The organism is Mesorhizobium sp. B2-3-13 (genome assembly GCF_006442195.1).
In the GTDB taxonomy this organism is placed as follows: Bacteria; Pseudomonadota; Alphaproteobacteria; order Rhizobiales; family Rhizobiaceae; genus Mesorhizobium; species Mesorhizobium salmacidum.
On record NZ_VFVQ01000006.1, the window covers coordinates 220,316 to 264,766 of the forward strand.

Sequence of the window (44,451 nt, forward strand, 5' to 3'; positions counted from 1 at the left end):
AGGCGGCGGTAATTCCGGATCGATGCAGATGACGATCGAGTGGCGCCCGCCCGAACGCTTTGTCTTTCAAGGACATTCCATCGCCTGGGGCGTGATGGGGGAAGGACCGCCCGCCGTCGTTCTCCATGGCACGCCCTTCTCCTCGGTCGAGTGGCGCCGCATCGCGCCATGGCTCGCCAAGCAGCGACGCGTCCACTATTTCGACATGCTTGGCTATGGCTGGTCGGACAAACCGGACGGCGACGTGTCGCGCGCCATCCAGAACGAATTGTTCGCGGCGCTCTGTGCCCACTGGAAGCTGGAACGGCCCGACGTGGTCGCGCATGATTTCGGCGGATCGACCGCTCTGCGCGGTCATCTGCTCAACGGGTTAAACTTTCGCTCGCTGGTGCTGATCGATCCGGTGGCGATCAGCCCGCAAGGCTCGCCGCTGGTCCAGGCAGCCAAACAGAACGAGAAGGTTTTTGCCGAGCTGCCCGCCTATGTCCACGAAGCGATCTTGCGCGCCTATATCAACGGCGCGACGTACAATCCGTTACGCAAGAACGAGATGCAGGCCTATCTGCGTCCATGGCTTGGCGACGCGGGCCAGAAGGCATTCTGGAGGCAAGTCGCACAGATGGATGACAAATACACGGAGGAGGTGGAGTGGCGATATGGCGAAATCCGGTGTCCGGTCACCATCCTCTGGGGCGACAATGACGATTGGATCCCGGTAAAGGACGGCCGGGAGCTGGCGCGGCGCATTCCCGGCGCGACGTTTCAGACAGTCCCTGATGCCAAGCATCTCGTCCAGGAAGATGCGCCAGAAGCGATCGCCGCTACGGTCCTTCAGTTCTGGCGGAGCATGGAAGCCGGCTAGGACTGTTCAGCGTTTGATAGAACCGCCGGACCGGCCTAATTTCCTTCGCTGGTCTTCGGCTCTTCGGCGATCTCGCGCTTGACCGTGTCGCGCACGCTGGCCAGCGCCACCAGCAGCGACAGGAAACCCCTGATCTCCCTCAAGCCTGGCACCCCTCCCAATGCCCGGCGATGCGACAGGCCTTGCGCGCTCCCTGCCAGTGCGGTGAAGCGGCCATGTGGCGCTGCCTGGCCACAAAAATGCTGTGACTTGGAGCAACCATTGCGATACTTGTTTGTTGGGTTGAGCCGGCCCCGCCGGAGCAATGGGGAAGTTCGCAGCACGAGGAATTGCCATGCTCTGGAGAGGCCGTCGTCAGAGTGACAATATCGAGGACGACCGCAGCGATGGTGGCGGCGGCGGGATCGGTGGTGGTGGCGGCCAGTTCCGCATCCCGATCGGTGGCCGCGCCGGTGGCGGCGGCAGCATATTCCTCGTCATTCTGGTGGTGCTGGCCGGTTGGTATTTCGGCTTCGATCCCTCGGCAATCCTGGGCGGCGGCGACGGCGGCCTGCTGCCGGGTGGTGGCGGCCAGATATCAGACAATAGCGGCAGCCAGGACAGCGGCGGCACCCCCGCCAATGACGAGATGAAGCAGTTCGTGGCGACCGTGCTCGCCGAGACGGAAGACACCTGGACCGGCATCTTCAAGTCGCAAGGCCTGACCTATGAGGACCCCAAGCTGGTGCTGTTTTCCGGCCAGGTCCGCTCGGCCTGCGGTTTTGCCTCCGCCGCGGCCGGACCGTTCTATTGTCCGGGCGACCACAAGGTCTATCTCGATATGACCTTCTTCCAGCAGCTCGACCAGCAGTTCGGCGCTTCAGGCGAGTTCGCCCGTGCCTACGTCATCGCGCATGAGGTCGGTCACCACGTGCAGAACCTCACCGGTATCATGGGTAAGTTCAACCAGATGCGCCAAGGCATGAGCGAAGCCGATGCCAACCAGCTGTCGGTGCGCATCGAGCTGCAGGCCGACTGCTTCGCCGGCGTGTGGGCGCATTACACCGGGCAAAAGGGCATATTGGAGCAGGGCGACTTCGAAAGCGCGCTGAACGCGGCCAAGCAGATCGGCGACGATACGCTGCAGAAGAAGATGCAGGGCTATGTCGTGCCGGAAAGCTTCAACCACGGCACCTCGCAGCAGCGGCAGACCTGGCTGACGCGCGGCTACAAGAGCGGCAAGCTGTCGGACTGCAACACGATGAGTGGTTCGCTCTAAGCAGTCGTTTTCGGATAAGGACCTGGCGGCAAGACGCCGTCAGGGAGTGTCAGGATCAAAGCTTCCTGCCTGTTCCCGCATTGTTCCTTTTCGCCGGCTCGCCTATAAGGTGCGTCCGCCCGCGCCCCAGGGCGGCCAGAGGAGCTTGACCCATCATGATCGACCCCAAGACCGCCAGGCGGGGCCTTGCGCTCGTTTTCACCACGCTGCTGCTCGACATTATCGGCTTCGGCATGATCATGCCGGTGCTGCCGGCTTTTCTCAGGGAATTGACCGGCGTCGGCATCAGCGAAGCGGCGATCGAGGGCGGCTGGCTGTTCTTCGTCTATGCGGCCATGCAGTTCTTTTTCGCGCCCATCATGGGCGGCCTGAGCGACCGGTTCGGGCGGCGGCCGATCCTGCTCGCTTCGGTGCTGACCTTCTCCATCGACAATTTGATCTGCGCGATCGCCTGGTCCTATCCGATGCTGTTCATCGGGCGTGTGCTCGCCGGCATTTCGGGCGCCAGCTATTCGACGACGTCGGCCTTCATCGCCGACATTTCGAACGACGAGAACCGGGCGAAGAATTTCGGCCTGCTCGGCATTGCGTTCGGCGTCGGTTTCGTCATCGGGCCGGTGCTGGGCGGCCTGCTCGGCACATTCGGCCCGCGCGTGCCGTTCTTTTGCGCCGCCGGGCTGGCCTTCGTGAACTTCCTGATCGCGATGTTCTTCCTGCCCGAAACGCTCGATGAAAAGCATCGCCGCCGCTTCGAGTGGAAACGCGCCAATCCGGTCGGCACGCTCCTGCAGATGCGCCAGTATCAGGGTATCGGCTGGATCGGGCTGGTCTTCTTCCTGATGACGCTCGGCCATATGATGTATCCGGCGGTGTGGTCGTTCGTCTCCAATTACCGCTATGGCTGGAGCGAGCAGCAGATCGGCTTCTCGCTCGGCGCTTTCGGCCTGTGCGGCGCGATCGTCATGGGCACGGTGCTGCCGCGCGTCATCCCGAGGCTCGGCGAGTGGAAAACGGCGGTCATCGGCCTGACGTTCACGGCGGCCAGCGCCTTCGGCTATGCCTTCGCCTCGCAAGGCTGGATGGTCTACGCGGTGATCGTCGTCGGCTGCCTGGAAGCTCTGGCCGATCCGCCGCTCAGAAGCCTCGCCGCCGCCAAGGTGCCGCCTTCGGCACAGGGCGAGTTGCAAGGCGCGATGACCTCGATCTTCTCGATCACCTCAATCATCACGCCGCTGCTCTATACCGCGATCTTTTCCTGGTTCACCGGGCCAAGCGCGCCTGTCACCTTCGGCGGCGCGCCCTATCTGGTCGGTGCGTGCTTCCTGGTCCTGGCGGTCATTGTCTTCGTCACCAAGGTGGCGAGACCGGCGACGGTCATGAATGTCACGAACAATGTCGTGGAAGATGGAGCCCAGCTATGAGCCGAAGGCAAGTGAGGGCCGGCCGGGCGTGAGGTCGAGGGATTTGCGATGCGGGGAAGAAGAGCGCCGAGGTTGCGGCAAGCTCACTTCCGATGAGGGGCGGCGCGAGGTCTCTCAGGCCCGCTCCACCAGCAATTCCTCGCCGCGCTTGTGGCGGATCAGGTTGACGAAGCGGCGGAACAGATAATGCGAGTCCTGTGGGCCGGGCGAGGCCTCGGGGTGATGCTGGACCGAGAACACCGGACGGCCGGTCAGCGCGATGCCGCAGTTCGAGCCGTCGAACAGCGAGACATGGGTTTCCTCGACACCCGCGGGCAGCGAGTCGGCATCGACGGCAAAGCCATGGTTCATCGAGACGATCTCGACCTTGCCTGTCGTGTGATCCTTCACCGGATGGTTGGCGCCATGATGGCCCTGGTGCATCTTGGCGGTCTTGCCGCCCAGCGCCAGCGCCAGCATCTGATGGCCAAGGCAGATGCCGAACACCGGAATGTCGGTCTTGAGCAGGTCCTGGATCACGGGTACGGCATAATCGCCCGTGGCTTCCGGGTCGCCGGGGCCGTTGGAGAGGAAGATGCCGTCGGGCTGCATGGCGAGAATTTCTTCCGCGTCGGTCTTGGCGGGAACGACGGTGACCTTGGCGCCGAGGCCGGCAAGCAGCCGCAAGATGTTGCGCTTGACGCCGTAGTCGATGGCGACGACATGCAGCGAAGGCTCGGCCTGTTCGCCAAAGCCCTCGTTCCACACCCATGGCGTCTCGCGCCAGACCGAGGACTGGCCCGAGGTGACGTCCTTGGCGAGATCGAGCCCGATCAGGCCCGACCATGCGGCGGCGCGCCGCTTCAGATCGTCGAGGTCGAAGACGCCATCCGGCGCATGCGCGATGACGGCGTTGGGCATGCCCTTTTCGCGGATCAGCGCGGTGAGCGCGCGGGTGTCGATGCCCGAGAGCGCGACGATGCCGCGCTTCTTCAGCCACTGATCGAGGTGGCCGGCGGTGCGGTAATTGGACGGGTTGGTGACATCGGCCTTGAACACGGCGCCGACAGCGCCGGCGCGGGCGGCCGGGTTGAGGTCTTCGATGTCCTCGCCATTGGTGCCGACGTTGCCGATATGCGGGAAGGTGAAGGTGACGATCTGGCCGGCATAGGACGGGTCGGTGAGGATTTCCTGGTAGCCGGTGAGTGCGGTGTTGAAGCAGACTTCGGCGACGGCGGAGCCGGTGGCGCCGAGGCCGCGACCCTCGATGACGGTACCGTCGGCCAGCACCAGAAGGGCGGTCGGCTTTTCAGTGGCCCAGGCGGGCGTCATCTCGGCCATGGCGGCACTCCTATCAGGCCGCGCGCCTCCATAGCCCGGCGGGCCTTCGCGCGGCAAACGGCGCGAAGCGGCGAATTCGCGGCCTCCACGCACCCAAGCTTCAGTTCATGCAAGGCCCAGTACATAGGGGAAGGGAGCAGGGCGGTCAATGATCATGCGAAATGCCGTCGCGATTTATTTCATTGAGGAATATCATAGGCTTGCCCTGGCATATCAGGGTTTGCGTTGGCCTGTCCCCGGCGCTATTGTCCGCGCCGACCGAAGGAGAGAGAGCAATGCGCGCGAAAATCGCCGAATCCCTGAAGACCGCGATGAAGGCGCAGGACAAGCACCGGCTGCCGACATTGCGGCTGATCCAGGCCGCCATCCACGACCGCGACATCGCCAATCGCGGCGCTGGCAAGGAACCCGCCAGCGACGAGGAAATCCTGCAGATCCTGGCCAAGATGGTGAAGCAGCGCGAGGAATCGGCCAAGGCATTCGAGGACGGCAAGCGGCCGGAACTGGCGGCGCAGGAACGCGGCGAGATGGAGATCATCCGTGGCTTCCTGCCGACGCAGCTTGACGATGCGGCAGTCACGGCGGCGGCGCGCGAGGCGATTGCCGCGACCGGTGCGGCCAGCCAGAAGGATATGGGCAAGGTGATCGCCGCGCTGAAGCAGAAATATGCCGGCCAAATGGATTTCGGCAAGGCGAGCGGCATCGTCAAGGGGTTGCTGCAGTAGGGCTTTTACCGTCGCGTCAGCGGCTTCCAACACGGCCACTCACTCGACGCCAAGCCGCGACTTGGCTATTGGGCCGATTTCCGAGGCTGCAACGCGCGGCGCAATGCCGGCGCTTCCTGCTGGATATGGTCCCACAGGCGGATGGAGATCGGCCCGTGCGGCCGGTCGCGGCGGCGCGCCACCACCAATTCATCGGTGCGGCCCGGCAGATGACTGCCGGCAATCGATAGTAGCTGTCCGCCGCGCAGCTCTTCCGCGATCAGGAAGTGGGGCAGGTGGCCCCAGCCGAGCGCTTGCAGGATAATCTCCTTCTTCATCGCTTGATCGGGGACCAGGCATTGCGGCGCGCCCTCGACCACGAAATAGTCCTGTCGTGGCGAATGCAGGGCGGTGTCGCGCATCACGCATTGGGTGAACGCCTGCATCTTCTCCAGTGTGATCGGTCGTTCGATGCGCTCGGGCAGGAAGCCCGGCGCCACCACGGGAATGAACGGCACCTCGCTGAGGTCGATCCATTCCACCCGCGCATCACCCTTGTCGATCCAGTGCAGGATGAGATCGGCCTTGTCGTCGAAAAGGCGCTCCCACGGGCCGCCGACGGCTTCGAAATGGAGATGCAGCCGGGTGCCGGGGCACTGGGCGAAGAACCGCCCGAGCATGCCCAGTACCTGCGGGCGCGGGCAGATGTCGCCGATCACGACGTGGATTTCGCTTTCCTCGCCCATCGATAGCTGGGCGGCATGGACGCGCAGGCCTTCCAGTTCGCGCAGCATCGATTGCGCGCGAAGGTGGAACGACAGGCCCGCTTCGGTCGCACGCACGCGGTAGCCGCTGCGATCCAGCAGGATGAGGTCGAGCTGGCGTTCGAGCCTGGCGACAGCGGCGAACACCGCGGGATGCGAGCGGTGGAGCATGGCCGCGGCCGGCTGAAAGCCGCCGGTGCGGATCACGGCGTCGAAGCACTGGAGGTCGTGCAAGGTGAATTCGGCCATGTCATCTTTGATTACAGAGATTGTCCTATCTTTGTAATATCACCAAAACCCGGCCACAGCTACGCTTTGCCTTATTCACCGTTCCAGGAGGATTTTTCATCATGAGTGAGCTGAATTTCGTGACTGTCGGCGACGGCACGCGCATCGCCTATCGCTTCGACGGCGATGCCGGGAAGCCTGTGCTGGTGCTGTCCAACTCGATCGCCACCACGCTGCATATGTGGGATGGGCAGGTCGGCGAATTGTCCAGGCATTTCCGCGTTCTGCGCTACGACTTTCGCGGCCATGGCGGGTCGAGCACGCCAGTCGGCGCCTATTCACTCGACCGGCTTGGCCGCGACGTGATCGAACTCATCGATGCGCTCGGCCTTGGGCGCGTGCATTTCCTCGGCCTGTCTCTGGGCGGTTTCGTCGGGCAGTGGCTCGGCATCAACGCGGCCGAACGGATCGACCGGCTGATCCTGAGCAACACCTCGTCCCATCTCGGGCCGGCAAGTTATTTCGACGAGCGGATTGCCGTCGTGCGACAGGCGCCGGACATGTCGGAAACCGCCGACGTGTTCCTCAACAACTGGTTCCCCGCGGACATGGTGGCGGCCAACGAACCCGTCATCGAGGAATTCCGCGCTATGCTGCTGGCGATCGACCGGCAAGGCCTGGCCGGCCTGTTCGCGGCGGTTCGCGACGCCGACCTTCGCCGCACGGTGGCGCTGATCTCCCGGCCGACACTGGTGATCGCCGGCGAGCACGACACGGTGACGGCGGCGAGCCATAGCGAGCTGATCGCGGCCGCGGTGCCCGGCGCGAAGCTTGTCGTGCTGCCCGCGGTCCACCTGTCGAACGTGGAATACCCCACCGAGTTCGTGCAGGCCGTGCTCGATTTCCTGCGCTGAGGCGGAGCAGGGCCGTGGGTACGTCTCACGGCTCCTTGCAGATCGGCAGCGGCTGCGCAGGTGGTGCGGGATGATCCTTCTTGTACTGGGCGATGACAGGCTCGAGCATTTTTCGCGGCCAGAATTTCGGCTTTCCGATTTCCTTCAGGCACGATGCGTTCCAGTAGGTGCCTGAAGCGGAATGGCCGCTGGCAACGGAGGCGATATCGCGCGATTCCGGATAGATGTAGAGCGTCGTCGGATTGTCCTTCACCATCGAGATGAGTTGCCCGGCATCGGCCGGCGACCAGCTGGTGCAACCATTGCTGCGGCCGCCGGCATAGTCCACCAGTTTGCCGAACGGCACGAAGCCGTCATGGTCGGCATAGGAACTGTTCGGGGTCTTGCGCATACACATGCCGCGCAGCACCTGTGCCGCGTGGCCGCCGATCACGCGCTGCCTTGCGTTGGCGGCTTCGCCTTCGCCGTCGAACTGGATGAAGGTGCGCTGGAAAGCCACGTCCTGTTTCGCGCCAGTGCGATAAAAGCCCTTGAACGAGGTCTTCGCTTCGCTGGTCATGTAGGCGCCGCCGGCGGTCAGTTCCGAATCGATGGCATTGCCGAAGTTCTTCGCGCAGCGCCTGCCGTTCGAAAAATCGACGGTGCCTTTCAGGTTCCGGCCGCCGCCGTGACCCGACGAAATCGCGCGAAACGACTGGCTGGCTTCGCATACGACATAGTAGCGGCGCCCGAGCACGCCATTGCCCAGATCGCCGGGACGGGTGGCATCCATGGCGAAGTAGCAGGGGTTCCGGACGGCGCCCTGCGCCACCTTCTTCAGGTAAAGCGCGCGCGCCCGCTCCAGCACGACTTGTGAGATCTGGCCATCGCCGTTGCCGACATGGACCTCCAGCCAGGCCGGAACGGCCGATGGCGCGGCAAAGGACCGGGCCGATGCCGTCAAGGCAACGATGATGGCAAGAAGGCTGAGGGTGACGACGACACCCAGCGGGACAGATCTCAACCGCACCGTACCCATTCTCCTGCCGAAGCCCTTTGTGATTCCCCGCGGAATCACCAGAGGACGATCATAAGACGCGGGGTGTCATCAGGCGAAACACATCTTGTTTAGCGCGTCGGCAAGTATGCGCGAAGAGACCAGGCCGACGCGCAACCATCCATAAGCTGCCATGCTGGGCCAAGGCTTGGGGCGGAGGCCTGCAAACGTCCCCAATTTTCGATCCGCCCGGATTGCTCTTCCAGCCGGCTTGAGCGCCCTGCTGTCGAAGGTTATGCCTGCCTCGTTTATCAGGAGGCATCGATCATGGTCGAGATCGTGAAACCGGCGCTTGAACATCTGACGTCCTACAAGGCGGCGCTCGAGCGCGGCTGGTCGCCGGACAATGTGCGGCTCCTGGAGGCGACGCGCGAGCAGCTCGCGGCCATAGAAGAAAATCCCATGGCGTTCCTCGCCGACCTCGATGATCCCGAGGCCAAAGGGCCGCCCATCGCCTTGCCCGACGGCACGCAGGTGCCGCGCCTGCCGGGCTTCCGCCGCTGGATCTGGGACGGCGAGGCATCGGGCTCGATCGGCTTTCGCTGGCAGAAGGGCACGGCGGAACTGCCGCCGCACGTGCTTGGCCACATCGGCTACGCGGTGGTGCCGTGGAAGCGGCAGCGCGGCTACGCCACCGAAGCGTTGCGGCTGATGCTGGACGAGGCGAGGGCGGTGGGCCTACCCTATGTCGAGATCACCGCCAAACCGGGCAATCCGGCCTCGCACAAGGTGATCCTGGCCAATGGCGGCAAGCTCGTCGAGCGCTTCGTCGAGGACGCTGCCTATGGAGGGGCGGAGAGCCTGCGGTTCCGGATCGAGCTGTAGACCTATCGCCTTTCGGCGTGGTCGCGCAGCCAGTCGGCGAGCGATGCGCGGTGCGTGCCGGCCCTGCTGGTGAAAGCCTCGGCGGACAGCATGGAATTCAGCACCGCCTCCTGCGTCGCTTCCGCCGCCGCCCGGAAGAGAATGTCGATGCGTGCTTCGTTGAGCGCGACCAGCGGCACCAGATCGCGGGTTTCATCGTGGTCGACCGGGTTGCCGGTGCTGAAGGCAATGGCTATGTCGCCGCTGCCATTGCCCCAGAAGGAGCCAAGCCTGGCGATGCCGGCCCCAGTGCGGCGCGCCACACGCTCGAGCTGGCGGTGTTCGAGCGGCACGTCCGTCACCAGAACGATCATGATCGAGCCGCGTTCGGCCTCGGCCTGCCGCCTGGGGTCGGGCCGGCGTCCATCAGGCAGGACGAGGTCGCCGGGCCTGCCGAAATTCGACAGGACGAGAATGCCAAGATGATGTCCCTCGCCAAGCGCAATTTTCCTGGAGGCCGAGCCTATGCCACCCTTGAAGCCGAAGCAGCTCATTCCCGTTCCGGCGCCGACATTGCCCTGCTCGACCGCGCCCTCACGGGCGTCCGCCAACGCGGCAAGGGCATGCTCCTCCGATATCGCCAGGGCCTGGATGTCGTTCAGCGCACCGTCATTGCATTCACCGACCACCGGATTGACCGTTCCGGTGGTGCGGCCGATATCGGGGTTCTGGCGGATGGCGTCACGGATCAGCGCCGTGGCGCAGGTGCCGACCGAGAGCGTGTTGGTCAAGAGAACAGGCGTCTCGATGGTGCCGAGTTCCTGCACCTGCGTCAGCCCGACCGTCTTGCCGAAGCCGTTGATGACATGGCTTGCCGCCATCACCTTGGTGCGGAACAGGTTTCCGCCATGCGGCAGGATCGCGGTCACGCCGGTGTTGATGTCGCCGTCGCGCAGCGTGCAGTGACCGACGCGCACGCCAGGCACGTCGGTGATCGCGTTGTGCGTGCCCGTCGGCAAGGTGCCGCAGGTCAGGCCGAAATCGGCGACAGTCCTTGCCATGTTATTCGGCGGCGGCCGGTACCGGCGGGCTGATGTCGCTGCGCCGTTCCCAAAGATGGGAGAGGACAGCCACAATGACGGCGACCAGCATGGCAAACGCGCCAACAGCCGGCAGGCTGCGATAGCCGTAGCCGGCATTGAGCATGGCGGCGCCGAGCGACGCGGCCAGCGCGATGCCGATATTGAAGCCGGACGGAATGAGCGAGGCGGCGAGGCCGGAGGCGTCGGCCGTCCAGGACAGGATGCGGGTCTGGATCGGGGTGCCGATGGCGAAGTTGAGACCGCCCCAGACGATGATCGCGACAACCATCGGCACGGGGTAGGGGCTGACGGCATAGATGACAGCCAGCGTCACCGCCTGCAGGGCGAGCATGGTGATCAGCGACGGCATCAGTTTCCAGTCCGACAGTTTGCCGCCGAGGAAGACGCCAAGCGTGGCGCCGACGCCGTTGAGCAGCAGCACCCAGGGCACCAGGTTTTCGTCGAGCCCTGTCACCTCCAGCAGCGTCGGGGTGATGTAGGTGAACAGGCAGAACTGGCCGAGCATCAGCATCAGCATCAGGATCAGCGAGGTCCAGACCTGCTGGCGCGCCAGCACGCGGACCTCGCTGGCTAGGCTCGCCGCCTTGGACTGATACCCGGTCGTGCGCGGCAACAGGGCCGCCATGGCCAGAGTTGCCGCCACGCCCAGCGCGCCCATCACCCAGAAGGTCGCGCGCCAGCCCCAGATGTTGCCAATGGCGGTGCCGGCCGGCACGCCGATGACGTTGGAGACGGTGAGGCCCGACAGGATGACGGCGACCGCCATGCCACGCTGATCCTCGCGCACCAGGCCGACGGCGACCACCATGGCGACGCCGAAATAGGCGCCATGCGCGACTGCCACGGCAATGCGCAGCAACAGCATCGAGGTGAAGTCGGGCGCCAGCGCGCAGGCCGCCTGGCCCAGGGTGAATGCGACGGCGAGGCCGAGCAGCAAGGTCTTGCGCGGCAAGGACTTGGTGGCGAGCGCCAGCAGCGGGCCGCCGATGGCGATGCCGCAGGCATAGCCGGAGACGAGATAGCCGGCGGAGGGAACCGAAACGCCAAGCCCTTGCGCCACCTGCGGCAGCACGCCGGCGATGACGAATTCGGTGGTGCCGAAAGCGAAGGCGGCGATGAACAGGGCGATGAGCGGCAGCGACATGAGCAGAAACCCCCGAAATACAGGGCTCAAACCATGGATAGCCCGGGCAGGCAATCCAGAAATTGTCACGGTCGCTTTAGCTTTTCTTGACCAGATCCGTTGGGCACCGGTCCCGTCAGGTCACGGACTTACGTCCGTAAGGAACCTTCAGCCATGCCCGCTCGTGAAAATAATAAAGCAGCGACTTGGTGAAGACCTCCGTTACACCGATGGCGGCCGCAATCTTGACGCTTCCGGTCACCACCAGCGAGATGATCATCGTATCGATGGTGCCGGTCACCCGCCAGGAAAGCGCCTTGGCGAAACTGCGCGAATGGGTTTCCATCGATTTCCTCCCGGTGGAAACGGATTCTTAGCCGACGGATGGGCGGTTAAGCAAAGACTAATTTGGCCGTTCACGGCTGGAATGCCTACCCCTTGTTGCCAAGGTGCATGCCGCCGCGGCGAATCGTTGTCGCCTAGCTGGCCTTCAGCCGTGACCCCGTGAGCAGGCCGCGCTCTTCCAGCACGGGATAGGCCATCGAGGCCAGCAGCGAGTTGATCTGCTTCAGGTCGCGGATGGTATCGAGGTGGATCGAACTGGTTTCCACGCTTTTGGCGGTGCCTTCGCGCAGCCGCAGGAAATGGCTGGCGCTGGTTTCTTTTTCGCGGTCGCGCAGCTGGTCCTTCTCCAGCACCAGCTGGCGTGCGGTTTCGGCATCGCGCGAGACCAGCACGTTGAAGGCAAGCCGGGCATTGGCCAGCACTGAGGCGTGGAAGGCGCACAATTCGCTCCAGCCTTCGTCGGTGAATTCCAGCCCGCGTTCGAATTTCTTCTTCACATGGACCAGCATGTTGCGCACGACGATGTCGCCGACCTGCTCGAGCTTGACGCAGGCGCCGATCAGCTCCTGGCAGCGCAGCGCCTCGTCTTCGGTCATCGGGTTCCTCGTGACCTTGGCGAGGTAGAGCTTTATGGCCGCGTGCCTGCGATCGACACGGTCGTCGAGCGCCGCCAATGCCTTGATCTTGTCCGAGTCGGCGTCCTCATAGAGTTCGATGATACGCTTGAGCATGATCTCGACCGTCTCGCAGACCCGCACCACCTCGCGTGTGGCGTTGGCCAGAGCCTGGCTCGGCACATCGAGCGCGCTTTCGTTGAGCGCCGACAGTTCGACGACGTCGAGCGTGGCGGCCGGCGCCGGCTTGGCTCCGAGTGCCACGATCCTTTCGGAGGCTCGGTAGACCAAACCGGCCAGCGGCAGGCCGGCGAGCAGGATGATCACGTTGAACAGGATATGGGCGTTGACGATCTGATCGGCCGCCGTCGGGCCGAGGAAGGCGACATGCGGCCGGAAGATCATGAACAGGATCAGCATGACCAGCGAGCCCAGCCCGCGCATCAGGAGGTTGCCGACCGGCACGACGCGGACTTCGGGGCTGGCCGAGCGTGTCAGCATCGGCGCGATGAGCGATGAACCGAGATTGACCCCAAGGATGAGGACGAGGCCGAGTTCGGGGCTGATCAGACCGCGGCCGGCCAGCGTGGCCATCAACAGCACCGCCGCGATGCTCGACTGGAACAGCCAGGTGATCATTGCCGCCAGCAGGTAGGCGGTAATGGAATCGGTGGAGAAGTAATTGAGGATGACCGGCAGCAACTGGCTGTTGCGCAGCGGCTCGGACGCCTGGCCGATCATTTCGAGGGACAGGATCAAGAGGCCGATGCCGACCAGGATGCGGCCGATCTGGCGCCAGTCGCGCCGCTCGGTGGCCATGAACATCACCGTGCCTGATGTCAGGCAGAGCGGCACCAGCAGCGTGAGATCGAAGGTCAGCAGCTTGACCACCAGAGCCGAGCCGATCTCGGCGCCACGCACGGCCAACTGGCCGGCGGCGCCCGAAACGATGCCGGAACCGGCGAAGGAGCCGACCAGCAAGGTGACGGCGGTCGAGCTTTGCAGCGCGATCGCAAGGCCGGTGCCGGCCAGCACCGCCATGATCGGATTGCGCATGGTGGCGCGCAGACGATGACGCAGCACGTCGCCATAGGCGCGTTCGACGCCGGTCTTGACCATGCGGGTGGCAAACAGCATCAGCGCGACCGCGCCGGCCAGATGCAGAAGGACGACCGAGCCGCTCATCGCCGCGCCTGCGCGCGGGCATGGCGCGCGCTTCGGGCAGCATGGCGACAGGGGGCGAAGACGAGGGCACGAATCATGGTCATGGCAGCCTTGGAATATAGCCGGAATATTTTAGCCGGTTAATAAAAATTTGTCGATTTCAAGGGCCGCCGCGAGGCGACAGCCGGTGTCGGAAAATGGACGGGCCCGCAAATGGTTGCATGGGCCTAAGCAGTGGATTCGGCCGGACCTGCGACGCTTTTGGCGCCCGTCTTTGCGACGATGTTCAAATCTTTGGATTAACCGTCCGAATTCGTTACATAATTGTAATGCCGGCGTTCAGTTTCGGTTCATCCCTTGGCCGCTATTCCCCTGGCATCGACAACCAAGGAGACTTCTGATGAAACGCATTGTCCTTTCCGCTCTCGCTTTCTCGATGCTGGCCGCCACCTCGCTCACCGGCCAGGCAGCGCCGATGAACGCGCCAGTGGCGCCGCAGTCGAACTACGCCAAGGTCGACTGGCAGAAGCCCTCCAACCGGGATGTCAAGAAGCGCGTCATCCAGAAGCGGTTCGTCCAGAAGAAGGTGATCGTGAAGCGGAACCACTGGCGCAACGGCCAGAAATATTCCGGCTGGAGGCAGCACCAGCCGATCCGCGATTATGGCCGCTATGGACTGCATCGTCCCGGCCGCGGCCAGGAATGGATCCGCGTCGGCAATGACTATGTGCTGGTCGGCATCCTCTCCGGCGTCATCTTCGGCGCGCTTGCCGCGCAGTAATCATCTACGATAGCCGGCATGTCGCCGGCCTTTCGATAGCAGGCGGCCCGCAAGGGTCGCCTTCTATCGCGTGATCTTCGAAGAGACGGATCAAGAGATCATCGTGACCAAGATCGGACCGCGTGGATCGGTATATGATTGAAGGAAATGCCGGGATGAACAACGTCGCCTATGTCACGACGCCAGGTGGCGAGGAACTGGCCCTCCTGCCTCGCAGCGAACTGGAAGCCCTTCGTGAATCGCTGGAGCATGCGCAGGCGCTTGGCGGGTTTCGTGCCGGGCAGCTTCCCGGTCTTACGCCCGATGAAGCACGAGCACTTGTCGGCGCGGTCTCTCCGCTCGCTTTTTAGCGCAGATACCGCAAGCAGACCCAGGCCGTTCTCGCTGCCTCCGTGGGCGTGACCCAGAACTATCTTTCGGATATCGAGAACGGAAAGCGCGGTGGGGACGTCACGCTTTGGCTGCGGATTGCCCGTGCTCTCGAATTGCCGATCGAGAGTTTGGTCGACGACGGCGACTGACCGGCGGTACAGCGGGGTCGCCTTGCCCTGTGGAAACCGGGTATGGCCTCTATTGGGGGTCGTCTGAAATCGCGGGCATGATTATATGGTGACGAAACGAGTTCCCCGATGCGATTTCCGCCCGCCTTCCTTGACGAGATACGCGACCGCGTGCCGATTTCGCAGGTCATCGGCCAGCGCGTTGCGTGGGATCGCAAGAAGACCAATACGTCGCGCGGCGACTATTGGGCCTGCTGTCCGTTCCATGGCGAGAAGAGCCCGTCCTTCCACTGCGAGGACAAGAAGGGCCGTTACCACTGTTTCGGCTGCTCGGTCTCGGGCGACCATTTTAAATTCCTGACCGAGCTCGAAGGACTGAGTTTTCCCGAGGCGGTCGAGAAGATCGCCGACATGGCCGGCGTGCCGATGCCGGTTCGCGACGCACAGGAAGAGCGGCGCGAGCAGGAACGCGCCAGCCTGACCGATGTCATGGAGATGGCGACCGCCTTTTTCCAGGAGCGCCTGCAAGGGCCCGAGGGCGCCAAGGCCCGCGCCTATCTGCGCGATCGTGGGCTGACGCCGGCGACACAGCAGTCGTTCCGGCTCGGCTTCGCGCCCGACAGCCGCAACGCGCTGAAGGAGCATCTGGCGGCCAAGGGTGTGCCGAAAGCCGATATCGAGGCCTGCGGGCTGGTGCGCCATGGCGACGACATTCCGGTCTCCTATGACTGGTTTCGCGACCGCATCATGTTCCCGATCCCGGATTCGCGCGGCAAGATCATCGCCTTCGGCGGCCGCGCGCTGGCCCCCGACGCGCTCGCCAAATACATGAACTCGCCCGATACCGAGCTCTTCCACAAGGGTAACGTGCTCTACAATTTCGCCCGCGCCCGGCAAGCGCTGTCAAAGGGGGCTCTGGCCAAGGGCGGCACGGTCATCGCGGTCGAAGGCTACATGGACGTGATCGCGCTGGCGCAGGCCGGCTTCGAGAATGTCGTGGCGCCGCTCGGCACGGCGCTCACCGAAAACCAGCTCGAACTGTTGTGGCGCATGGCGCCGGAGCCGATGCTGTGCTTCGACGGCGACAAGGCCGGGCTGAAGGCGGCCTGGCGGGCCGCCGATCTGGCGCTGCCATCGGTGCAGGCCGGACGCTCGGCGCGCTTCGCGCTGCTGCCGGAAGGCAAGGATCCCGACGATCTGGTCAAGGCCGAGGGGCCGGAGGCCTTCCGCGCCGTGCTGGCCGATGCGCGGCCGCTGGTCGACCTGTTGTGGATGCGCGAGACGGCGGGCGGCGTCTTCGACACGCCCGAGCGGCGGGCGGAATTGGGACAGACACTGCGGGACCTCAGCAGCCGCATCCGCGACGAAAGCACGCGCTACCACTACCAGCAGGAAATGCGCGAGCGGGTGCTGAGCTTCTTCGGCTCCCAGCGCAATGCGCGGCAAGGCCGTCAGGATGGCGGCCGGCCCGGTCAGCGCGGCCAGGGCAAGCCCGCGCCCGGCGGGCAATTCGCCAAGGCAGGCGGCGGGCGCATGGCGATCACCGAAAGCCTCGGCCAGTCGGCGCTGGTCAGGCGCGGCGAGGGGATGTCGGTGCGCGAGGCGACGATCATCGTGGCATTGGTCAACCACCCGGCGCTGATCGACGAGAATTTCGCCCATGTCGAGTTCCTCGACCTCGCCAATTCCGACCTGACGCGGCTGCACGCCGCCATCCTCGACGCGATGGCGCATAACATGGCCAATGACCGCCACGCCGTGGTGGCGACGATCGAGCGCGCCGGCTGCGCCGAGATCTGGGAGCGCGCCGTCGGCCTGATCAAGCGGGCGCGGCAATGGCCGGCGTTGGAGACGGCGGCCCTCGAGGATGCCCGCGACGCTCTGAACCAGGCGTTGCACTTGCAGCGCAGCGCGCGCACCTTACATAAGGAGTTGAAACAGGCGGAAGCGGCCCTCGAAGCGGATCCTTCGGACGAAAACTTCCGCCATCTGATCGAAATTCAGGCGCAATTTCAGGATGTACAAGCGACGGAAGCGCTGATCGAAGGATTTGGTGTTTCGTCGGGCAGGGCTGGGCGAGCCTAGGTGCATGCGAGCGCGAAATGAAGGCGCGGCCACGCTTCCCCTGGGGGCGAGGCGCGCTAAGTCGGGTAATTGATTCGCTTTTTTCATGCGAATCATGCCAGAGGCGCTTGACCTTCGGACAGAATGGCGGAATCAGGACGATTCGAAACGTTAACCCGCACCCGCGTCGACGGGAAACAAGCGATGCAAGGTACTTGGTCACTGGACAGGCGGCCCGCCTGACACAGATATCAGGGTTAATCTGGACTTAATGTATGCCGCCCAAGAGTGGAACCCGGTTTTGGGGCAACGGCATGCACCAAACAAAAGAGTGGATGCAGCTCATGGGCGGGGTGACGCGCGTTTAGAAAAACGGGCGTATCCGATTTGACTGGTCCGACAGCTGACGCGGCCCCCATGGCCGGCCGCTAGGAGAAGATAAAGACTATGGCGACAAAAGAAAAGGAAGAGGCCGAGACCGAACGCGAAGGCGCCACCGATGGGCCCTTGCTCGACCTTTCCGATGATGCTGTCAAGAAGATGATCAAGGCCGCCAAGAAGCGCGGTTATGTCACCATGGACGAGCTGAATTCGGTGCTGCCTTCCGAGGAAGTGACTTCTGAGCAGATCGAGGACACGATGGCGATGCTGTCCGACATGGGCATCAACGTCGTCGAGGATGACGAGCAGGGCGAAGAGGCCGAGGCCGGCGACACAGCCGCCGATGCCGAGGAAGACGCCAACGAGCTTGCCGAGCAGACCGGCACCGCGGTCGCCGCCACCACTACCAAGAAAGAGCCGACCGACCGCACCGACGATCCGGTGCGCATGTATCTGCGCGAAATGGGCTCGGTCGAGCTGCTGTCGCGCGAGGGCGAAATCGCGATCGCCAAGCGCATCGAGGCCGGCCGCGAGACGATGATCGCAGGCCTCTGCGAAAGCCCGCTGACCTTCCAGGCGATCATCATCTGGCGCGACGAGCTCAACGAATCCAAGATCCTGCTGCGCGAGATCATCGACCTCGAAGCCACCTATGCCGGCCCCGAAGCCAAGCAGGCGCCGGTGGTCGAACGTGTCGAGGAAGCGCCCAAGGCCGAGGAAAAGCCGCGCCGCGGACGCGACGATGAAGACGACATCACCAATGTCGGCGTCGACACGCGAGGCATCGGCGACGACGACGAGGAAGACGAGGACGAGGCGAGCCTGTCGCTGGCGGCGATGGAAGCCGAACTGCGCCCGCAGGTGATGGAGACGCTCGACGTCATCGCCGACACCTACAAGAAGCTCAGGAAGCTGCAGGACCAGCAGGTCGAGAACCGGCTGGCCGCCGCCGGTACGCTGTCGCCCAGCCAGGACCGCCGGCTGAAGGAGTTGAAGGACCAGCTGATCAAGGCGGTGAAGTCGCTGTCGCTCAACACGGCGCGCATCGAGGCGCTGGTCGAGCAGCTCTACGACATCAACAAGCGCCTAGTGCAGAACGAGGGCAAGCTTTTGCGCCTCGCCGAAAGCTATGGCGTGCGCCGCGAGGAGTTCCTGAAGGAATATCAGGGCTCCGAACTCGATCCGAACTGGACGCGCTCGATCGCCAACCTGACCTCGCGCGGCTGGAAGGAATTCACCAAGAACGAGAAGGATGCGATCAAGGATCTGCGCGCCGAGATCCAGCACCTGGCCACCGAAACGGCGATCTCGATCCTGGAATTCCGGAAAATCGTCAACCAGGTGCAGAAGGGCGAGCGCGAAGCCGCGATCGCCAAGAAGGAAATGGTCGAGGCCAATCTGCGCCTCGTCATCTCGATCGCCAAGAAGTACACCAATCGCGGCCTGCAGTTCCTCGACCTGATCCAGGAAGGCAATATCGGTCTGATGAAGGCGGTCGACAAATTCGAATACCGCCGCGGCTACAAGTTCTCGACCTACGCGACATGGTGGATCCGGCAAGCGATCACGCGTTCGATCGCCGACCAGGCCCGCACTATCCGCATCCCGGTGCACATGATCGAGACGATCAACAAGATCGTGCGCACCTCGCGCCAGATGCTGCACGAGATCGGCCGCGAGCCGACGCCGGAGGAACTGGCCGAAAAGCTCGCCATGCCGCTCGAAAAAGTGCGCAAGGTCTTGAAGATCGCCAAGGAGCCGATCTCGCTCGAAACGCCGGTCGGCGACGAGGAGGATTCGCATCTGGGCGATTTCATCGAGGACAAGATGGCGATCCTGCCGATCGACGCGGCGATCCAGGCCAATCTGCGCGAGACCACCACGCGCGTTCTGGCCTCGCTGACGCCGCGTGAGGAGCGCGTGCTCAGAATGCGCTTCGGCATCGGCATGAACACCGACCACACGCTGGAAGAAGTCGGCCAGCAGTTCTCGGTCACCCGCGAGCGTATTCGCCAGATCGAAGCCAAGGCGCTGCGCAAGCTCAAGCACCCGAGCCGGAGCCGCAAGCTGCGCAGCTTCCTGGATAGCTGAGACCTGCCAATCGCATTGGAGATAAAGGGCGCCACGGGCGCCCTTTTTCATAGGCGTGTTCGCTCTTGCGACCCGCGACCTTAGGGAGGATAATTTCGCGTCGGATGCATTTTTCGGGCGACAACCCCGGAAGCCCGCCCCGGTCGAGGCCGTGTCGACAGACCCACGGCCTGAGTGCCGTGCTCCGTGGCCCCGGAGGGAGGTGTGCCATGACAAGCTACATAGTGCTGATGAACTGGACCGAGCAGGGCGCCAAGAACGTGCGCGAATCCCCGAAGCGGCTCGATGCCGCCAGGAAGCAACTGGGCGAGATGGGGGGATCGTTCAAGGCGTTCTACCTGACCATGGGCGAGTACGACATGGTGGCGGTGGTCGAGGCGCCCGACGACGCGGTGCTCGCGCGTTTTTCGCTGATGCTGGCGGCGGCCGGCAACATCAGGACGCGGACGATGAAGGCGTTCCCCGAATTCGCCTATCGCGAGATCATCACCTCACTTGGATGATGGGGTTTTTGCGGACAGCCGGATCAGGTGCCGCCTCAACGGCACGTGATCCGGCGCGCGTTACGACAAATTTGACAGCTGCCTCGGGACAGGACGTCTCGCCGTGGTAGACATGCGGCCAAGGAGAGATCGCATGAATAATTTTCGATACTGGCCGCCGGTCTTGCCTTGATGTCGTCGATGCCCATCGACGCCGGCGCCGCACAAAAACCGGTCGGCATGGCCAATCCGGCATCGGCCCACTGCGGTGCGATCGGCGGCCGCTTCGTGGTTAGGAAGGACAAGGCCGGCAACGAATACGGGTTTTGCCGCCTGCCCAGCAGTCGCCTGTGCGAGGAGTGGGCGCTGTTTCGCGACAACAAATGCGTCGGGCCCAAGGTGGCGATGCATCGGAACTGACGCATCTGTTGGACAGCGACGCATGCCGTGTCGAGTGGTCTCGTCGATGACATGGCACGCCGCCGTGATAGGGTGAGCCATGCCCGAAGCACATTCCCATTCGCATCTGTGGCCCGGCGTGCCGCTTGCGCTCGGCTCGGCCGCCTTGTTTGGCGCAACGCCGCCGCTGTCCAAACTGCTGCTCGACAACGTCAGCCCGTTCATGCTGGCGGGTCTGTTGTATCTCGGCGCCGGCATTGGCCTAGCGCTCTACCGGCTCTTGCGCGGCGGGGGAGCGGGCGACGGAGAGGCGCGCCTTGCCGCCGGGGATATTCCTTGGCTGGCGCTGGCAATCGGTATGGGCGGCATCGTTGGACCGGTGCTCTTGATGTTTGGCCTCACTCTCAACACTGCGTCCAGTTCCGCCCTGTTGCTCAATCTGGAAGGCCTGGCGACAATGGCGATCGCGTGGCTCGTTTATCGCGAAAATGTCGACCGGCGTCTGCTTTTCGGTGCTTTCGCCATTCTGGCGGGCGCGGTGCTGCTGTCATGGGCGGGGCAAGGCATTGCCTTCAATCTAGGCGCGCTGCTTGTCGCGGGGGCCTGCCTGGCATGGGGCCTGGACAATAATTTCACCCGCAAGATATCGGCGGCCGATCCGGTGGCCATCGCAATGCTGAAGGGATTGGTGGCGGGCGCCGCTAATGTCGGGCTGGCGCTCGCCTCCGGCGCGGCATTTCCCGCCGCGACCACGGTGATGGCCACGGCCGCCGTCGGTTTCTTCGGCATCGGCGTCAGCCTCGTCATGTTCATCCTCGCGCTGCGTCACCTCGGTTCGGCACGCACGGGAGCCTACTATTCGCTTGCTCCCTTCATCGGCGCGTTGCTGGCGATCCTGGTGCTGGGCGATGCCGTCACGCTCAAGCTCGGGATAGCCGGTCTGCTGATGGGGGTTGGCCTGTGGCTGCATCTGTCCGAGCGCCATGAGCATGAGCACGACCATGAGGCGCTGGAGCACGAGCACAGCCATGTTCATGACGAGCATCACCAGCACCATCATGACGGACCGGTCCGCGAGCCGCATTCGCACTGGCACCGGCATGCGCCGCTACGTCACAAGCATCCGCACTATCCCGACCTGCATCATCGGCACGATCACGGCTGACCGATGCCCGGCCCCGCGCTGACCGTCTGGTACAACACGCGCTGTCCGGTCTGCGATGCCGGCATCAGCAGGCAGAAGGGGCGGCTGATCGCGGCGGTCAAGGCCGGTCGGGTCGAGTTCCGCGATATCAACCTGGAGCCGGATGCGCTGTCGTCGCACGGCGTCTCGCTGGAGGACATCCGCCGCCGGCTGCATGCCACCGATGCGGATGGCAATTTGCTGATCGGCGCCGATGTGGCGATCGCGGTCTGGCTGTTGACGCCGGGTGAGGGCTGGCTGGCAAGCCTGTTCGGCAATCGGCTCATGCTGCCGCTGACCCGCCTTGCCTATGATCGCTTCGCCGATCTCCTCTACGGCTGGAATCGGCGCAAAGGCCGCTGGTAGTCCATTCGCACTCTATCCATTCCTGCCGAGCCTGACGCTTCGAAGCCACGATGTCGCTTGGCTCGTGGCCAGATACATCGTAAGATATATCTTGACTTGACGGCACTGCGCGCCTAACTAAGATATATCGTAAGATAGAACTCAAGGAGCAATCAATGCACAGACACGATCATTCCGATCATCATCATTTTGGCGAGCGCATGTTCATGCACATGGCCGGCAAGTTTGGTGGCAAATTTGGTGGCAGAGGGGGCGGCGGCTTCGGTCCGTTCGGCGGCAGGGGCGGTGGCCGCGGCCCGGGCGACATGTTCCGCGCCGGACGGATGCTCGCCGACGGTGACCTCAAGCTGATCACGCTGTCGCTGCTGGCCGAGGCGCCGCGCCACGGCTACGACATCATCAAGGCGCTGGAAGAGCGCACCAGCGGCATCTACAGCCCGAGCCCGGGCGTGGTCTACCCGACGCTGACCTTCCTGGAAGAGGCCGGCTATGCCGTGTCGACGAGCGAAGGCAACAAGAAGGTGTTCTCGATCACCGAGGCCGGGCAGGCGCATCTGGCCGACAACCGCGAAATGATCGACGGCGTGCTCGATCATCTCGAGCGCTTCGGCCGCAAGATGGCTAAGGCGCGCGACTGGTTCGGCTGGAACGATGACGGCGAGGACCGCCGCGGCGGCCGGAGCGGCCGTGGCGAGCGCTCGGAAACGCGTGACGAATTCCGTGCCATCCGCCACCGGCTGCGCGCGGCACTCGGCGACATCGTCGATGCGCCAGCTGAAAAGCAGGCCGAGGCGATCGCCATTCTAGAAGCCGCCGCCGAAGCGCTGGAAGCGCTGTCGCACCGCTGATCTCATGATGTCCGCGCGTCTCTTGAAGCGCGAAAGCCCAACAGAAAAGCCCGGGGAGACCCGGGCTTTTCTCGTCAGGCCATGCCGGCATCATTCCTTGCCGACATATTCGCTGATCAGCTTTTCGTTGCGCGCCTTTTCGATCTTGGCGGTGGTCTCGGCGGAGATGCGCTCGTCGGTGCGGTACTTGACCAGTTCACCAGGCTGCCGGTGAGCAGCAGGATGCCCATGGCCCAGTAGCCCTTGGTCGACAGGTCGACCGGCGCCAGCCACAGGGACGGGCCAAGCATGAAGTAGGCGGCGCCGACCGAGACGGTGTTGAACATGATGTAGGTCTGATTGCCGTTCATTGTCGTGTTCCTTTGATTGGATCGAAGTTGGGTTTGATGTGGTCGTGGTCAGGTCCAAAAATCTTCAGTTGATGGTCTTCAGGCGCTCGAGCACGCCCCTGGCGCGCACCTTCACCGCCGGGCCGTGCCCGGCGCCAAAAGAATTATGAACGCTGTTCACGATATCCGGCATATGGTAAACGAAGGGAGGTCGGGGGTGCGAAAAAGCGTGCCGTCGAAGGCACGCGCATCCAAAAGGACTGATATGGCGCTGGACAAGGAAGAGACGGGCGAGCGGGTGCTGGCCATTGCCGAGACGCTGCTCAACGAAGGCGGCATGGACAATCTGAAGGCCAGGACCATCGCCGAACAGGCGGGCATCTCGGTCGGCTCGGTCTACAATCTGTTTTCCGATCTCGACGGGGTCCACCGCGCAGTCAACATGCGGCTGCTCGACCGGTTGGGGATCGCCGGCGCTGCGGCGATGGCCGATCTTGGCAGGCGCGGCATCACCGACGTGCGCCAACGGCTGATGGCGCTGGCCGGCGCCTATGTTCGCTTCGTCGAGGCGCATCCCGGCAGCTGGCCGGCGCTGCTTGCCTTCAACAGGCGGCGTCCGGTACTGACCGCGCCCGACGTCTACGAGGCACGGCTCGACCAGTTGTTCGAGATCATCGCCAGCGTCCTTGCCGACGGCGGCTTCGATCTCGACGAGGACACACGCCGGATCGCCGCGCGAACCCTCTGGTCAAGCGTGCATGGCATCGTCACCAGCGGTTATGCGGCAAGGTCCGTGCGCCGGCAGGCGGACGAGATCGACCGGCAGATCGAGCTCCTAGTCACCGTCTTCATCAGGGGGCTGGAACGCGGCGGCACATTCGCGCATGCTGGGCCGACAGCGTCATGAATCGCATACCGACGGCGATCGCAGGCGGCAAGGAGATTTGAGCGATGTCTTTTCTGAAACGTCTTTTCGGCGGCGGTGGCGGCGAAGCGGCCGAGCCCGCAAGTGCCGCGCCCGCCAAGCAGGTCGAGCACAAGGGTTTTACGATCAGCGCCACGCCCTACAAGAACGAAGGCCAGTACCAGACCTGCGGCGTCGTCTCCAAGGAGGTCGATGGCGTGGTGAAGGAGCACAAATTCATCCGTGCCGACCGTTTCGCCGGACTGGACGACGCCGTCGACATCTCGATCAAGAAAGGCATCCAGCTCGTCGACGAGCAGGGAGATCGGATTTTCGGGTAGGGTCCAGGCGTCTCCGAAAGGGCGTGGATCGCGCGTGAGGGGGCTTACACCCTCGAGCACTCCGTGAAGCGCTCGAGGTCCTTGGCCGGCGTGCCATCCAGGTGGGTATTAGCCGCGCTTTTGGATGACGCCGTAGAGCACGTTGCGATTCTCGCCGAAGTACACTTGCGCCTCCACGGTGTTGCGGTCGACGCTGGCATTGATGATGTTCCACATGTCGACTTCCGACCGCAGCAGCAGCACCCAGTCCATAAACGTTTCCCGGTAGCCGGCGTCAGGAGTGCCCTCGGCGTAGTTCGCAAACAGGAATGTGCCGTTCGGCTTCAGCATCTGCAGACAGGTCTTGGTGAGTTTCACGGCGACGTTGTGCTGGAGGTAGTCGTAAAGCCCGGAGGCATAGATGAGATCGAACTTGCCAAGCTTGTGGCCCCTGGTGAGCACGGTCCGTACCGAGCCGTCGATGGCCTCGACCGCGGTGCCCTGGAAATCGCGCGCGATCAGTCCGACGCTCTGGGGATCCTGGTCGAGCGCGACCCAGCGCTTGAGGCCGCCCTCGGCCAATGCGGCCGAACGGTTCGCTTCGCGCAGATGGCCGGCCGCGATAGCCAGGACTTCGGTTTCCGGTCCATTCTTGGCCGCGGTCTCATCGACATAGCGGGTCAGCAGATCGCGGCGCTCCCGTGCCGCGACGCATGACGGCACGTTCTGGGTATGGCTGTAAAGCGCCTTGCCGATCTCCGAGGCGTTCGCCACGCTCTCGGCCACGTGCGGGTCACAATAGATGTAGTCGAGCAACTGCGCGTCGCCGGAATAACCCCTGGGCTTGGTGAAGGACCAATGCGTCAGCGGATCCTCGAGAAAGTACTTCTGGATCGGGTGGTTCTGCGCCACCGGTATCAAGGCTTGCCACACGTCGGGATGAACCTTGGCACGCAACGCGTTGAGAAGCGACAGCAGGCGGCGAACGATCTCGGCGGGAAACTTTTGCTGCTCGACCTGTTGCTGTGTCGCGTGGAGGATGAGCGCCAGCTCCGCGCGAGCGGTTTCGAACGCTTCGCCATGATGCTCGGGCTTTCCTCGACGGAGACCACTGGCAATTGCCTCCGCAGTAATCAGACTCTGGCCATCAAAGACAGTTTGCACACCAAGACTCCATAGTTAACAGTCAGTTAACTTATTGCTTAGAATATTCGGTTTGCCAATGTCGGGTCGCGGGCATTTTACCGGTATGATTAATTTCCCGCTAACCATGTCAATTCTTTGGGGTTTTTAAGGAGGGGATTCCGGGTTCGAGTTAACGGAAACTTGTCCTGCATCATTGCATTTGATCGCGCGGCAAGAGATGTCGCGCCCAAGGAGTCGGTCTGCGTTGGGGGCAGAAGCTGCAAAAGAATTCGGAACGCGAGATGCCCTTCAGCCGGGATTTGTCGTGAACGAACGCGCGTCATCCAGAGTGGCCGATGCGGTCGATTCGGAACCGCACGATCCCCGCCAGGAGCTAGGGGCGGCCGAACTTCGCATCCTTTACCGTACGGAAGCCCAGGCGAAGCGAAGGAAGGAAGCCAGGCCAGGCCTTTGGATCGCCGTCGTCATCTATGTCTTGTTTTCGGTATCGGATCTGCTGCTGATACCGGATGTGGCCGCCCTCACGATCACGGCCCGCTTCGCTGTCGGACTGACCGCACTGTTGGTCCTGGAAGCACAGCTTCGCAGGGGAGCCGCCACGGACTGGCTTGACGTAACCTGCGCCGCGGCCATCATCTTCGGCTATATCGGCTGGCTTTACCCCGCCTCCATGGGGGCGAACAAGGAAACCGTCGCCTATTATATGGTCTTCGGCACCATTTTCATGATGAGTGCCAATCTCTTCTTCACGTTCCGTTTCAAAGTGTCGATCATAACGTCGACTATAATTTTGTGCATCTTGTATGTGGTGAACTACTTTCTACCCGCGTCGCTGGCATATAAGATGGTATTTGGCACTTTCTACGTTTCGTGCTTCACGTTCACATCCTATGTGAACTGGAAGCTGAACGAAGAGCGCTACAACGTCTTCCTCAACGCGCTGGAGGCCAAGATCCAGCACAATGAGGCCACCGAGCGCGGCAAGGCCCTGCTCAGGCTGTCGCGGACGGATCCGCTCACAGGCCTGGAGAACCGGCGCGCCATCGACGAGAAACTGCGCGACTACTGGAATGACTGGCAAAAGCTTGGCCATGGTTTTGCGGCGATCCTCATCGACGTCGACTTCTTCAAGAAGTTCAACGATTGCTATGGCCATCAGGAAGGTGACCGTTGCCTGATCCAGGTCGCCGAGGCGCTCAGCGACCTGATCAAGCAATATGATGGCTCCATCGGCCGCTATGGTGGGGAGGAATTCATCGTCCTGGCTCGCATGGCCAGGAAAGACCAGGTCGCGGATCTCGCCGAAGCCATTTGCAGCACGGTGGAGAATCTGGCGATCGCGCACGAGTTGCGGCGGGATGGCATCGCGATCGTGACGGCGAGCGTAGGCGCGGCATTCACCAGGAAGCAGACCGCCGCCAAGCTGGAGAAGATCATCCACGAGGCCGATCGAGCGCTCTATCTGGCAAAAGCCGGCGGCCGAAATTGTGTCCGGCTGTTCGATCCGACCGATCCCCAGAGCAGCGACGAGAGCGAGAATCTCGCGGCTTTGCTGAAGATCGCGATCGGCCAGGATCTCGTTTCGCTTGTCTATCAGCCCATCCAGGACGTCGCGTCGGGCCGGGTCGAGGCCGTGGAGGCGCTGATGCGTCTCAAGATGCTCGACGGGACCCTGGTTCCGCCGAGCCTGTTCATTCCCGTCGCGGAGCGAACCGGCGCCATCCTCGAGCTCGGGCGTTGGGCAATAAGGACCGTGTGCGCCGAACTCCTGGCGCAGGATCACGTGCGCGTCGTCAGCGTCAACGTCTCGCCGATCCAGCTCAAGACGCCCGGCTTCGCGACATCGGTCGCGACCATTCTGGGCGAGACCGGCGTGACCGGCAACCGGCTGGCCTTCGAGATCACCGAGGGGCTGGAGATGGAGATGCACTCCGACATCCTGCGCTGCATCAGCGATCTGAAGCTGCTCGGAATCAGAATATGGCTCGATGATTTCGGGACGGGCTTCGCCGGCCTTTCGTGGCTTCGTCTCATCGATTTCGATACGGTCAAGATCGACCGCTCGTTTCTCCACGACTGCGGCACCCCCAAGGGCATGGCGATGCTGCAGGATATCATCGCGCTGGTCAGAAATCGCGGCCACAAAATCCTGGTCGAAGGGGTGGAGACCGAAGAGCAGATGCTCCTCATGCGCCAGTTTGGCATCGACAAAGTCCAGGGCTTTCATGTCGGCCGCCCGGCTCCGGCCGCGAATTTCCAGACCAAACGGGCCATTCAGAAGCGGCCGTTCACGGTTCTCAAGTCGGCGTGACGCCGAAGCAGGCGGTGGCTTGACCGGCCATGGCCCGTCAAGCCCGTTTGTCATCTGGCCACGATTGCCGTCCGGCCGTGTCTCCTGATTTTATGCGTGTCGTTATCCCGGAACCGAGGAGACTTCCGGGCGACATGCACTATGCCGTCTGCAACGCCGTGCGTGGCAGCGGCGGGAAGGCGATGGCTATGCCCGCGGCACCCAGGCCGATGAGAGCCGAGCCGATGAACAGCCAATGGTAGCTGGCATAGGCGTCGAAGATCATGCCGCCGGCAAGCGGCCCCAGCGCCATGCCAAGGCTGGAGAGCATGGTGGCGGCGCCGAATACGGTGCCGAGAATGCGCTGGCCGAAATATTCGCGCGCCAGCACGGCGTAGAGAGGCATGACGCCGCCATAGGTGGCGCCGAAGATGACGGCCAGCATATAGAACTGGTCGAGCTGGCTGATCGAGAGATAGGCGGCAATGACGATCGCCTGGATCGCCAGCCCCGCGATCAGCACCGGCTTGACGCCCAGCCTGTCGGCCAGCACGCCGTAGAACAGCCGGCCGCCGAGGCCAGCCAGACCCTCGACGCTGTAGATCGAGACCGCGGCCATCGGGGCGACGCCGCACAGCATGGCGTAGCTGACCATGTGGAAGATCGGGCCGGAATGGGCCGCGCAACAGGCGAAGAAGGTTAGCCCCAGCACGATGAATTGGGGCGAGCGCAGCGCCTGCCCGACCGTCAGGCCGGCGCCTTCGGCGACTGGTGCCGCGGCCGCACCGGAGACGGCGGGTTTCGGCGGCTGGCGCACCAGAAGGACGGCGGGCAGCAGGAGCACCCAGGCCAGGAGGCCGATGTCGAACATGGCGGCGCGCCATTCATAGGCCGAGATCAGCCAGCGCGCGAAAGGCGAGATCGTCATCGGCGCCACGCCCATGCCGGCCGAGACCAGCGATACCGCGAGCCCGCGATTGGTGTGGAACCAGCCTGATGTCAGCGCGATCATCGGTGCGAAAAAGGCGCTTGCCGCGAGCCCGACGAGCACGCCATAGGTGATCTGGAAGGTGAGAAGCGACCCGGCGCGGCTTGCCAGCACCAGCGCCAGCCCGAGCAGCACGGCGCCGATCGTGACGACGATGCGGGCGCCGAACCGGTCGGACAGGGCGCCCCAGGCGAAGCCGCCGAGGCCCATCACCAGGAAGTTGAGCGTCATGGCGCTCGAAATGCCCGCGCGCGACCAGTTGGTATCGATCGCCATTGGCTCGAGGAAAATCGCCAGCGAAAACATCGTGCCGATGGCGACACAGGACATCAGCGCGCCAGCCGCGACGATGACCCAACGGTAGGAATGATTCATGTTTCTTCTCCCAGCCGGGAACAGGATCGATCTTTCGACGCTGCCCGGCAATTCCGGTTGCGTCCCAAGGACGTTCGAGGCGTGCTCGGATCGACATTCCAGATGGAAATTCTTATAGGCCAGGCGATGGCCTGCGCCTCGTCAAATGCGCTGAGAAATATTTCAAAGGCTCAGATCGGCAGTTCTGATGTGTACTTGATCGTCCAGCTGGGAACGTCGGTCTTGACGTTCTGCACGCCCTTGATGCGGCTCAGATGCTCCGACTGGAAACGGCGATAGTCGTTGATATCAGCCGCCACCACGCGCACCAGGGCGTCGCAGTCGCCTAGCATGAGATAGCATTCCATCACTTGCGGTAGCTTGGCCACCTCGGTGGCGAAGTGCTCGATCGTGTCCTCGTCCTGCGTCTTCAGCCAGATCCGGGTGAAGAAGGTGAGGCCCTTGTCGATGCTGGCTGGATTGAGCACGGCGACATAGCGGTCGATGACGCCGGCTTCCTCCAGGAGCTTGACGCGCCGCAGGCAAGGCGAGGGCGACAGGCCGACCTCATTGGCCAGATCATTGTTGGCCATGCGGCCGTCGCGCTGCAGTGCCCGCAGGATGCGCTTGTCGATGTCGTCGAGCTTCATGGCGTCGAATTCCATTTTCCTGCGGATATGTGACATTCAATGCCAAAATTTGGCGAAAGACAACAATCTTCGCAACCAAATTGCCGGGAGGTGTAGGTATGTTTCGCCCCTGACATCACGAAATTTCCAAACGCAGGGCAGGGCGGCTGCGAGGCCGGCCTATGGCAGACCATGAGCGTTTCACAGGCAGTCGAGGCAGCCGGCAATGGTTCGGAATCCGAGTTCCGCCGTGGTGTGATGTCCTGCGCGCCGGTGCTGTTCGGCACCATTCCCTACGCGCTCGTGCTTGGCGCCCAGGCCACGCAGAAGGGGCTGAGCACGGTCGAGTTATCCCTGATGACCGGCCTGAACTTCGCCGGCGGTTCGGAATTCGCGGCGATCCAGTTGTGGACGTCGCCGCCGCACATCCTGCTCATTGTCGCCATCACCTTCCTGGTCAACAGCCGTCATCTGCTGATGGGGGCGGCGCTCGCGCCGTTCCTGCGCGAGCTACCGCGGCGCAAGGTTTTCCCGGCGCTGTTCTTCATGTGCGACGAAAGCTGGGCACTTGGCCTGGCCGATGCCAAACAGCGTGCCGCCGCGGGCATCGGCCCGGCCTTCAGCCCGCGCTATTATATGGGCGCGGCGCTGGCGATGTATCTCACCTGGGTAGCCTTCACGACGCTCGGCGCCTTGCTCGGCCCGATGCTGGGCGATGTCGAGACCTATGGTTTCGATATGGCGTTTCCGGCCGTCTTCCTGGTGCTGATGCGCGGCATGTGGAAAGGCTTTGCCGCCGCGCGACCGTGGCTCGTCAGCCTGGCAGTCGCCGCGCTTGTCTATCTCTTCGTTCCCGGCGCCTGGTATGTCGCGGCGGGTGCTGTGTCGGGGCTGGTCGCGGCCTGGTTGCTGGCAGGTGATGCATGATCAACACGACAACCCTTCTCACCATCGTGCTGATGGCCGGCGTCACCTATCTGACGCGGATCGGCGGCTATGTCGTGCTGCGCAACCGCGTGCTCAGCACCCGCGCCACGGCGGTGATGGACGCAGCGCCCGGCTGCGTGCTGATCTCTGTCATCGCGCCGGCCTTCGTGTCGCGGAATCCGGCTGATCTTGCGGCGTTGGCCGTCACGCTGGCGGCGGCAACGCGGCTTTCCATGCTGCCGACCGTGCTGATCGGGGTCGCTTCGGCCGGCCTCTTGCGGCATCTGATCGGCTGAAACGAAAAGGCAGGCGCGAACGCCTGCCTTTCGAGTTCAGATTATCCAGAGCCTTACGCGGCAGCAGCAGCCTGCTGGCTGGCCACCACGGCGTCGACCTTGGCGGTCGCCTTGGCGAGCGCCGCAGTGACCGCGTCCGGGCCCATGCCGACGCCTTCGATGCGGATGACATCGACATCGGTCATGCCGAGGAAGCCGAGCACGCCGCGCAAATAGGGAATGGCGTGATCGAACTGCACGGCCGCGCCCTCGGAATAGATGCCGCCCGAAGCCAGCACGATATAGACCTTCTTGCCGGTGACGAGGCCCTTGGGACCATTCTCGCCATAGGCAAAGCTCCGGCCGGAGCGGGCGATGTGGTCGACCCAGGACTTCAGGGTCGAGGAGATGTTGAAGTTAATGAAGCCGGTGGCGAGGATCACCGTGTCGGCAGCAAACAGTTCGTCCAGCACCGCGTCCGAAACGCCCACCACCTCGGCCTGGCGCGGGGTGCGGGCATCGGCCGGCGTGTAGATGCCGGTCGCATAGTCGGCATCGATGTGCGGCAGCGGGTTGGCGACGAGATCGCGCACGACCAGCGTGTTCGATGGGTCGGCGGCGAGAAGCTTCTGAGCGAACTCGGTGGCGATGCGGGTCGAGTGCGAGGCAGCGCCGCGGGGGCTCGAGGTAACAAGAAGAATGGACATGGCGGGTCTCTCCAGTTGAATGAATTGTCCCGACATATATGGGCTATCGATCCATCCGATAAACTGGTATATTTTCTATACGATCCATCTATAAAGTAGATACACAACGATGCAGCCGAACCCGACCCTCGACCAGCTCCAGATCCTTGTCGCGGTTGCCGACACCGGCAGTTTCTCGGCCGCCGGTCGCAAGCTCAACCGGGCACAATCCGTCATCAGTTATGGCATCGCCAATCTCGAGGCGCAGCTCGGGCTGAAGCTGTTCGAGCGCGAGGGCACGCGCGAGCCGCAACTGACCGAGATCGGCCGGGCGATGCTGGAAGACGCGCGGCGCATGATTGGCGTGCTGCAGCGGATGCGCTCGCGCGTCGACGGGCACCATCACGGGCTGGAGGCCGAGGTGGCGCTGGCGGTGGACGTGGCATTGCCTTCCCCCGTACTGGTGCGGGTGCTCCAGGCATTCGAGGCGCGGTTTCCGACCGTGATGCTGCGCCTGCATATCGGCACGCTCGGTCTCATCCCCGATCTTGTCGTCAACGGACAGGCCGATCTGGGCATTGGAGGCTTGCTGGGCGATGTCGACGTGCATCTCGTGCGCATCGGTTTCATGTCGCTGGTGCCGGCGGCCGCACCCAGCCATCCGCTGGCACAGCTGCCGAAGCCGGTGGCGCTCGAGGATGTGCGCGAGCACACGCAGCTTGTCGTCACCGATCAGTCGGAGCGCACCAAGGGACGTGATTACGGCGTCTTCGCCTACCGCACCTGGCGCCTGACCGACGTGCGCACCAAGCACATACTGATGCGCGAGGGGCTGGGCTGGGGTGGGCTGCCGCGCTGGTTGATCGCCGACGATCTGGCCAGCGGCCGCCTGGTGGAGCTTGATCTCGAACCCTACAAGGAGGTGAGTTCGCCACTGTTCGCCATGCACCGCAACGATCGCAGCCCGAAGCCGGCGGCCGCCTGGTTGATCGACCGGTTCAAGCGCGGGCTCGGCTGCTTCAACGAGTTCGAGCCGGGCGAGGTGCCCGAAGAGGAGCCGGAGACCCATGGCGTGTCCGGCTCCGGCACCTGACCCGGGCACCCGAGAAATCACTGGATTATCGTCACCCCGGAAACCACGATCTGCGCGGTGCGGGCGGTCAATTTCCCGTGCTTGCGTAGCGTCGGTTTTTCATAGGTCTTTTTCATGTGTCGGTCCCGAATGTGAGCCTTGAGGATGCCCTGCCATAACGAGATTGGAGGGTTCCGGTTGCGTCGCCATCTCATTCCCCACCGCGGAGTGGGACAGATTCAGGTTAGATTGCAATAGAACTCTATCCCTGTTATAGATGTTGGACAAAATCTAAATTGAGGTCGACATGCGAGTCAATCGCACGCAGGCGGAAGCAAATCGCGAAGCGGTGATCAACGCGGCAAGCCGTCTATTTCGAGAGCACGGCTTTGACGGCATCGGGCTGAAGGATCTGATGAAGGGTGCCGGGCTGACCCAAGGCGCCTTCTACAAGCAGTTCGAATCCAAGGAGGACTTGGCGGCGCAGGCATCGCGGCGAGCGATGGAGCACGCAACCCGCAGATGGTCGGCTGTTGCTGCCGGGAGCCCTGATCCCCTTGAAGCCGTTATCGGGCTCTACCTTTCGCCTGGACATCGCGAAGAGAAGAGCGACGGTTGTCCGATCGTGGCGCTTGGTTCGGACGCGGCGCGTCAAAGCGAGGAAGTGAGGGGCCCCTTTCAGGATGGGATCGCAGCTCACCTTGAGGTTATCGACGAATTGATGCCGGCGGCAGAAGGTCCAAAAACCCATCGCAAGGCCATGGCGATGCTGTCGCTGATGGTGGGAGCCGTGACGATCTCCCGTATCCTTAGCGATGAAGAGATGTCGCAACGTTTTCTCGATGCCGCCGCCGGCGAAGTCAGGCGAATTGCGGCCGCGCGGGAATAGAAGCGATCGCGATCGAGCGTCGGCACGGCGCCGCCGCGCGAACGGATCAACAGAAGCTGGAGCAGACATGCGTCGTATCGTCATTACAGGCATGGGAGCAGTTAGCCCCCTCGGAGCCAACGCGGCGACTTCCTGGTCGCGGCTCCTAGCTGGCCGCTCGGGCATTCGGAGCCTGCCGGCTGAAATGGTGGGAGACCTGCCGGCGAAAGTCGGCGGAATTGTTCCCTCCTTGCAGGAGGACCCCGAGGCCGGCTTCGATCCGGACACCGTCCTGGTTCCGAAGGAACAGCGCAGGGCGGACCGCTTCATTCTCTTCGCATTGGCGGCGGCGGAAGAGGCGCTGGCCCAGGCGAGGTGGAAGCCGGTTTCGGACGACGACAGGGCCCGCACCGCGACGATCATCGCTTCGGGTATCGGAGGATTTCCCGCGATAACCGAAGCCGTGCGAACCGTCGATCAGCGCGGTGTTCGGCGTCTCTCGCCGTTCACGGTGCCATCGTTCCTGGTGAACATGGCGGCGGGACAGATTTCGATCCGATATGGGTTCAAAGGCCCGCTCGGCGCTCCGGTGACGGCGTGCGCGGCCGGCATCCAGGCGATCGGCGATGCGGCGCGTCTCATCCGCTCCAATGAAGCCGACATCGCGGTGTGCGGTGGAACGGAAGCCTGCATGAATGCGGTCAGCCTCGGCGGCTTTGCCGCCGCACGCTCCCTTTCGACCTCCTTCAATCACCGTCCCGATCAGGCCTCCCGTCCCTTCGACATGCTGCGTGACGGCTTCGTCATGGGCGAAGGAGCCGGAATCCTGGTCATCGAGGCATTGAGCCACGCGCTTGCGCGCGGCGCCAAGCCGCTCGCCGAGCTCGTCGGCTACGGCACGACGGCGGACGCTTATCACATCACCTCCGGCCCCGAGGATGGCGACGGTGCGCGGCGGGCCATGGAGATCGCGATTACCCAAGCCGGTATTTCGCCGCGTGAGGTCCGCCACCTCAATGCGCATGCGACCTCCACGCCGGTCGGCGATGCGGGGGAAATAGAGGCGATCAAAAGGGTCTTTGGCGCGGATTTCAGCATCGCCGTCAGCGGAACGAAGTCGGCGACCGGGCACCTGCTCGGAGCCGCCGGTGGGCTTGCGGCGATCTTCACGATCCTGGCGCTTAGGGGCCAGGTCGCACCGCCGACCCTGAATTTGAGCGCCCCCGATCCGACCGGCGACGGGATCGACTTCGTCGCAAACCACGCCCGGCCAATGGAGATGGACTACGCGATCTCCAATGGCTTCGGCTTTGGAGGCGTAAACGCCAGTGCGTTGTTCCGGCGCTGGACGGACAGTTGAGTAGCGTGGGCCACCTTTGGGCGACCTGCATCAGGCGCGGGACAGTCCGTCTATCAGCGCCGTCAGGACGGCGCGGTAGTCCTCGGCTGATGCGCCCGCCTCGATGGCGAGCGCAGCGCGGTCGAAAGCAGAACCGAGCAGCGCCGTCAGCGCCTCCGCCGGCAGCTTTGTCATCGATCGTGCCCGCATGGCGGCGACAAGGCCTTCACGCAGCGAGCGGTTGCCATGGCGACTATCGATCGCGTCCATGGCGGTGCGGCCGAGGACGGCCGGGCCGTCGAGCAGCAAGAGCCGCGTGCGGCCGGGCGCGCGCATGGCCATGAGATAGGCATCGGAACCGGCAATCAGCGCATCGCGGGCGCTGAGCGAAGGCGGGGAGGCGCGGTCAATCTCCCGCGCCACAGCCGCCGCTTCCTGTTCAACCACGGCGGCGAAAAGTGCCTGCTTGTCGGCAAAGTGGTGATAGAGCGCGCCGCGCGTCACGCCTGCGGCGGCAACGATCTCCGGCGTGCCGGTCTCAACATAGGACTTTTCCGTAAACAGTTTGCGCGCCGCCGCGATCAGGTCGGCGCGTGTCGCCTCGGTGCGGTCGCGGTTCGAGCGGCGCCCGGATTCCTGTTGCATACATGCAGCCTGTATGTTAATTCGATTTACATGCAGACTGTATGTTAATTGACGGGAGAAGGAAAGATGAAGACGACGAGCTACTACCCGGTGCTGATGACCGGCGATGTCGCCGGCACGGCCGCCTTTTATGTCGAGCATTTCGGCTTCCAGCCGCTGTTTACGAGCGACTGGTACGTGCACCTCCAATCGGTGGACAAACGCAGGGTCAACCTAGGCATCGTCCAGGGCGACCACGAGACGATCCCTGAGGAGGGGCGGGGGCGCACCTCGGGCCTGCTGATCAATTTCGAGGTCCGCGATCCTGACGCAGTCTACGAACGGATCACCGCCGCCGGCCTGCCGATCCTGCGCACGCTGCGCGACGAGCCCTTCGGCCAGCGCCACTTCATCACCAAGGATCCCAACGGCGTGCTGATCGACGTCATCAAGCCGATCCCGCCCAGCGAGGAGTTCCTGGCGCAGTATGCCGAAGGCGCGGCGGGGGTGTGAGCGGCAGCCTCAACCAGCCCTTGCCACCGGCGTCACCGCCACCTGGCTGACGCCGGTGCGGCGTACCACGGTGCACAGCGTCTCGCGGCCGATGCGCTCGGCGTCGAGCATGCGCACGAGATCGTCGACGCCCGTCACCGGGCGCCCGTCGATGGCGGCGATGATGTCGCCTTCCTTGAGACCTGCCTTGGCCGCCGGGCCGTCCTTCTCGACGCTGCGCAGCCGCACGGCCGTGCTGGTCGAAACCTGCGACAGCAACGCCGCGCGGCGCGGCAGGTTTACGGTGTCGGCGGAGACGCCGATGAAGGCGCGGCGCACGCGGCCGAAGCGGATGATCTCGGAAATGACGAACCTGGCGGTGTTGGAGGCGACGGCGAAGGCAATGCCTTGCGCGCCGTGGATCATGGCGGTGTTGACGCCGATCACTTCGCCCGCCGACGACACCAGCGGCCCACCGGAATTGCCGGGGTTGAGCGCGGCGTCGGTCTGGATGACGTCGTCGATCAGCCTGCCGGTCGAGGCGCGCATCGAGCGGCCGAGCGCCGAGACCACGCCCGAGGTGACCGTCCATTCGAAGCCCAGCGGATTGCCGATGGCAATCGCGATCTGGCCGCGCCGCAGCCGCTTGGAATCGCCGAGCGGCGCCACATCGGCGAAGCTGCCATCGGCGCGCACCAAGGCGATGTCGGTGTCGGGATCGCGGCCGAGCACGCGGCCCTCGCTGGAGGCGCCGTCCGGCATCGAGACGCGCACTGTTCTGGCGTCACCCACGACATGGAAATTGGTGACGACCAGCCCATCCGGCGCGATGACGAAGCCCGACCCATGGCCGCCCAGGCCGCCGATGCGCTCGATGCGGCAGACGGCCGGGCCGATGCGATCGACAGCGTCCGCTACTGTTTCGGAATAGGCGTCGAGCAAGGTGTCATCGGATTGGATTTTGGGGGCGGCGAGGGCCATGAACGGGCTCCGTGTTTTCAGGCACAACGATGCGTTTGTTACATGCGTGTCGTTGTCCCAAAACCGGTGAGCACTTTTGCGCGACACGCACTATATGTGCGGAGCGGCCCGAACCGCCGCGACCTGACCAGATGGCCAGTCAAACCCACAACTAGCCGTCAGGCGAGTACCCGCAAGCGCGCCGTCGAGCGATATCTGGGACATGCAAGAAACCCAGGAGACCCTTATGAGCGACTTCAATTTGAGCGCGTTTTCAGATGCCATCGCCGATCTGGCAGCGAAAGCCGCGCCGGCGACGGCGAGCTTCGCCACCCATCACCACCGCACGGCCAGCGCCTTCCATTGGCGCGACGGCTATTTCGTCACCGCCGAGGAGGCCGTCGAGGCCGGCGAGGAGATCGAACTGACGCTGGCCTCCGGCGCGACGGTGAGGGCCGAACTCATCGGCCGCGATCCTTCGACGGGCGTCGCCCTGCTGAAGCCCGCCGATGCGGCGACCGCGCCTGTCCTTGCCAGGGCCGATGCCGTTCGGCCAGGCAACATCGCCATTGCCATCGGCAGCAGCCAGGGTTCAGCACTGGCCGTGTCCGGCTCGGTCGGCGAAGTCGGGCCGGCCTGGCGCTCGATGCGCGGCGGCACCATCGACCGGCGCATCAACCTGGCCGTCGGCGCCGGCGGCCGCTTCGAGGGCGGCCCGGTGCTCGACGCCAAGGGCGCGCTGATCGGCATGCTGTTGTTCGGGCCGCGCGGCCGTGCGCTGGTCATGCCCTACGAGACGATCGAACGCGCGGTGGCGACGCTGCGCGAAAAGGGCCATGTCGCACGCGGCTATCTCGGCGCTGGCCTGCATCCGGTGCGTGATCGCGACGCACATGGCGCAATGGTGATGAGCCTCGACGACAATGGCCCGGCCAAGGCCGCCGGCCTCTCACTCGGCGACATCATCGTGGCGTGGAACGGCGAGGCCGTGCATGGCCCGCGCGACCTGATCCGCCGGCTCGGGCCTGACAGTGCCGGTGCTTCGGTGACGTTGGGTGTCGTGCGGGGCGGCGAACAGCGCGACGTCGTCCTGATCATCGGCGAAAAGCCGCTGAGTTGAGAGGAATGATGGAAGCACGCGCCAGCGACCGGATCGGGACCGACAGTGCGGCTTCGCGGCGGCTGGTGGTGCTGATCGCGCTTGGCGATGCCGGGCGCGCCGAGCGCCTGGCCGCCTCGCTTGCCGCCAGCGACGACCTGTTGCCGGTGGTCGTTGGCGGCGGCAGGGCCGATGTCGCGATCGTCGACGACAGGAGCGGTGATGCCGTGCCGGCCTCGGTGCCACGGGTGCTGCTGTCGGCGCGCGCCGGCGGCGAGCGGCCTGCCGGCGAAGTGTCTGCCGTCATGCCCGCCGGCGCGGACGACCTGCTGATCGCCGCGGCGGCGCGGTTGGCCGCCGCTGGCTACAGCATATCGGGCAATGGCCGCGCGCCCGGACGCCGTGAGGATTTCCACGCCGGCGATGGCGAGCCGTTCGAGGATGACGTTCTGGACGAGCACGCCGCCCGGCCGGCGCTGTCGCCACGCGAGGCGGAAGTGCTGGCGCTGCTCGCCGAAGGCGCGCCCAACAAGGTGATCGCGCGGCGGCTCAACATTTCCGTGCATACGGCGAAGTTCCACGTCGCCGCGATCCTGATCAAGCTCGGCGCCGCCAATCGTACGGACGCCATCGCCATTGCCATGCGACAGGGGCTGGTGCTGGTCTGATATCGATCAGACCGCCGCTTCGATGTCGGTCAGGCGGAAATCATCACCTTTGAAGAGCAGCGGCATGGCTTCGAGCCGGGCCGTGGCGTAGGCGATGCAGTCGCCGAAGTTCAGCGCCGCCGGGTGCCGGCCCTTGCCGTAACGCAGAAAGGCTTGCCGGGCGACAGCTGCATGGTCGTCGGTGAAGTCGGTTGTCTCGATCGAGGCGGTGCGCAGGAAGCGGTCGAGGCGATCCAGGATTTCATCCTGCCGGCCGCCCGCGAGCACCATGGTGGTTTCAAGAAAGGTTGGCGCTGCCAGCAACCGTCTCTTGGCTTGCGTGATCGCGAGCACGAAACGTTCGAAGCCCGGCTCGACACGCAAAATGGCGACCAAGGCCGAGGAATCGATGATCATTTCGTCGGGATTCCGAATTCGTCGTAACCGAGGATTTCGTCGTCAGTCATCGCATTTTCGCGCTTGGGGATTTTTCCGGCGCTATCGGAAATTGCCATCAACCGTTGAAATAGGTCGCTTGCTTCATCACGAGGCACCAACCGTTCGCGCGCAACCTCGCGCTCAAGGCTTTGACGGATCGCCTCGGTCACGGACACGCGGCGGCGGCGGGCGAGTTCACGCGCCAATTGCTCGACTTCCATGTTCTTGATCGAGAGTGCCATTGTATATTCTACCTATCTGTATAGAATATACACCAGACTCCGGGTCAATCCAACATGTTTCAGGCACTCGGCCAGCCAGCCTCCGCAGCGTCACCATGGCTTGCCGTCACAAGCTCTTGTATCCCCCTGCTGCGCGGGCAAGGATCGTACAAAGAAGTATGAGGACGCGGAGGAAAAATGTCGCTCAAGGGAAAGACGCTGTTCATCTCCGGCGGGTCGCGCGGCATCGGGCTGGCGATCGCGCTGCGCGCCGCGCGTGACGGCGCCAATGTGACGATCGCGGCCAAGACCGCAGAGCCGCATCCCAAGCTGCCGGGCACGATCTACAGCGCGGCGCAAGAGATCGAGCAGGCGGGCGGCAAGGCGCTGCCGATGCTGTGCGACATCCGCGAGGAAGGGCAGGTCGCCGAGGCGGTCGCCAGGACCGTCGAGAAATTCGGCGGCATCGATATCTGCGTCAACAATGCCAGCGCCATCCAGCTTACCGGCACGCTGGAAACCGACATGAAGCGCTACGACCTGATGCATCAGATCAACACGCGCGGCACCTTCCTCGTCTCCAAAATGTGCATCCCGCACCTGAAGTTGGCTAAAAACCCTCACATCCTGAATCTGGCGCCGCCGCTCGACATGAAGGCCAAATGGTTCAAGAACCACGTCGCCTACACCATGGCCAAGTTCGGCATGTCGATGTGCACGCTGGGCATGAGCGCGGAATTCGCCAAGGACGGCATCGCCGTCAATTCGCTGTGGCCGATCTCGACCATCGACACTGCGGCGGTGCGCAATCTTCTGGGTGGGGCGACGGTGGCGGCGATGAGCCGGTCGCCAGACATCATGGCCGATGCCGCGCATGCGATCTTCATGCGGCCGTCGCGCGAGGCGACGGGCAATTTCTACATCGACGAGGAGGTGCTGCGCGCCGAGGGCGTCAGCGATTTCTCGGTCTATGCGCCAGGCGCGACCGGGCCGTTGGCGGGAGATTTTTTTGTTCCCGACGAGGTGTTTGCCAATTCCGATACGAACGTCAAAAGCATCTATTAGGAAGCGTTACCCGCCACTGGCGCTGCCCTTATCCGCCTGCCGGCTCCGCTTCATGGACAGTTCCGGTTGTTCTCTGGTCGGCATTGAGAGCGTATTCCGGCCACCATGCCACCATTTGCAAGATGGATCTGAAACAAAAAACCCCGCCGGTGAGGGCCGGCGGGGCTCATTACGTCCCGCTGGAGTCGGGACGGGGCAGGGAACGCCCAGAGAAGAATCTGGGGTGGGAAGCCCAGTGATTCAATGAGTTGGCTCTAATGGCTGTACAATTCTTGTTGACCCGGTCCTGCTGCCCATGGTTCCAGCCCATCCCGGTTGACCGGGATGGGACCTTGTTGCCGGCCTGATTCCAGAAATTACTGCAAGCCGCTGGAAAGGCCGGTCAATTGTTGCTCGCCACCGGCGCCACCAGAGGGGTGATGCGGCGGATGGCGACACGCCGGTTCTCGCGGTTGGGCGCCGAGGTGTCGACCTTCAGATACTCCTCGCCATAGCCCTGTGTCGTCAGGTTCTCGGCCGGGATGCCGAAGGCATTGGTCAGCGCTTCCGCAACCGCTTCGGCACGGCGATCCGACAAGGCAAGGTTCGCCTCCGGCGTTCCGACGGCGTCGGTATGGCCTTCGATCAGGAAGGTCTCCGCCGGGTTCTTCTTCAACAGCTTCTCCATGGCGTCGGCGACACCCTGGAGCTTCTGCACCTCGGTGTCGGAGATCGAAGAGGAGCCGAATTCGAAGTTCAGCGTATCGAGGTCGATGCGCCGGGCAATGTCACGCACGCGGGCCGAACGCTTGACCTCGTTGATCGAATAGAGGCGCTGCACCTTCTCCACCGGCGGCTGTTCGAGGAAGGTATAGTAGTCGTCGTCGCTTTCGACATCCTCGGAATCGAGAATATAATCCCGGCGCGGGATGGTCAGCCGCATAGGCGGCAGGTCATCGCCGGGATCGCGCCAGTCCTCTTCGTCCTGGTAGCTGCGCTCGTCGACATAGCTCAGCACATATTCGCGACCGTCGGGGGCGATGCGCGACCGCTGCAGGATGTCGCCGTAGCGGTTGCGGATGGTAACGATCCGGAAGCCATTGTCGCGCTCGACCGTCTCGCGTGTGCGGCCCTGCGGCAGGTCCTCGTAGTAGACATCCTTGGCGCCGCGGGTCAGGCGCGGGCGGTCATTGCTCTGGACGAACGTCTGGTTGTTGAACTGGACGATGACCCGGTCACCGATCTCCTTGAGCACGTCAACGCCCTTGGGCCGGCGGCGCTCACGAATGTCCTCGTCAGGCGCGCGCTCGATGCGCTTGCCCTGCTCCTGAGTGACCGGCACGATCTTTTCGGGCCTGATCGCCTCCTGGGCGGCCCTATCGTCGGTTGGAGGCGGGCCCTGATCCACCGGCGCCACTACCGGCTTGCGGCCCTGCTCACCGCCCTGCTGGGCATTTTGGCCACCATTCTGCTGCCCACCATTCTGCTCTTCGCCATTCTGGTTGGCGGGCTGGTTGGCGGGCGTCCGGCCACCCTGGCCATTCTCGACGCGACCCTTGCGCCTGGCATCCTTCTGGCTGTCGAGGATAGGGGCGGCGTTCTTGTCGGCGGGTGCTTCGCCCTGAACCGGGTTTTCGCCCTGGACAGGCGCGGCTTGTCGACCGGTAGCGGGCTGCTCTCCGGTCGCCGGCTGTTCGCCGGTGGCGGGCTGTTTGCCCGTCTGCGGCTGTTCGCCGTTCGCAGGCTGCTCGCCGGTCGTAGGCTGTTCGCCAGCCGGTTTCCTGCCGTGCTTCTTCGTCTTGTCCTGGGACTGTTCGCCTTGGGCGGGAGGCTGCTCGCCGGCGGGGGCCGGTTCAACCTTCGGCGCCGCTTCGCCGGCAGGAGCCTGCTTCGGCGTCGGGGCGGTCTCCGGCACGGCGGCCGGTGCCTCTTTCTGCTGATCCTGCTTGGGTTTCCTGCCGGGCTTGGTCGGCTGGTTGTCGTTGGCAGGGGCCGCCTCGCCGGCGGGAGCCTGCTCGGTCTGCTGCTGCTGGTCGCGCTTCTTCCTGCGCGGCTGCTGCTCGTCGGTGGCGGGTGCAGCCTGGCCGGCGGGAGCCTGCTCGGTCTGCTGCTGCTGCTGCTGCTGCTGCTGGTCGCGCTTCTTCCTGCGCGGCTGCTGCTCGTCAGTGGCGGGCGCTGCCTGGCCGGCGGGAGCCTGCTCGGTCTGCTGCTGCTGCTGCTGGTCGCGCTTCTTCCTGCGCGGCTGCTGCTCGTCTGTGGCGGGCGCTGCCTCGCCAGCAGGAGCCTGCTCGGCCTGCTGCTGCTGGTCGCGCTTCTTCCTGCGCGGCTGCTGCTCGTCTGTGGCGGGGGCCGCCTCGCCGGCGGGAGCCTGCTCGGCCTGCTGCTGCTGGTCGCGCTTCTTCTTGCGTGGCTGCTGTTCCTCGGCCGCGGGGGCGGGCTGCTGGGCGGCCGGGGCGGATTCCGTCTGCTGTTTCTGCTCGCGTTTCTTCTTGCGGAGCTGTTCCTCGTCGCTCTGCCCCTGGTCAGTGGGCGTGTCCTGCGCCAGGATGATCAGCGGTGCCCCCCCGCTTTGCATGGGGCCGAACGCGGCTGTCCCTTGAAGCGGGGACGCGCCTAACGGCGCGGATGCCATCAACAGGCCAAGGGCTGTGCCTGCCAGAATCCGTGGTTGGCGTTTCATCGAAATTCTCCTTGTGGGGTCCCATCCTTGCCGAAACCGCTTTTGACGAAATTGGTTCCGGTTGCCTATGGTTAGGGGGCGTACAGGGCTATTGGCCGGCCTTTTGAAGGCAACTTCATGTCATTCGGCCGGGTTCCGCCCTATTCCGGCTGTTGTCGCGCTTGACCTTGGCAGCGGCTGGGGCCACATGCCGGAAATGGAAACGCCGTTCTGGAAAACCAAGACGTTGGAAGCGATGAGCCCCACCGAGTGGGAATCGCTCTGCGACGGCTGCGGCAAGTGCTGCCTGTCGAAGCTCGAGGACGAGGACACAGGCGAAATCTACTGGACCAGCGTCGGCTGCCGGCTGTTCGACGCCGAAAGCTGCCGCTGTGCCGACTATGCCAACCGGCTGGCGCGTGTTCCCGATTGCGTCGGCCTGACGCCGCAGAATGTACGCACCATCAGTTGGCTACCCAGCACCTGCGCCTACCGGCTGGTGGCCGAGGGCCACGACCTTTACTGGTGGCACCGGTTGGTCTCGGGCAGTGCCGAAACCGTGCATGAGGCCGGCATCTCGATGCGCGGCCGGGTCAAGGCGAGCGAGACCGACCTTGCCGAACCGGAAGACTATTTTGACTACATGCTCGACGACGAACCCTGACGCGCGCAGAGGGGCCGGCGCTTTGCCCGCCGCATCACATGAACCGCGGATGAACAGCGAGTTCGTAAATAGTTCAGACAGGCCAGTGCATTCTCCCGCCATCGGTTTCACGAGGACGGGCGCGAGCCCGCGACAAGGAGAGAGAACCATGTATACCACCATAAAGACGGCAGCGCTTTCGGCTCTGGTCGGCCTCGGCACTCTGGCGGCCATCCCCGCCCACGCCGACAGCCTCTATCTCGGTTTCGGCAACAACAACGACCCGCGCTTCGGCGTCTATACCGGCGATGATGACGGCTATCGCCACCGCCGGGACGAGCGCCGCGACGATTGGCGCCGCGACGATTGGCGCCGCGGCTGCTCGCCGGACCGCGCCCTCGACAAGGCCGAGCGCATGGGGCTGCACCGTGCCCGCATCGTCGATGTCAACCGCCGTGTGGTCAAGGTGATGGGCCGTCAGTACGGCGACCGCATCGTCGTCGTGTTCGCCAACGAACGCGGTTGCCCGGTCATCTATCGCTGAAGACATGATCTTCCGCAGATTGGTAGCGGCATGATCCTCTGCGAGGATTAGCAGCGGCATAATCCTCTGCGAGGATTGGCCGGGAGATCCTCTAGATGGTCGGTCTGGACACGCCATCTGCGATGGTCGGTCTGGACACGCCATCTGCGATGGTCGGTCTGGACACGCCATCTGCGATGGTCGGTCTGGACACGCCAT

At 63.9% G+C, this 44,451-nt stretch carries 48 protein-coding genes (1 of these 48 running past the window's edge); 30 read left to right on the forward strand and 18 right to left on the reverse strand.

Features of this window, described 5'->3' with window-relative positions; all coding sequences use genetic code 11:
* The 4 genes from FJ941_RS09840 to FJ941_RS09855 all read left to right on the forward strand — a co-directional run.
* Positions 1 to 2 carry a 2-nt sliver of a hypothetical protein gene (locus FJ941_RS09840; RefSeq protein ID WP_140505111.1) on the forward strand. It extends 187 nt beyond the left edge of the window, so just 2 of its 189 coding nucleotides fall inside the window; its start codon lies beyond the left edge, outside the window; only part of the stop codon is in view: it crosses the left edge, with 2 bases visible at positions 1 to 2.
* Between the two features lie 26 nt (positions 3 to 28).
* Complete coding sequence (locus FJ941_RS09845) at positions 29 to 862, forward strand: alpha/beta hydrolase (protein ID WP_140505113.1); 834 nt, start codon at positions 29 to 31, stop codon at positions 860 to 862.
* Positions 863 to 1,196: 334 nt separating this feature from the next.
* Positions 1,197 to 2,120 carry a neutral zinc metallopeptidase gene (locus FJ941_RS09850; protein ID WP_140505115.1) on the forward strand — a complete coding sequence of 308 codons (924 nt, stop codon included), beginning with the start codon at positions 1,197 to 1,199 and terminating at the stop codon, positions 2,118 to 2,120.
* A gap of 155 nt (positions 2,121 to 2,275) precedes the next feature.
* Positions 2,276 to 3,541 carry a TCR/Tet family MFS transporter gene (locus FJ941_RS09855; RefSeq protein WP_140505117.1) on the forward strand — a complete coding sequence of 422 codons (1,266 nt, stop codon included), beginning with the start codon at positions 2,276 to 2,278 and terminating at the stop codon, positions 3,539 to 3,541.
* 114 nt (positions 3,542 to 3,655) lie between these two features.
* Here FJ941_RS09855 and carA read toward each other — a convergent pair whose 3' ends face one another.
* Positions 3,656 to 4,861 (reverse strand): glutamine-hydrolyzing carbamoyl-phosphate synthase small subunit, encoded by a 1,206-nt coding sequence (carA, locus tag FJ941_RS09860; RefSeq protein WP_140505119.1) that lies wholly within the window; start codon positions 4,859 to 4,861, stop codon positions 3,656 to 3,658.
* Positions 4,862 to 5,136: 275 nt separating this feature from the next.
* Between carA and FJ941_RS09865 the strand changes: the two genes are divergently transcribed.
* Entirely contained in the window at positions 5,137 to 5,586 is a 450-nt protein-coding gene (locus FJ941_RS09865) for a GatB/YqeY domain-containing protein (protein WP_023781512.1), read from the forward strand.
* A 65-nt stretch (positions 5,587 to 5,651) separates the two neighbouring features.
* Here FJ941_RS09865 and FJ941_RS09870 read toward each other — a convergent pair whose 3' ends face one another.
* A complete protein-coding gene (locus tag FJ941_RS09870; RefSeq protein WP_140505121.1) occupies positions 5,652 to 6,578 on the reverse strand; it encodes a LysR family transcriptional regulator in 927 nt (308 codons plus the stop codon).
* 101 nt (positions 6,579 to 6,679) lie between these two features.
* Here FJ941_RS09870 and FJ941_RS09875 point away from each other — a divergent pair, with 101 nt between their 5' ends.
* Positions 6,680 to 7,471 carry an alpha/beta fold hydrolase gene (locus FJ941_RS09875; RefSeq protein ID WP_140505123.1) on the forward strand — a complete coding sequence of 264 codons (792 nt, stop codon included), beginning with the start codon at positions 6,680 to 6,682 and terminating at the stop codon, positions 7,469 to 7,471.
* 25 nt (positions 7,472 to 7,496) lie between these two features.
* Here the strand turns inward: FJ941_RS09875 and FJ941_RS09880 are convergent, their stop codons facing one another.
* Positions 7,497 to 8,480, reverse strand: coding sequence for a hypothetical protein (locus FJ941_RS09880; RefSeq protein WP_140505125.1), 984 nt, complete (start codon positions 8,478 to 8,480; stop codon positions 7,497 to 7,499).
* Positions 8,481 to 8,774: 294 nt separating this feature from the next.
* Here FJ941_RS09880 and FJ941_RS09885 point away from each other — a divergent pair, with 294 nt between their 5' ends.
* Complete coding sequence (locus FJ941_RS09885) at positions 8,775 to 9,332, forward strand: GNAT family N-acetyltransferase (protein ID WP_140505126.1); 558 nt, start codon at positions 8,775 to 8,777, stop codon at positions 9,330 to 9,332.
* Positions 9,333 to 9,334: 2 nt separating this feature from the next.
* Here the strand turns inward: FJ941_RS09885 and FJ941_RS09890 are convergent, their stop codons facing one another.
* The 4 genes from FJ941_RS09890 to FJ941_RS09905 all read right to left on the reverse strand — a co-directional run bounded on the left by FJ941_RS09890 (position 9,335) and on the right by FJ941_RS09905 (position 13,681).
* Positions 9,335 to 10,372 carry a P1 family peptidase gene (locus FJ941_RS09890; protein ID WP_140505128.1) on the reverse strand — a complete coding sequence of 346 codons (1,038 nt, stop codon included), beginning with the start codon at positions 10,370 to 10,372 and terminating at the stop codon, positions 9,335 to 9,337.
* Between the two features lies 1 nt (position 10,373).
* Positions 10,374 to 11,558, reverse strand: coding sequence for an MFS transporter (locus FJ941_RS09895; protein ID WP_140505130.1), 1,185 nt, complete (start codon positions 11,556 to 11,558; stop codon positions 10,374 to 10,376).
* Positions 11,559 to 11,673: 115 nt separating this feature from the next.
* On the reverse strand, positions 11,674 to 11,883 hold the full coding sequence (locus FJ941_RS09900; protein ID WP_027145762.1) for a DUF2061 domain-containing protein: 210 nt from the start codon (positions 11,881 to 11,883) through the stop codon (positions 11,674 to 11,676).
* Between the two features lie 133 nt (positions 11,884 to 12,016).
* Positions 12,017 to 13,681: a Na/Pi cotransporter family protein gene (locus FJ941_RS09905; protein WP_140505131.1), complete on the reverse strand. Its 1,665-nt coding sequence runs from the start codon at positions 13,679 to 13,681 to the stop codon at positions 12,017 to 12,019.
* 379 nt (positions 13,682 to 14,060) lie between these two features.
* On the opposite strand from FJ941_RS09905, the gene FJ941_RS09910 reads away from it, so the two are divergent.
* The 9 genes from FJ941_RS09910 to FJ941_RS09955 all read left to right on the forward strand — a co-directional run bounded on the left by FJ941_RS09910 (position 14,061) and on the right by FJ941_RS09955 (position 22,755).
* Positions 14,061 to 14,441 carry an RcnB family protein gene (locus FJ941_RS09910; RefSeq protein WP_140505133.1) on the forward strand — a complete coding sequence of 127 codons (381 nt, stop codon included), beginning with the start codon at positions 14,061 to 14,063 and terminating at the stop codon, positions 14,439 to 14,441.
* Between the two features lie 155 nt (positions 14,442 to 14,596).
* Positions 14,597 to 14,791 carry a hypothetical protein gene (locus FJ941_RS09915; RefSeq protein ID WP_140505135.1) on the forward strand — a complete coding sequence of 65 codons (195 nt, stop codon included), beginning with the start codon at positions 14,597 to 14,599 and terminating at the stop codon, positions 14,789 to 14,791.
* A gap of 279 nt (positions 14,792 to 15,070) precedes the next feature.
* The gene (gene dnaG, locus FJ941_RS09925; protein ID WP_140505138.1) at positions 15,071 to 17,026 is read left to right on the forward strand and encodes a DNA primase; all 1,956 of its coding nucleotides are present in this window, start codon (positions 15,071 to 15,073) and stop codon (positions 17,024 to 17,026) included.
* Between the two features lie 426 nt (positions 17,027 to 17,452).
* Positions 17,453 to 19,477: an RNA polymerase sigma factor RpoD gene (rpoD, locus tag FJ941_RS09930; RefSeq protein WP_140505140.1), complete on the forward strand. Its 2,025-nt coding sequence runs from the start codon at positions 17,453 to 17,455 to the stop codon at positions 19,475 to 19,477.
* Positions 19,478 to 19,686: 209 nt separating this feature from the next.
* Positions 19,687 to 19,980, forward strand: coding sequence for a GYD domain-containing protein (locus FJ941_RS09935; RefSeq protein ID WP_140505142.1), 294 nt, complete (start codon positions 19,687 to 19,689; stop codon positions 19,978 to 19,980).
* Positions 19,981 to 20,160: 180 nt separating this feature from the next.
* Positions 20,161 to 20,379: a DUF333 domain-containing protein gene (locus tag FJ941_RS09940; protein WP_246673758.1), complete on the forward strand. Its 219-nt coding sequence runs from the start codon at positions 20,161 to 20,163 to the stop codon at positions 20,377 to 20,379.
* A 79-nt stretch (positions 20,380 to 20,458) separates the two neighbouring features.
* Complete coding sequence (locus FJ941_RS09945; protein WP_140505145.1) at positions 20,459 to 21,523, forward strand: DMT family transporter; 1,065 nt, start codon at positions 20,459 to 20,461, stop codon at positions 21,521 to 21,523.
* Positions 21,524 to 21,526: 3 nt separating this feature from the next.
* Positions 21,527 to 21,907 carry a DCC1-like thiol-disulfide oxidoreductase family protein gene (locus FJ941_RS09950; protein WP_140505147.1) on the forward strand — a complete coding sequence of 127 codons (381 nt, stop codon included), beginning with the start codon at positions 21,527 to 21,529 and terminating at the stop codon, positions 21,905 to 21,907.
* A gap of 155 nt (positions 21,908 to 22,062) precedes the next feature.
* Positions 22,063 to 22,755 (forward strand): PadR family transcriptional regulator, encoded by a 693-nt coding sequence (locus tag FJ941_RS09955; RefSeq protein WP_140505148.1) that lies wholly within the window; start codon positions 22,063 to 22,065, stop codon positions 22,753 to 22,755.
* A 116-nt stretch (positions 22,756 to 22,871) separates the two neighbouring features.
* Here FJ941_RS09955 and FJ941_RS09960 read toward each other — a convergent pair whose 3' ends face one another.
* On the reverse strand, positions 22,872 to 23,105 hold the full coding sequence (locus tag FJ941_RS09960; protein ID WP_246673759.1) for a YiaA/YiaB family inner membrane protein: 234 nt from the start codon (positions 23,103 to 23,105) through the stop codon (positions 22,872 to 22,874).
* 244 nt (positions 23,106 to 23,349) lie between these two features.
* Here FJ941_RS09960 and FJ941_RS09965 point away from each other — a divergent pair, with 244 nt between their 5' ends.
* Together FJ941_RS09965 and FJ941_RS09970 are read left to right on the forward strand one after the other, a co-directional pair.
* Entirely contained in the window at positions 23,350 to 23,991 is a 642-nt protein-coding gene (locus FJ941_RS09965) for a TetR/AcrR family transcriptional regulator (protein WP_140505150.1), read from the forward strand.
* A 44-nt stretch (positions 23,992 to 24,035) separates the two neighbouring features.
* Positions 24,036 to 24,329 (forward strand): HlyU family transcriptional regulator, encoded by a 294-nt coding sequence (locus FJ941_RS09970; protein ID WP_140505151.1) that lies wholly within the window; start codon positions 24,036 to 24,038, stop codon positions 24,327 to 24,329.
* Positions 24,330 to 24,437: 108 nt separating this feature from the next.
* Here the strand turns inward: FJ941_RS09970 and FJ941_RS09975 are convergent, their stop codons facing one another.
* Entirely contained in the window at positions 24,438 to 25,472 is a 1,035-nt protein-coding gene (locus tag FJ941_RS09975) for a class I SAM-dependent methyltransferase (RefSeq protein WP_140505153.1), read from the reverse strand.
* A 199-nt stretch (positions 25,473 to 25,671) separates the two neighbouring features.
* On the opposite strand from FJ941_RS09975, the gene FJ941_RS09980 reads away from it, so the two are divergent.
* Positions 25,672 to 27,765 (forward strand): EAL domain-containing protein, encoded by a 2,094-nt coding sequence (locus FJ941_RS09980; RefSeq protein WP_246673760.1) that lies wholly within the window; start codon positions 25,672 to 25,674, stop codon positions 27,763 to 27,765.
* Between the two features lie 139 nt (positions 27,766 to 27,904).
* Here the strand turns inward: FJ941_RS09980 and FJ941_RS09985 are convergent, their stop codons facing one another.
* Together FJ941_RS09985 and FJ941_RS09990 are read right to left on the reverse strand one after the other, a co-directional pair.
* Positions 27,905 to 29,107, reverse strand: a complete 1,203-nt coding sequence (locus tag FJ941_RS09985; protein WP_140505156.1) for an MFS transporter — start codon at positions 29,105 to 29,107, stop codon at positions 27,905 to 27,907.
* Between the two features lie 170 nt (positions 29,108 to 29,277).
* Positions 29,278 to 29,736: an Lrp/AsnC family transcriptional regulator gene (locus FJ941_RS09990; protein WP_140505199.1), complete on the reverse strand. Its 459-nt coding sequence runs from the start codon at positions 29,734 to 29,736 to the stop codon at positions 29,278 to 29,280.
* A 171-nt stretch (positions 29,737 to 29,907) separates the two neighbouring features.
* Between FJ941_RS09990 and FJ941_RS09995 the strand changes: the two genes are divergently transcribed.
* Together FJ941_RS09995 and FJ941_RS10000 are read left to right on the forward strand one after the other, a co-directional pair.
* On the forward strand, positions 29,908 to 30,642 hold the full coding sequence (locus tag FJ941_RS09995; protein WP_140505158.1) for an AzlC family ABC transporter permease: 735 nt from the start codon (positions 29,908 to 29,910) through the stop codon (positions 30,640 to 30,642).
* Positions 30,639 to 30,938 (forward strand): AzlD family protein, encoded by a 300-nt coding sequence (locus FJ941_RS10000; RefSeq protein ID WP_140505159.1) that lies wholly within the window; start codon positions 30,639 to 30,641, stop codon positions 30,936 to 30,938. The genes FJ941_RS09995 and FJ941_RS10000 overlap by 4 nt, the downstream gene beginning before the upstream one ends.
* Before the next feature lie 53 nt (positions 30,939 to 30,991).
* Here FJ941_RS10000 and FJ941_RS10005 read toward each other — a convergent pair whose 3' ends face one another.
* Positions 30,992 to 31,624: an FMN-dependent NADH-azoreductase gene (locus FJ941_RS10005; RefSeq protein WP_140505161.1), complete on the reverse strand. Its 633-nt coding sequence runs from the start codon at positions 31,622 to 31,624 to the stop codon at positions 30,992 to 30,994.
* A gap of 109 nt (positions 31,625 to 31,733) precedes the next feature.
* Here FJ941_RS10005 and FJ941_RS10010 point away from each other — a divergent pair, with 109 nt between their 5' ends.
* Positions 31,734 to 32,696 carry a LysR family transcriptional regulator gene (locus FJ941_RS10010; protein WP_140505163.1) on the forward strand — a complete coding sequence of 321 codons (963 nt, stop codon included), beginning with the start codon at positions 31,734 to 31,736 and terminating at the stop codon, positions 32,694 to 32,696.
* Between the two features lie 17 nt (positions 32,697 to 32,713).
* Here the strand turns inward: FJ941_RS10010 and FJ941_RS29190 are convergent, their stop codons facing one another.
* Positions 32,714 to 32,812: a putative RiPP precursor gene (locus tag FJ941_RS29190; RefSeq protein ID WP_198028830.1), complete on the reverse strand. Its 99-nt coding sequence runs from the start codon at positions 32,810 to 32,812 to the stop codon at positions 32,714 to 32,716.
* A 170-nt stretch (positions 32,813 to 32,982) separates the two neighbouring features.
* On the opposite strand from FJ941_RS29190, the gene FJ941_RS10015 reads away from it, so the two are divergent.
* On the forward strand, positions 32,983 to 33,564 hold the full coding sequence (locus tag FJ941_RS10015) for a TetR/AcrR family transcriptional regulator (protein WP_140505165.1): 582 nt from the start codon (positions 32,983 to 32,985) through the stop codon (positions 33,562 to 33,564).
* 67 nt (positions 33,565 to 33,631) lie between these two features.
* Positions 33,632 to 34,903 carry a beta-ketoacyl-ACP synthase II gene (gene fabF / locus FJ941_RS10020; RefSeq protein ID WP_140505167.1) on the forward strand — a complete coding sequence of 424 codons (1,272 nt, stop codon included), beginning with the start codon at positions 33,632 to 33,634 and terminating at the stop codon, positions 34,901 to 34,903.
* A gap of 30 nt (positions 34,904 to 34,933) precedes the next feature.
* Here fabF and FJ941_RS10025 read toward each other — a convergent pair whose 3' ends face one another.
* On the reverse strand, positions 34,934 to 35,527 hold the full coding sequence (locus FJ941_RS10025; protein ID WP_140505168.1) for a TetR/AcrR family transcriptional regulator: 594 nt from the start codon (positions 35,525 to 35,527) through the stop codon (positions 34,934 to 34,936).
* A 66-nt stretch (positions 35,528 to 35,593) separates the two neighbouring features.
* Between FJ941_RS10025 and FJ941_RS10030 the strand changes: the two genes are divergently transcribed.
* The gene (locus FJ941_RS10030) at positions 35,594 to 36,019 is read left to right on the forward strand and encodes a VOC family protein (RefSeq protein ID WP_140505170.1); all 426 of its coding nucleotides are present in this window, start codon (positions 35,594 to 35,596) and stop codon (positions 36,017 to 36,019) included.
* 9 nt (positions 36,020 to 36,028) lie between these two features.
* Here the strand turns inward: FJ941_RS10030 and FJ941_RS10035 are convergent, their stop codons facing one another.
* Positions 36,029 to 36,979 carry a trypsin-like peptidase domain-containing protein gene (locus FJ941_RS10035; protein WP_140505171.1) on the reverse strand — a complete coding sequence of 317 codons (951 nt, stop codon included), beginning with the start codon at positions 36,977 to 36,979 and terminating at the stop codon, positions 36,029 to 36,031.
* Between the two features lie 226 nt (positions 36,980 to 37,205).
* Here FJ941_RS10035 and FJ941_RS10040 point away from each other — a divergent pair, with 226 nt between their 5' ends.
* Positions 37,206 to 38,078 carry a S1C family serine protease gene (locus tag FJ941_RS10040; RefSeq protein WP_140505173.1) on the forward strand — a complete coding sequence of 291 codons (873 nt, stop codon included), beginning with the start codon at positions 37,206 to 37,208 and terminating at the stop codon, positions 38,076 to 38,078.
* 8 nt (positions 38,079 to 38,086) lie between these two features.
* On the forward strand, positions 38,087 to 38,725 hold the full coding sequence (locus FJ941_RS10045) for a helix-turn-helix transcriptional regulator (protein WP_140505200.1): 639 nt from the start codon (positions 38,087 to 38,089) through the stop codon (positions 38,723 to 38,725).
* Between the two features lie 6 nt (positions 38,726 to 38,731).
* On the opposite strand, the gene FJ941_RS10050 is transcribed toward FJ941_RS10045, so the two are convergent.
* Complete coding sequence (locus tag FJ941_RS10050) at positions 38,732 to 39,121, reverse strand: type II toxin-antitoxin system VapC family toxin (RefSeq protein ID WP_140505175.1); 390 nt, start codon at positions 39,119 to 39,121, stop codon at positions 38,732 to 38,734.
* A complete protein-coding gene (locus FJ941_RS10055) occupies positions 39,118 to 39,384 on the reverse strand; it encodes a type II toxin-antitoxin system VapB family antitoxin (RefSeq protein WP_140505177.1) in 267 nt (88 codons plus the stop codon). The genes FJ941_RS10050 and FJ941_RS10055 overlap by 4 nt, the downstream gene beginning before the upstream one ends.
* Positions 39,385 to 39,561: 177 nt before the next feature.
* On the opposite strand from FJ941_RS10055, the gene FJ941_RS10060 reads away from it, so the two are divergent.
* Complete coding sequence (locus FJ941_RS10060) at positions 39,562 to 40,428, forward strand: NAD(P)-dependent oxidoreductase (RefSeq protein ID WP_140505179.1); 867 nt, start codon at positions 39,562 to 39,564, stop codon at positions 40,426 to 40,428.
* Between the two features lie 382 nt (positions 40,429 to 40,810).
* Here FJ941_RS10060 and FJ941_RS10065 read toward each other — a convergent pair whose 3' ends face one another.
* Entirely contained in the window at positions 40,811 to 42,982 is a 2,172-nt protein-coding gene (locus FJ941_RS10065; protein ID WP_246673761.1) for an OmpA family protein, read from the reverse strand.
* A gap of 301 nt (positions 42,983 to 43,283) precedes the next feature.
* Here FJ941_RS10065 and FJ941_RS10070 point away from each other — a divergent pair, with 301 nt between their 5' ends.
* Entirely contained in the window at positions 43,284 to 43,730 is a 447-nt protein-coding gene (locus FJ941_RS10070; protein WP_027146015.1) for a YcgN family cysteine cluster protein, read from the forward strand.
* 148 nt (positions 43,731 to 43,878) lie between these two features.
* On the forward strand, positions 43,879 to 44,253 hold the full coding sequence (locus FJ941_RS10075; RefSeq protein ID WP_140505183.1) for a hypothetical protein: 375 nt from the start codon (positions 43,879 to 43,881) through the stop codon (positions 44,251 to 44,253).
* Positions 44,254 to 44,451 lie beyond the last annotated feature (198 nt).

Coding starts and splice junctions, on each gene's coding strand:
- FJ941_RS09845 (WP_140505113.1), top strand. CDS start 29: ATGACGATCGAGTGGCGCCCGCCCGAACGCTTTGTCTTTCAAGGACAT.
- FJ941_RS09850 (WP_140505115.1), top strand. CDS start 1,197: ATGCTCTGGAGAGGCCGTCGTCAGAGTGACAATATCGAGGACGACCGC.
- FJ941_RS09855 (WP_140505117.1), top strand. CDS start 2,276: ATGATCGACCCCAAGACCGCCAGGCGGGGCCTTGCGCTCGTTTTCACC.
- carA (WP_140505119.1), bottom strand. CDS start 4,861: ATGGCCGAGATGACGCCCGCCTGGGCCACTGAAAAGCCGACCGCCCTT.
- FJ941_RS09865 (WP_023781512.1), top strand. CDS start 5,137: ATGCGCGCGAAAATCGCCGAATCCCTGAAGACCGCGATGAAGGCGCAG.
- FJ941_RS09870 (WP_140505121.1), bottom strand. CDS start 6,578: ATGGCCGAATTCACCTTGCACGACCTCCAGTGCTTCGACGCCGTGATC.
- FJ941_RS09875 (WP_140505123.1), top strand. CDS start 6,680: ATGAGTGAGCTGAATTTCGTGACTGTCGGCGACGGCACGCGCATCGCC.
- FJ941_RS09885 (WP_140505126.1), top strand. CDS start 8,775: ATGGTCGAGATCGTGAAACCGGCGCTTGAACATCTGACGTCCTACAAG.
- FJ941_RS09890 (WP_140505128.1), bottom strand. CDS start 10,372: ATGGCAAGGACTGTCGCCGATTTCGGCCTGACCTGCGGCACCTTGCCG.
- FJ941_RS09895 (WP_140505130.1), bottom strand. CDS start 11,558: ATGTCGCTGCCGCTCATCGCCCTGTTCATCGCCGCCTTCGCTTTCGGC.
- FJ941_RS09900 (WP_027145762.1), bottom strand. CDS start 11,883: ATGGAAACCCATTCGCGCAGTTTCGCCAAGGCGCTTTCCTGGCGGGTG.
- FJ941_RS09905 (WP_140505131.1), bottom strand. CDS start 13,681: ATGAGCGGCTCGGTCGTCCTTCTGCATCTGGCCGGCGCGGTCGCGCTG.
- FJ941_RS09910 (WP_140505133.1), top strand. CDS start 14,061: ATGAAACGCATTGTCCTTTCCGCTCTCGCTTTCTCGATGCTGGCCGCC.
- FJ941_RS09915 (WP_140505135.1), top strand. CDS start 14,597: ATGAACAACGTCGCCTATGTCACGACGCCAGGTGGCGAGGAACTGGCC.
- dnaG (WP_140505138.1), top strand. CDS start 15,071: ATGCGATTTCCGCCCGCCTTCCTTGACGAGATACGCGACCGCGTGCCG.
- rpoD (WP_140505140.1), top strand. CDS start 17,453: ATGGCGACAAAAGAAAAGGAAGAGGCCGAGACCGAACGCGAAGGCGCC.
- FJ941_RS09935 (WP_140505142.1), top strand. CDS start 19,687: ATGACAAGCTACATAGTGCTGATGAACTGGACCGAGCAGGGCGCCAAG.
- FJ941_RS09940 (WP_246673758.1), top strand. CDS start 20,161: ATGCCCATCGACGCCGGCGCCGCACAAAAACCGGTCGGCATGGCCAAT.
- FJ941_RS09945 (WP_140505145.1), top strand. CDS start 20,459: ATGCCCGAAGCACATTCCCATTCGCATCTGTGGCCCGGCGTGCCGCTT.
- FJ941_RS09950 (WP_140505147.1), top strand. CDS start 21,527: ATGCCCGGCCCCGCGCTGACCGTCTGGTACAACACGCGCTGTCCGGTC.
- FJ941_RS09955 (WP_140505148.1), top strand. CDS start 22,063: ATGCACAGACACGATCATTCCGATCATCATCATTTTGGCGAGCGCATG.
- FJ941_RS09960 (WP_246673759.1), bottom strand. CDS start 23,105: ATGAACGGCAATCAGACCTACATCATGTTCAACACCGTCTCGGTCGGC.
- FJ941_RS09965 (WP_140505150.1), top strand. CDS start 23,350: ATGGCGCTGGACAAGGAAGAGACGGGCGAGCGGGTGCTGGCCATTGCC.
- FJ941_RS09970 (WP_140505151.1), top strand. CDS start 24,036: ATGTCTTTTCTGAAACGTCTTTTCGGCGGCGGTGGCGGCGAAGCGGCC.
- FJ941_RS09980 (WP_246673760.1), top strand. CDS start 25,672: ATGTCGCGCCCAAGGAGTCGGTCTGCGTTGGGGGCAGAAGCTGCAAAA.
- FJ941_RS09985 (WP_140505156.1), bottom strand. CDS start 29,107: ATGAATCATTCCTACCGTTGGGTCATCGTCGCGGCTGGCGCGCTGATG.
- FJ941_RS09990 (WP_140505199.1), bottom strand. CDS start 29,736: ATGAAGCTCGACGACATCGACAAGCGCATCCTGCGGGCACTGCAGCGC.
- FJ941_RS09995 (WP_140505158.1), top strand. CDS start 29,908: ATGAGCGTTTCACAGGCAGTCGAGGCAGCCGGCAATGGTTCGGAATCC.
- FJ941_RS10000 (WP_140505159.1), top strand. CDS start 30,639: ATGATCAACACGACAACCCTTCTCACCATCGTGCTGATGGCCGGCGTC.
- FJ941_RS10005 (WP_140505161.1), bottom strand. CDS start 31,624: ATGTCCATTCTTCTTGTTACCTCGAGCCCCCGCGGCGCTGCCTCGCAC.
- FJ941_RS10010 (WP_140505163.1), top strand. CDS start 31,734: ATGCAGCCGAACCCGACCCTCGACCAGCTCCAGATCCTTGTCGCGGTT.
- FJ941_RS29190 (WP_198028830.1), bottom strand. CDS start 32,812: ATGAAAAAGACCTATGAAAAACCGACGCTACGCAAGCACGGGAAATTG.
- FJ941_RS10015 (WP_140505165.1), top strand. CDS start 32,983: ATGCGAGTCAATCGCACGCAGGCGGAAGCAAATCGCGAAGCGGTGATC.
- fabF (WP_140505167.1), top strand. CDS start 33,632: ATGCGTCGTATCGTCATTACAGGCATGGGAGCAGTTAGCCCCCTCGGA.
- FJ941_RS10025 (WP_140505168.1), bottom strand. CDS start 35,527: ATGCAACAGGAATCCGGGCGCCGCTCGAACCGCGACCGCACCGAGGCG.
- FJ941_RS10030 (WP_140505170.1), top strand. CDS start 35,594: ATGAAGACGACGAGCTACTACCCGGTGCTGATGACCGGCGATGTCGCC.
- FJ941_RS10035 (WP_140505171.1), bottom strand. CDS start 36,979: ATGGCCCTCGCCGCCCCCAAAATCCAATCCGATGACACCTTGCTCGAC.
- FJ941_RS10040 (WP_140505173.1), top strand. CDS start 37,206: ATGAGCGACTTCAATTTGAGCGCGTTTTCAGATGCCATCGCCGATCTG.
- FJ941_RS10045 (WP_140505200.1), top strand. CDS start 38,087: ATGGAAGCACGCGCCAGCGACCGGATCGGGACCGACAGTGCGGCTTCG.
- FJ941_RS10050 (WP_140505175.1), bottom strand. CDS start 39,121: ATGATCATCGATTCCTCGGCCTTGGTCGCCATTTTGCGTGTCGAGCCG.
- FJ941_RS10055 (WP_140505177.1), bottom strand. CDS start 39,384: ATGGCACTCTCGATCAAGAACATGGAAGTCGAGCAATTGGCGCGTGAA.
- FJ941_RS10060 (WP_140505179.1), top strand. CDS start 39,562: ATGTCGCTCAAGGGAAAGACGCTGTTCATCTCCGGCGGGTCGCGCGGC.
- FJ941_RS10065 (WP_246673761.1), bottom strand. CDS start 42,982: ATGCAAAGCGGGGGGGCACCGCTGATCATCCTGGCGCAGGACACGCCC.
- FJ941_RS10070 (WP_027146015.1), top strand. CDS start 43,284: ATGGAAACGCCGTTCTGGAAAACCAAGACGTTGGAAGCGATGAGCCCC.
- FJ941_RS10075 (WP_140505183.1), top strand. CDS start 43,879: ATGTATACCACCATAAAGACGGCAGCGCTTTCGGCTCTGGTCGGCCTC.